Source organism: Lentzea sp. NPDC055074 (assembly GCF_053608005.1).
Genome location: NZ_JBSGUQ010000006.1, coordinates 395,316 through 435,790, shown reverse-complemented (window position 1 = coordinate 435,790; position 40,475 = coordinate 395,316). Strand labels below are relative to the sequence as shown.

Below are 40,475 nucleotides of genomic sequence, written 5' to 3'. Positions count from 1 at the left end.
ATATTACTGGCTGTGTTTCGGCACGCTGTTGAGTTCTCAAAGAACACGCGCTCACCGGTTCCAGTCTCCGTTTCCGGAGGCTTTCTCTCGGGGCTTGTGTTGAAAGCTTAGCCAGTTCGTTTTCGCTTTGTCAAATCGGCGTTTCCGGCGATTCAGGCTCCGCGCAAACTCGCTTCGCATTCAGTTTTTGGCTTGGTTCAGAAGTTATCTGAGTGGCTTTCCCGGTGTCAAATCGGGGTCATTTTCAGATCCCGGACAGCACGTTAGGCCGCTTATTTACTTCTGGGGGTTTGACGCCGTGAGACTTTACCCGGCCCGATCCGCGGTGTCAACCGCTCGTTCCGGGGTCTCGCTTGCGACCTGGAGAAAGTTACTCACGGGGAGGATCAAAGTCAAATCGCCTGGTCAGCGGGCTGCTTGATCGGCACGGACGGCGCGGGAGCAGCCGGCTTGGCCCCGATCGGACGCGGTCGCAGCCACAAGGTGATGGATCGAAGTCCCTCCATCGCCCGCACGATCTGGTCCGCCGAGGCGGCCTGGCGGGTCGCGACCGGCACCAGGTCGTAGCCCCAGACGCCGAACTCCTTGAGCACCGTCACCGGATCGTCACCGAGATCCGCGGTCGCGGTCGCGGAGAACTCGAGGAACACGTGCGGCCTGTCCCGGCGCAACAACCGAACGAGTCCCGCGAGAGCGCGATGTCCGCGTCCAGGCGTGTCGACCCGCACGACGGAAAGCTTCATCCCCTGCACAAGTGAGATGTCTTCGAGCGCCTTGTCCAGGCGGAGCGACTTCACCCGTGCGACGTCTTCGCCGGCGTCTTCGGCCAACGGCGACACGGACACGCCACCGGTCAACGTCGGTGACGCGGCCAACTCGCCCGCGCTCTCCCATGCGGCGCCTTCGACCACGGTGAGCCGGGAGGCGACAGCAGCAGGAAGGTTCGCCGAGACGTTGTGCCTCAGAAGCGCGGCAGCGGACGCGTCCGGCTCCACGGCGACAACGGCGCCCATCAGTCCGAGCCGGGACAACACGCGAATCGAGTGGTAACCGACGTACGCGCCGACGTCGAGGAAGATCCCGTCCGGCTCCAGCACCGAATCGAGCAGCTCGGCGAGGTCGGGCTCCCACACTCCGTTGGACGACAACAGCGGGAGCATGAACGCGTCGTCGGAGGGCAGCCGCATCATGCCCGCGTCGCACAACACCAACGACGAACGCACGGCAGGCGCGTCACCCGCGGACTCGTGCTGACGAACCACCACGCGACGCAACGCGTCCGCGGTCTGTTGTGCCTGGTGAGCGGTGCGCAGGGCGGCGTCCAGGCGCGTGTCGCGCTCGCGGAACACCTCGACGACCTTGGACTCCAGCGAGTCGATCCGGTCGAGCGTGCGGTCCAGGGCCACGGTCAGCTTGTCGATCCGCTCGGCCAGCACCTCGTCCGACTTCGCGCGCTTGGCCGCCTCGGCGACGACCGCGTCCTCGACGTCGCGCTGCCGGCGGCCCTGACCGGCCATGTCCGCGCGCACGCGCACGACCCCGTCGTCGACCCCGACCAGCTGGTCGACGAAGTGCGACTGCCGTGCCGCGACCTGCTCGACCTCGGCGCGCAGGAGCTCCAGCTCACCGGCACCGATGCCCGCCTTCAGCGCGTCCTGCCGGTTGACCAGCTCGGACACCGTGCGCTCGACCCCGTCGATCAGGGTGTGCAGCACCTGGCGCATGTGGTTGTCGTAGTGGTCCAGGGCGCGCAGCACGACCTTGCGCAGCGCGGGTGCCATCGGCGTCCGGCTGGGACCGTCCACGGTCGGCTGCCGCAGTAACGCGTGCTTGGCCGACTGCAGGGCGAGCATCGGGTCGACCTCGTCCTTGGCCTTCGGCCGGCGGGCCCGCCACCCGCGGTACGCGTGCTCGACGCGTTCGCGGAGTACTTCGGCCACGCGCGCGACCGACCGCACGGACAACACGTGCTGACGTCCGGCCGCACCGAGCGCCGCGGCCGTGGGCAGGTCATCGGCCAGCGAGCGCAACAACTTCGCGGCGGCCTGCACGTCAGGTTCGGCGCCTTGATGACACGGCACGAGGACCGCCGTCTTGCCGAAGAGCTCGGCGACGGCGCCGTGGTCCGAGGCGACGACGGGGACTCCCCGCACCGCGAGCTCGGCCAGGCGCAACGCGATCCGGTCGTCCGCGCCTCCCCGGTGCAACGACACCACCGCGTCGGCGACGGCACCCACGTCCAGGTCCTCGACCAGCGAGATCCGCTGGTCGGAGGCGGTCGCGAGGCGCAGGCGCTCGGCGGCCTCCGGGTGCTCGACGGCACCGGACACCGCGATCCGCAGCGCGACGTCGGCGCGATCGGGGAACGCCGTGAGGAACGCCGACACGACACCCAGCACGTTGCCGGGCCTGTCGAACTCGTGGTCCGCGATCGCCGCGAACACCACCACTTCGCCGGATTCGAACTCACGGGCACCGACGTCACGCACGGGCACGGGCACCACACGCACGACAGGTCCGCCGATGCGTTCGGCGGCGGCACGGGACACCTCAGAGGAAAGCCATAGTTCGTTCACGCCCGTGCGGTCGTCCGCGGCCGTGGCGTCCAACGCGACGTCGACGACGAACCGTCCGGCGGGCACCTCGTCCGAAGAAGAAGCGCGCACCACGACGGGATATCCGGCGGCGGCCGACACGGGCAGTCCGGACGCACGGGCGGCGGCGAGCATCAGCTCCGCCAGCGGCCCCGAGCCGACGACGGACACACCGAGCTGGTCGAGCAGCGCCGGTCCTTCCGACCGGGGCTGCGGCACGGCGGGCGCGGGCAGCCGCCCGGACGCGACGCCGACCCCGGCACACCACTCGCGCCAGGCGTCCGCGTCCGCGCCGAAAGGCGCCGGGAACTGCCGGCGCAGCGAGGAGTCGGCACGCCACACCGCGTCGGCCCAGCGCGTGCCGCCGGTCTCGGTCGGCTCGCACGCCCACATGAGGAACCCGCCGCCACCGTCCTCGCCGAACGCGGGCGGCGGCGTCGGCACGAAGGTCCGGTAGTCGGCGCGCAGCTCGGACGGGATCTGGGTGCCGTCGATCAGCGCGTCGAACCGGTACGGCACCGGGAGCGCGGACCAGCCGTTGCGCACCAGTTCGGCGCGGTAGGACTGGCAGAGCTCAGCGATCTCCGTGTGCTCCGAGAGCAGCACACGGGGACGTTCCGCGAAATCGGCCGACAACAACCAGGGACGACGTGGGTCGAACCCGCGGAAGTGCACCGTCAGCAGGTCCTGGCCGACCACGGCCAGTGAGCCGGACTCGGTGCGGTGCAACGGCCGGTCCGCGACGTTCCACACGGACAATCCGACCCGTGCGTCACGCACGACGTGATGCGGCACGATCGCCGGCATGTCCAAGGAAGTCAGATAGGGCTCGGAACCCGGACCGACGGCGATGAACCCGGGGTCGAACGCACCCTGGTCGTGCAGGTCGGACGGCCCCGGCTGCAGCCCGTCGGACTGCAACGGCCGCAACGTGCGTGGCAACATCACGACCGGTGCGGTGCGCAACGCCTCCAGCACGAGCTTCGTGAGCGACCCGAACACCTGCACCCACGGGTCGAGGTACAGCACGGGCATGCCCTGCGACAGCAACGCCTCCAGCAGCCGCGGCACCATGGCGGCCTTGAGCCCGGAGGCGTCCAGCGACGTCGCGAGCTCGTGCAGCTCGACCTCGCCGACACCGATGTCGAGAGGCGTCATCAGCCCCGGCCCCGAGTGCTCGGGCTGCGCGTCGACGACCAGTGCGACGAACCTGCCCTCGGGGTGCTCCGCGAGGAACGAGCTGGACAGGACCTTGACCGCGGGCAGCTCCGCCGCCGTGGCGACGGTGCACGCGCAGATCGTCGGCTGGAACTCGGGTACCTCAGTCACGGAGAGCACGTACCTGGCCTCACAGCATGGGGAGAAGTGTGCGCAACTCGTACGGGGTGACGCTACGACGGTACGCGTCCCACTCCGTCCTCTTGTTGCGCAGGAAGAAGTCGTAGACGTGCTCGCCCAGCGCCTCGGGCAGCAGCTCGGAGTTCTCCATCTCGGTGAGCGCCTCGCCCAGGTTCTGCGGCAGGTTCGAGTACCCCGCCGCACGCCGTTCGCGGTCGGTCAGCGACCACACGTCGTCCTCGGCGGGCGGCGGCAGCTCGTAGCCCTTCTCGATGCCCTTGAGGCCGGCGGCCAGGATCACCGAGTACGCGAGGTACGGGTTGCACGCGGAGTCGAGAGAACGGATCTCCACGCGGCGGGACGACGACTTGCCCGGCGAGTACATCGGCACGCGCACCAATGCCGAACGGTTCGCGTGACCCCAGCACACGGCTGTGGGGGCTTCACCGCCGACGATCAGGCGCTTGTACGAGTTGACCCATTGGTTCGTGACGCCGGAGATCTCGCGCGCGTGCTTGAGGATGCCCGCGACGAACTGCTTGCCGATGTCGGAGAGCTGGTACGGGTCCTCGTCGTCGTAGAACGCGTTGCGGTCGCCCTCGAAGAGCGAGAAGTGCGTGTGCATGCCCGAACCCGGCTGGTCGGAGAACGGCTTGGGCATGAACGAGGCGCGCACGCCCTGCGTGATCGCGACCTCCTTCACCAGGTAGCGGAACGTCATGACGTTGTCCGCCATGGTCAGCGCGTCGGCGTAGCGCAGGTCGATCTCCTGCTGGCCGGGCGCGCCCTCGTGGTGGCTGAACTCGACGGAGATGCCCATGGCCTCCAGCGCCTCGATGGCGTGGCGGCGGAAGTGCGTGGCCGTCTCGTGCGAGGTCTGGTCGAAGAACCCGCCGTTGTCCGCGGGCTCGGGCTCGCTGCCGTCGCCGGGCAGGCCCTTGAGCAGGAAGAACTCGATCTCGGGGTGGACGTAGCAGGTGAACCCGGCCTCGCTGGCCTTCGACAGCGTGCGGCGCAGCACGTGGCGCGGGTCGGCCCACGACGGGGAACCGTCCGGCATGGTGATGTCGCAGTACATGCGCGCCGAGTAGTTGCTGCCCTCCGGTGTCTGCCAGGGCAGCACCTGGAACGTCGAGGGGTCCGGCTTCGCGACCATGTCCGACTCGTAGACGCGGGCGAAGCCCTCGATCGCCGAGCCGTCGAACCCGATGCCCTCGCTGAAGGCGCCCTCGAGCTCGGCCGGTGCGACCGCCACGGACTTCAAGAAGCCCAGGACGTCCGTGAACCAAAGCCGGACGAACCGGATGTCGCGTTCCTCTAGCGTGCGGAGCACGAACTCCTGCTGGCGGTCCATAGGGCGCAGCTTAAGGGCTCGGGTGACTCTACGATCAACGCATGTCCGCCCGTTGGTTGTTGGTTTGCGCACTCGCCCTGCTCACGAGCTGCACGTCCGGGGGAGATCTCCCCGATGGTGCGACCTTGCTCTCGAAGTCGGCCGACTCGATGAAGTCGGTCAAGAGCGTCCACTTCACCATCAAGGTCGACGGTGAGCTCCCCGACGTGCCGGTGAAGGAGGCCGACGGCGACCTCACCTCGGCAGGGGACTCGAAGGGCAACGCCAAGGTGACGTTCGGCGGGCAGCTGCTGTCCGTCGAGTACGTGCTGACCGGCGGGAACCTGCACTTCAAGGGCCCGACCGGCGGGTTCACCAAGCTTCCGGCGGCGTTCGCGGGGCAGGTCTACGACCCCTCGGCGATCCTGAACCCGGACAAGGGCGTGGCGAAGGTCCTGAGCAGCGCCAAGGACGCGAGGACCAAGTCGTCCGGTGACGTGTCGGTGGTCGAGGCGACGGTGCCGAAGGACGTGGCGGCCGGGCTGGTGCCGGGCATCTCCGCGGACGTGAAGGCGACGTTCTCGGTCGACAAGGACAACAAGCTCAAGAACGCGCTGTTCGAGCTCCCCGGTGGTCAGAAGGTCGACATCGGCCTGACCGACTTCGACAAGCCCGTCACCGTGACAGCGCCTGCGTAATGCGCAAACTCGCTCTCGCCGCGTCCGGCGCGGCCGTGCTGCTGGGGGCGCTCGACGCGTACGTCGTCGTCGGCGTCCTGACGGACATGGTGCGCGATCTCGGCATCGCGGTGAACGAGCTGGAGCAGGCGACGCCGATCGTCACCGGGTACCTGCTCGGGTACGTGGCGGGCATGCCGTTGCTCGGGCAGCTGTCGGACCGGCTCGGGCGGCGGTTCGTGCTGCAGGTCTCGCTGCTCGGGTTCCTGGTGGGGTCGGTGGTCACGGCGCTCGCCGCCGACGTGCCGCTCCTGGTGGTGGGCCGGGTCGTGCAGGGTCTGGCCGGCGGCGCGTTGCTGCCGGTGACGATGGCGCTGGTCGCGGACCTGTGGGACGAGCAACGGCGGTCGTCGGCGCTCGGGACCGTGGGTGCCGCGCAGGAGCTGGGGTCTGTCCTCGGCACGCTGTACGGCATCGCGGTGGCGTCGCTGTTCAACGCGTGGCCGTTGTTCGAGGGCTGGGAGCCGCAGAGCTGGCGGTGGATCTTCTGGGTCAACATTCCGTTGGCGATCATCGCGATGGTGGTCGTGCAACGGACCGTGCCGAACACACGGCGCGAGGTGCGCATCGACGTCGTGGGCGGGGTGTTGCTCGCTCTCGCCTTGTCGTTGCTGGTGGTGGCGCTCTACAACCCGACGCCCGCCGAGTCCGTGCTGCCGTCGTGGGGCTGGCCGACGCTCATCGCCGCTTTTGTCGTGCTGGGCGGCTTCTTCTTGTGGGAACGCCGTAGTGCCGTGCGGCTCATCGATCCCGAGGGTGTGCAGTGGCGGCCGTTCTGGGCCGTGCTCGGGGTGTCGCTGGCCGCCGGTGCCGCGTTGATGGTGACGCTGGTCGACGTGGAGTTGTTCGCGCAGACCGTGTTGCGCCGTGACTCGGCATCCGCGGCGACGCTGCTGACGCGGTTCCTGATCGCGTTGCCGGTCGGTGCGGTCCTGGGTGGGTTCCTCGCGTCACGGCTCGGTGACCGCTGGGTGTCGTTCGGCGGCCTTGCGATGGCGTCGGTGTCGTACGTGTTCATCGCGCAGTGGCCCGCGGACGTCAGCGGGCTCGTGCTCACGCGTGACCTGGCCATCGCCGGTTTCGGGCTGGGTCTGGTCATCGCGCCGTTGTCCGGTGCTGTGCTGCGGGTGGTGCCCGCCGTGCGTCACGGCGTGGCGTCGGCGTTCGTCGTCGTCGCGCGCATGACGGGCATGCTCGTCGGTGTGGCGGCGTTGTCCGCGTGGGGACTCCACCGGTTCCGCGAGCTCACGGCAGACCTGAACACACCGCTGCCGTTCGGCGTGGAACCCGCTGAGTTCCAGCGGCAGATGGCCGAGTACCAGCGCGGGCTCACCGAGGCGCTGCTCACCGAGTACCACGAGATCTTCCTGATCACGGCGGTGATCTGCGCGCTCGGAGCGCTGGGGTCGGTCCTCCTGCCCGGGAGACGTCGTCAGCAGACCGAGTCGGTCTCCGGCAGCCTCAGGTCCACCAGGTAGTTCGTGCCCACGCCGTCCACGCAGCCGATGCCCGCGAGGAACGCCGTGTGCTGGTTCCCGTTGTACGTCAGCAAACGCGCGCCCAGCGCCCGTGAGAGGTCCACGCCGGACTGGTAGGGCGTCGCCGGGTCACCGGTCGTCGACACCACCAGCACCTGCGGCAGTCCGGTCACGTTGGGCGGGTGCGGTTCCGACGTGTGCGGGGCGGGCCAGAACGCGCACGGGCCGAGCGCGGTCTCGTCGGTGGGCACGGTGTCGTTGCCCAGCAGTTCCAACAGCCTCCGACGGTTGGACTCCAGGGTGGCGCGGTCCTTGATCGGCGGTTCGTCGACGCAGCGGATGGCCACGAACGCGTCCTGGATGCGGCTGTAGGTGCCGTCCTGGGCGCGGCCGAGGTACTGGTCGGCGAGCTGCAGCAGGGTGGTGCCCTTGTTCTGCCGCAGTTCCTGGAGGCCCTTGAGCGCGGTCTCCCAGAGCCGGTCGGTGTACATCGCCTGGATGATGGCGGTGTTCGCGTCCGAGTGGGACAGCTTGCGGTCGCCGACCTGCATCGGGGTCTTCTTGAGGGGCTCGATCATCTGGCGGAACTTGGACTCCGCCGCGGCCGTGTCCCTCCCGATGGGACAGTCGCGCTGGGCGCACCAGCCCGCGAAGCGCTGGAACGACTCCTCGAAGCCCTGCGCCTGACGTGCGGACGCGGCCACCTTGTCCGCGCTGGCCTCCACCGCACCGTCGAGCACCATCGCGCGCACGTTGCGAGGGAACATCTCGGCGTACAACGTGCCGATGCGCGTGCCGTAGGAGTAGCCGAGGTAGCTCAGCTTCTTCTCCCCCAGCGCGGCGCGCAGCACGTCGACGTCGCGCACGACGTCCCGCGTGCCGACGTTGCGCAGCAGGTCGATGCCGCTGCGTTCGGCACAGCGGTCGACGAAGAACTTGTTCTCCTGCTCGGTCTGGTTCGCGCTCTCGCCCTTGGGCCGCAGCCGTTGCGCGTCACGTTCCGCGTCGGTCAGGCACTGGACGCGGGGCTGGCTCGCCCCCACGCCGCGCGGGTCGAAGCCCACCACGTCGAACCGCTTGCCGACCGGGTTGCCGGCCTGCATGTTCGCGACGTGCGACATGCCCGACCCGCCCGGACCACCGGGGTTCACCACGAGGGAACCGACCCGGCGGTCCTTCTCGGTGGCGGGACGGCGCAGCAGTCCGACCGTGATCGTTCCGGCGTCCGGCTTCTCGTAGTCGAGCGGGACCGCGAGACGCGCGCACTGGATGCCCTCGCGCTCGTACAGACCCTTGCTCTTCGCATCGGTCGCGTAGGGCTGGCACGCACCCCACGACAACGTCTGCGCGTAGAAGCGTTCGATGCCCTTGCGGCCCGCGACGGGTTTGCCGTCGATGCGCGCGTAGGACGTGGACGTGCCGAGCAGAACGATCAAGGCGAACAAGGCCGCGGTGACTCGGGATCGCCTCTTCGTCATTAGGCGCACCGGGTTCCGTCGGCGGGCAACGTCTGGTCGATCAGGTACTTCACACCGGCGGAGTCCACGCACTGGTCGCCCTGCAGGAAGACCGTGTGCTGGACGCCCTCGAACGTGAGCAGCCGCGAGTTGAGCGCTTTGGCCAGGTTCACGCCCGCCTCGTAGGGCGTGGCCGGGTCACCGGTCGTGGAGATGACCAGCAGCGGCGGGATGCCGTCGGCCTTGGGCGGGCCCGTGCGCGCGGTGACCGGTGCCGGCCAGAACGCGCACGAGTCGAGAGCAGCGCCCGGAGGGTTGCCGTCGTCGAGGAACGGCGCCGCCGCCTTGTACTGCTTCTGCGTCTCGAGGAGCGCGTTCTTGTCCGTCAGCCGTGCGTCGTCAACGCAGTGCACGGCGTTGAACGCGTCCGTGATGGTCGAGTACTCGCCCTGGTCGTCGCGGTCGTAGTACGCGTCGGCGAGGCGCAGCAGCGTGGTGCCCTTGCCCTTGGTCAGCTCCTGGAGGCCGGTGAGCAGGATCGGCCACAGCTGTTCCGAGTACATCGCCTGGATCGCTGCGGTGATGGCGTCGTTGTAGGACAGCCTGCGGTCGCCCACGTCCACCGGTTTCTGGATCAACGGTGTGGTGAGCTGCCGGAAGCTGGCGTTGGCGTCGGGGCCGAGAGGACAGTCCTTCTTCTCTCGGCACCACTTCACGAACTCGTCGAAGGCCTTCTGGAAGCCGGCCGCCTGGGCGACCAGCGACGCGAGCTGGTCCTGGGTCGGGTCGACGGCACCGTCGAGGATGAGCGCGCGCACGTTCTGGGGGAAGGTCTCGGCGTATTCAGTGCCTATGCGGGTGCCGTACGAGTACCCGACGTAGCTCAGCTTCGCGTCGCCGAGCGCAGAGCGGAGGACATCCATGTCCTTAACTACGTCCCGCGTGCCCAAATTGGCGAGCATTGAAGCCCCGAATTTTGTACCGGCGGCACACTTCTCGGCATATGCCTTGTTCTCTTGCTCCGTTTGGGCGATTCCGGCCGGAGAAGTGTCGATGTCGAGGTCCAAACGCTCCGCGTCGCGCTCCGGTCCGGTGAGGCAGCTGACCGCCGGTTCGCTCGCTCCGATGCCCCGCGGGTCGAATCCGATGAGGTCGAACCTCGCCGCGAGGTCGGTCTTGCGGAAGGCCGAGACCATGCCGGCGGCCGACGCCATGCCGGACGCGCCGGGGCCGCCGGGGTTCGTCAGCAACGAGCCGATCTTCTGCCCCGTGGCCTTGTAGCGGAGCACGCCGATCGTGATCGTGTCGCCGGTCGGCTTGGTGTAGTCGAGGGGAACCTTCAGGCGGGTGCACTCGACGTCACGCCTCTTGCCGTACGCGTCGCGGCTCGACCCCGTCGTGGCGTACGGCTCGCAGTTCTCCCAGGCGAGCTGCTGGCCGTAGAACTCCTCCAAACCGGCCGGAACGACCCCTGCCGGACCGACCTTTTCGAAGGTCACGCCTGGTTTGGCGGCCCCTTCGACGATCGACGTGCAGGACGCGAGCAGCGGAATGACGAGCAACACGCTCAAGAGACGGGCCACAGCCCGATGGTATGGGAGATGATGAGGGCATGCCGCAGCTTCGGATCGCGCTGGCCCAGGTCAACGCCACTGTTGGTGATCTTCAGGGCAACGCGTCGCTGGTCGTCGACTGGACGCGCAAGGCCCGGGAGGGCGGCGCCCACGTCGCCGTGTTCCCCGAGATGGTGCTGACCGGCTACCCGGTCGAGGACCTGGCGATCCGCACCTCGTTCGCGCGCGCGTCGTCGGAGGCGCTGGAGACGCTGGCGGGGTCGCTGGAAGAGGCCGGCCTGGGTGACGTCGCCGCCGTCGTCGGGTACCTGGAGCACGACTCCGTCGGCCCGCGCAACGCCGTCGCCGTGCTGCACGGCGGACGTGTCGTGGCGCGGCAGTGCAAGCACCACCTGCCGAACTACGGCGTGTTCGACGAGCGCCGGTACTTCAAGCCGGGGTCGTCGCTCGACATCGTGCGGATCAACGGCGTCGAGGTCGGCATGGTGATCTGCGAGGACCTGTGGCAGGACGGCGGCCCGATCACCGCACTCGGTGACGCTGGCGTCGACGTCGTGGTCTCGCCCAACGCCTCGCCGTACGAGCGCAACAAGGACGACCTGCGGCTGCCGCTGGTCGCGCGCCGTGCCGCCGAGGCCCGCGCACCCCTCGCCTACTGCAACCTGGTCGGCGGCCAGGACGAGCTGGTGTTCGACGGCGACTCGCTCGTCGTGTCCGCGGAGGGCCGACTGGTCGGGCGCGCGCCGCAGTTCGTCGAGCACCTGATGTTCGTGGACTTCGACGTGCCGGGCGGCCGCGAGTACGAGCAGGGCCAGATCGGCGACTTCTACGTGCGCCGTGTGTTCCTCTCGGATGCGGTCCCGGCGTACGAGCCGTTGCCCGCTCCTCGCGTGTTCGAGCCGCTGTCCGATGAGGCAGAGGTGTGGCACGCACTCGTGACGGGCCTGCGCGACTACGTGCACAAGAACGGCTTCCGGTCCGTGGTGCTCGGTCTGTCCGGTGGCATCGACTCGGCAGTGGTGGCCTCTCTGGCCGTGGACGCCCTCGGCGCCGACGCGGTCTACGGCGTCTCGATGCCGTCCTCCTACTCGTCGGAACACTCCCGCTCGGACGCGTCCGACATGGCCGACCGCACCGGGCTGCACTTCACCACCGAGCCGATCGGCGAGATGGTCGACGTGTACGTCTCGCAGCTGAAGCTGACGGGCCTCGCCGAGGAGAACATCCAGGCCCGGTGCCGCGGCATGCTGCTGATGGCGCTGTCGAACCAGCACGGCCACCTGGTGCTCGCGACGGGCAACAAGTCCGAGCTCGCGGTCGGCTACTCGACCATCTACGGCGACGCGGTCGGCGGCTACGCCCCGATCAAGGACGTGCTGAAGACCCTGGTCTGGGACCTGGCCCGCTGGCGCAACGCCGAGGCCGAGAAGCGCGGCGAGACCCCGCCGATCCCGGAGAACTCGATCGTCAAGCCGCCGTCCGCCGAACTGCGCCCCGGCCAGGTCGACACCGACTCGCTGCCGGACTACGAGATCCTCGACGCGCTTCTCGACGACTACGTCCACGACGACAAGGGCTACGACGCGCTGCTGGCCGCCGGGCACTCGCCCGAACTGGTCGACCGGGTGCTGAGGATGGTCGACAAGGCCGAGTACAAGCGCCGGCAGTACCCGCCGGGCACGAAGATCTCGAACAAGGCGTTCGGGCGGGACCGGCGGTTGCCGATCACGAACGGGTGGCGCGAGGGCTAGATCCCCCAGCTGATCCCTTCGAAGATCCGGGTCACCCGCAGGTGTGGTGCGTCGAAGAGGCGGGCTTCGCCGGTGTGCACGGCGACGAGGGTGTCTCCTCGTCGCCACCAGGTGTCGGCTGCCCCGCGAACCTCGGGAAGCGGCTCGTAGCCATCGAGGTCGACGTCCTCGCCGACGACCTTGGTGATCCGGGTCGCCAGCGGGACGGCGTGGTTCGTGAGCGCCAATGCCTCCACCCAGCCTTCGACTGACTCGTGCAACACCACCAGCACGTCGTCCTCGACGCCGAACTCGCCCTTCGGCCCGATCAGGAACGTGTAGGGCAACGCCGTCCGGACGGGTCCCGCTTCGAACCACTGGCCGCCGGGCCCTTCCTGCGAGAGGCCGGCCTCAAGGCGACGCGGGCCACCGTCGTACTCCAGCGCGGGCGGCAGGACGAGACCTCCCCAGCGTTGCTGGTACTCCCCGCGCCGGTCTGCCTCGGTCTCCCGCACTTCCTCGCCGAGCGGGTACTGGCGATGGCCGTGCACGTTGAGGAAGATCTCGGCTCTGCGGGTGAGAGTCATGCGGCCACAGTAGGAGTGGAGTCTGCTCCACCGCGCGCTCTGGGTCCGTACGGATACGTTTCTCCACATGAAACGGATCTGGTCGGCGCTGCTCTACCTGGCGTCAGGTCTGCTGACAGCCATCGCGTCGTGGCTCGCGATAGGCGTTCTGCTGCTGTCCGTGGTGGTCCTCCCGCTGCTGCCGGTCACCGCGCCCTACATCCGCCGCATCGTGGACTTCGACCGGTCCCGGCTCGCCCGCTACACCGGCGACCGGATCCCGCCACCCCCGCCGCTCGACGGCCCCTGGCTGCACCGGGCGCAACGGGTGCTGGCCGATCCGGACAGCCGGCGAGACGGGATCTGGCTGATCACGCACGCCCTGTTCGGCACGCTGTTCGGGGCAGTCGCGATCGGGATTCCCGGCGCGTTGGTGCAGCAGCCGCTGGCGGCGACGCTCTGGTGGCTGGTGCCGATGGAGAACTCGTTCGGCCTGCGCATCGACTCGTGGCCGAAGGCGCTGCTGAGCGTGCCGATCGCGATCGGGCTCACGCTGATCGTCATCCAGCTGCCGAAGCTCGCCGACCTCGACGCGAAGTGGGCGAAGAAGATGCTGTCCCCGCCGCGGGCCTCGCTGGAGAAGCGGCTGGCCGAGGTCGTCGCGACCAGGGCCGCCGCGCTCCAGGCGCACGGGGCGGAGCTGCGGCGCATCGAGCGGAACCTGCACGACGGGACGCAGAACAAGCTGGTCGGCGTGGTCATGATGCTCGGGATCGCGGAACGGACGCTCAAGCAGAACCCGGACAACGCGCTGGCGGCGTTGTTGCGGGCGCAGGACGCGGCCGGGGACGCTCTCGAAGAGCTCCGGAACGTCGTGCGCAGCATCCACCCGCCGGTGCTGGAGGATCTGGGACTGGACGGGGCGATCCAGGCGCTGGCGGCGCGGTGCCCGGTGCCGTGCGTGCTGCAGGCCGACCACCTCGGCCGGCTGCCCGCGGCGGTGGAGGCGGCGGCGTACTTCGCGGTGGCCGAGGCGCTCACCAACGTGGCGAAGCACAGCGGCGCACGGCACGCGTGGGTCAGTCTGGGCATCGGTGACGACCAGCTCACCGTCGTCGTGCACGACGACGGCAAGGGTGGCGCGGACGAGAAGCAGGGGACGGGGTTGGAAGGCATTCGCGGCAGGGTGGCGGCGTTGGACGGCAGCGCCGAGATGAGCAGTCCCGAGGGCGGGCCGACCGTGCTCACCGTCGTGCTGCCGGTGGGGAGGTGACCATGCGCATCGTTATCGCCGAAGACGACGCGCTGCTCCGCGAGGGGCTGACGTTGTTGTTGCGCAACGAAGGCCTCGAAGTGGCGGCGGCCGCGGACAACCCCGTGGACTTCCTCGCCGCCGTGGCCGAGCACGAACCGGACATCGCCGTCGTCGACGTGCGGATGCCGCCGACGTTCACCGACGAGGGCCTGAGGGCCGCCGTCGAGGCACGGCGGCGGCACCCGAAGCTGGCCGTGCTGGTCCTCAGCGCCTGGGTCGAGCAGAGCTACGCGCACGAACTGCTCGCCGGCACCAGCGGTGGCGTCGGTTACCTGCTCAAGGAACGCGTCGGCAAGGTCGCGGACTTCCTCGACTCGCTGCACCGCGTCGCGAACGGCGGCACGGCGCTCGACCCCGAGGTCGTGTCGCAGCTTCTGGTGCGGCGCAAGGCGGACGACGCGCTCAGCGTGCTGTCACCGCGAGAGCGCGAGGTCCTCGGGCTGATGGCGGAAGGTCTGTCGAACGCCGCCATCGGCGAGAAGCTCGTTCTCAGCGCGGGAGCCGTGCACAAGCACATCGGCAACGTCTTCCTGAAGCTCGGCCTCAACAGCGAGGACGGCACAGGCGACCGACGCGTCCAGGCCGTCCTCGCGTACCTCGATCACTGAGGACGGACGAACGGGAAGAGCACGGTCTGCCTGATGGACGTACCGGTCAGCATCATCAGCAACCGGTCGACGCCCATGCCGAGCCCACCGGTCGGCGGCATGCCGTGCTCCAGCGCCCGCAGGAAGTCCTCGTCCAGCTCCATCGCCTCGACGTCACCGGACGCGGCCTTCAGCGACTGCGCCTCCAACCGCCGCCGCTGCTCCAGCGGGTCGGTCAGCTCCGAGTAGGCCGTGCCGATCTCCGCGCCGAACGCCACCAGGTCCCACCGCTCGGCCAGGCGCGGGTCGACGCGGTGCTGGCGGGTCAGCGGCGACACCGACGTCGGGAAGTCGACGTAGAAGGTCGGACCGACCGTCGAAGCCTCGACGAACGAGTCGTACGCCTCCTGCACGAGCTGGCCGTGGTCCCAGTCCTCGTTGATCTCCACACCTCGCGCCGACAGCACCGACCGCAGGTCCGCGACCGAGGTGTCCGGGGTGACCTCCACGCCCAACGCCGACGACACCGCCGTGTAGACCGGAACCACCGGCCACTCCCCCGAGATGTCGAACTGCCCCTCGGGCCTCATGGCGACCTCGACGCCGAACGCCTCGCGGGCCGCGTGCTGGATCAACGTGCGCACCAGGTCGAGCATGACCCGGTAGTCCGCATAGGACTGGTAGGCCTCCAGCATCGTGAACTCGGGGTTGTGCGTGGCGTCCGCGCCCTCGTTGCGGAAGTTGCGGTTCAGCTCGAACACCCGGTCCACACCCGCGACGCAGAGCCGTTTCAGGTACAGCTCCGGCGCGATCCGCAGGTACATCCGCATGTCGTAGGCGTTGATGTGCGTGACGAACGGGCGTGCGTTCGCGCCGCCGTGCACCGCCTGCAGCATCGGAGTCTCGACCTCGAGGTACTCGTGGGAGTGCAGGAACTCGCGCACGCTGCGGATGACGTCGCTGCGCAGCTTCAGCAGGTGCGCCGAGTCCTGGTTCACGACCAGGTCGAGGTAGCGCTGGCGGACGCGGGCCTCCGGGTCGGTGAAGCCCTTCCGCTTGTCCGGCAACGGGTGCAGGCACTTCGCCGTCATCGTCCACGACGTGGCCAGCACCGAGATCTCGCCGTGGTCCGACTTCACCACGCGCCCGGTCACACCGACGTGGTCGCCGAGGTCCACGTCCGCCTTCCACGACGTGAGGGCCTCACCGAGCGAGTCGACGGTCAGCATCAGCTGGATCTCACCGCTGAAGTCGCGCAGCTGTGCGAAGCAGAGCCTGCCCATCTCCCGCAGCGCCACCACACGTCCGGTGACCGACACCTCCTCACCGAACCGTTCCCGCGCCCCGGCGAGGAGGTCCGTGCGGGCGAACCCGACCGGGTACGGGTCGACCCCGGCGGCCACCAGCCGTTCGACCTTCGCGATGCGCACCCGGACCTGCTCCGGCCGCCGCACGGTCTTCGGCTCGACGCGGATCGCGTCGATCTCGGCCACCTTCGCGGCGAAGTCGTCGCTCACGTCCGTCTTCTGCAACGCCCGCTTGCGCAACGAGCGCAGCGACGGCACGAAACCCTCGGCGACACCGGCGGCGACGCTGACCCTCGGCAACGACCGGGACCGTTGGTAGCACAGGAAACGCGGCTCCCACTCCGGCAGGTACTTGGCGTTCGAGCGGTACAGCGACTCCAGCTGGAAGAACCGCGACGCCAGGGACAGCACCCGCCGCCACGCCCGCAGCACCGGTCCGGCGCCGATCTTCTCGCCCTCCTCGAACACCGCGCGGAACATCGCGAAGTTCAGCGAGATCCGTTGCACGCCGAGGTGTCCGGCGGCCGCCGCGAGCTGGGCGACCATGTACTCGTTGAGGCCGTTCTCCGCGGCCCTGTCCCGGCGCATCAGATCAAGGGAGACCCCTCGGCGGCCCCAGGGCACGAACGACAGCAGGCCGCGCAACGCACCCGAGGCGTCGTAGGCCTCGACCATCACGCACCGGCCGTCGCTCGGATCTCCCAGGCGCCCCAAAGCCATCGAGAACCCGCGCTCGGTCTCGGCACCGCGCCAGGCCTCCGCCAGGTCCAGGATGGACGCCATCTCGTCCGGCGCGATCTCGCTGTGCCGGCGGACGCGCGTGGTGTACCCGGCGCGTTCGACGCGCGACACCGCCTGGCGCAGCCCCTTGCGTTCCGGACCGGCGAGGACGAACCGGCGGACGTCGAGGATCGCCTCGTCCCCGATCTCCAGCGCTTTCAGCCCGGCGTCGGAGTAGACCTGCGCGCCTCGTTCGGACGCGCCGAGCACGCCGGGCGTCCAGCCGTAGGTGCGTGCCTCGGCCAGCCACGCCAGCACGGCCTCGGGCCAGTGCTCCTCGTCGCCGATCGGGTCGGCGGACGCCAGCGTCACGCCACCGATCACCCGGTACGTCAGCGCCGCCCTGCCCGACGCCGCGAACACGACGCTCTTGTCGCGCCGGGTCGCGAAGTACCCCAGCGAGTCGGGCTCGCCGTCGGCCGCGAGCAGCCGGCGCACGTCGAGCTCCTGGTCGCCGGTGATCATGGCCTGGCTGCGGACGCCGCGGAAGAACAGGTACATCGCCCGGATCGCGACCAGCACGCCGAACAGGCCCAGCACGACGCTCAGCCACTGCGGGCCCTCGGGGATGTCGAGGCGGCCCAGCCGGACCACCTCACCCGTGGCCTGGTTCGCCGCCCACGCGAGCTTGTCGGTCTGCGCGACCAGCTCACCGGGGAAGATCTCGGTGAGACCCCAGCCGACGCCGATCAGCACGAGCATGCCCAGCACGAACGACACGAGCGCCCGCCGCCACGCACCACGCGCCACGCGGGCGGGGAACGCCTCGCGCACCACGAACAGCAGCACCACGAACAGCAGCGAGGTCGTCACCCCGACGCCGAGGAACACCCAGTGCGGTTCCTCGCCCGGATCCAGGACTTCTTCAGGTGCCAGGGCCAGGATGACCATGATGAAGCCGACCAGCACCAGGCCCATGACCTGGAACAGCAGCAGCGTCCACAGCGCCGCTCGCTTGTGCCTGCGCAGGGCGGCGCCGAGGACGAAGAACACCATGGCGATGAACAGGTTGCCGTCGATCGGCAGGCCGAAGAAGTACCCGATGCCGTCCGCGACGTCGGTGAACCAGCTGTCCTCCGGCAGGATCACCCTGAGCAGCGACAGCACACCGGCGAGCTGCACGATCGTCGCGATCGCGCCCGCGGTCTTCCACTTCCACGCCGGTACCACTACCACTCCCGAGGTCAGCCGATGACCGCCATGATTCCGTCTTCCGCCGGGCGGGTGCATGTCGCCGTGTCCGGGCGTGTCGGGGGACCCGTCGTCGTGCTCAGCTCAGGCCTGGGCGGGGCGTGGTTCGACTGGGACCGGACCGTGCGGCTGCTCGAACCACTCGCTCGGGTGATCGTGTTCGACCGGCCCGGTCTCGGCATGAGCGGGCCGGCCCGGCGCGGCCCGTCGCTGGCGCGCGAGGTGGCCGTGCTGGACGCGGTGCTGCGCGGCGTGCCTCAAGCGATCCTGATCGGGCACTCGATGGCGTCGATGCACGTCGAGGCGTACGCACGGCTGCGGCCGCACCGGGTCAGCGGCGTGATCCTGCTGGACCCGGACGCCGAGACACCGGGCGCGGGAGCCCCGTTCGACGTGTCGGCCGTGATCGCGCAGGGCGTGCGGGCGATCGGCAGCCGCTGGCTCGGCGCCCGGATCACGCAGCGGTACGGGCACGCGTTCCGGAACCTGCTGACGGCCGTCTCGACGCTCGGCGTGACCGATCCCGCGCCCTCTGACCTGGTCGAACTCGTCTACCGGCGGCCTGGTGTCGGCCGGACGGTGCTGTGGGAGCTCGCGTCGTACCCCGGTCAGGTGGCGACGCTCGAACGGCTGCGGAAGCGCCGGCCGTTGCCTCGTGTGCCTTGGTTGGTGCTCACGGCCGGACGGAAGGTGTGGCCCGAGCACCGGTCATTGGCCACTCTCGTGCCGTGGGGACGCAACGTGCCCGTGCCCGGCAGCCGCCACATGATTCAGATGGACCGGCCGGACGCTGTCGTCATGGCGGTTCGTGAATCGCTCAAGGGCGTGCCCGACGAGTGATTCGGGGGGCCAGGCGTGTGACGGTGACCGCATCGGTGTTCCGTTTGTCGCCAACGGTGCCACCCTGGTGTTCGGCAACCGTGCACCAAGCGCCCGGGGACCCACTGATGTGGGCCTCGAGGAAAGGACCGGTCGACGATGACCACTGCCGAAGTTTCCGCGCCCTACGGCTCCGGAGCGGGCCAGAAGCCCCCGGCCAAGCGCGTTCGTGTCCACCACCTGCGTGAGATGAAGGAACGCGGCGAGGCGTGGCCCATGCTCACCTCGTACGACACCTTCACCGCCTCGATCTTCGACGAGGCCGGCATCCCCGTCCTGCTGGTCGGTGACTCCGCCTCCAACACCGTCTACGGCAACGACACGTCGCTGCCGGTCACCGTGGACGAGCTCGTGCCGCTCGTACGCGCGGTGACGCGCTCGGTCAAGCGCTCTCTCGTGGTCGCTGACCTGCCGTTCGGCTCCTACCAGGTGTCGGTCGAGCAGGCCGTGGCGACGGCGGTCCGGTTCATGAAGGAAGGCCAGGCGCACGCGGTCAAGCTGGAGGGCGGCGCCTACTTCGCACCGCACATCCGCGCGATCACGGCCGCGGGCATCCCGGTCATGGCGCACATCGGCTTCACCCCGCAGTCCGAGCACCAGCTCGGCGGCTACCGCGTCCAGGGCCGGCACGACAACCACGACGTGGTGCTGCAGGACGCGATCGCCGTGCAGGAGGCGGGCGCGTTCGCGGTCGTGCTGGAGATGGTGACCGCCGAGGTCGCGAAGCAGATCACGCACGACCTGGTCATCCCGACCGTGGGCATCGGTGCCGGTCCGGACACCGACGCCCAGGTGCTGGTGTGGCAGGACATGATGGGCCTGAACCGCGGCAAGGCACCCCGGTTCGTCAAGCGCTACGCGGACATCGGCAACGTCATGCTGGGTGCCGCCGCGGAGTTCGCGAACGAGGTGCGCGGGCACCAGTTCCCCGGTCCCGAGCACACCTTCCACTGATCGTTCGTCCTAGCGGGTCCAGACCTCCGGCTCTGGGCCCGCCGGCACGATCCCGGTCGGGTTGATGCCGTGGTGCGTCACGTAGTAGTGGCGCTTGATGTGGTCCCAGTCCACTGTGTCCCCGAACTGCGCGTAGAGACGTTTCGCGTACTCCCACAGGTTCGGCATCTCGGTCAGCTTGTTGCGGTTGCACTTGAAGTGGCCGTGGTAGACCGCGTCGAACCGGACCAGCGTCGTCCAGAGCCGGATGTCGGCCTCGGTGAGCTGCTCCCCGACCAGGTGGCTGTGCGTGGCGAGGTGGGCCTCGATGCGGTCCAGCTCGGCGAACAGGGCGGTGTAGGCCTGCTCGTAGGCCTCCTGTGACGTGGCGAAACCGGCCTTGTAGACGCCGTTGTTGACGTGGTGGAAGATCGGCTCGATCCAGGCGTCGATCTCCTGCCGCAGGTGTTCCGGGTAGAGGGTGCTCTCCGGACGCCACTTCAGGCTGAAGTCCAGGGTGATCTGCGGGTAGTCGTTGGTGACGACCTCGCCCGTCGTCGTGTCGATCAGCGCCGGGACGGTGACCCGGCCCTCGTAGTGCTCATCTGCCTCGTCGTAGGCCTGTTTCAGGTAGTCGATGCCGAGGACGGGGTCCGTTCCCTCGAACCGCCAGCCCTTCTCGTCCCGGATCGGGTCGACGACCGCCAGCGAGATGGCCTCCTCCAGACCGAGGAGCTTGCGGACGATGACCGCGCGATGTGCCCACGGACAGGCGAGGCTGACCGCGAGCCGGTAGCGGCCCGGTTCGGGCTCCGGCCGTGCGGTGAAGCGGTTCGGCTGCCGGACGAACGCCCCCGTGGTGGAGGTCTCCTGCGAGAACTGCGCCATGTGCTCGACGATAGGCCCATGTACCCGGAGATCGAGCCCCACGCGTCGGGCCACCTGGAGACCGGTGACGGCAACCTCGTGTACTGGGAGGAGTGCGGCAACCCGGACGGCAAGCCCGTCGTCTTCCTGCACGGCGGCCCCGGCGGCGGCTGCTCACCGTCGCACCGGCGCCTCTTCGACCCGTCCGCCTACCGGATCGTCCTGTTCGACCAGCGCGGGTGCGGGCGGTCGCTGCCGCACGCCTCCACGTCCGGCGACCTGTCGTTGAACACGACCTGGCACCTCGTCGCCGACATGGAACTGCTGCGGACGTCGCTGGGGATCGACCGCTGGCAGGTGTTCGGCGGGTCCTGGGGCTCGACGCTGGCGCTGGCGTACGCCGAGACGCATCCGGCGCGGGTGTCGGAACTGGTGCTGCGCGGCATCTTCACGCTGCGAAAGTCCGAAGTGGACTGGTACTACCGCGGCGGCGCGGCCCACCTCTTCCCCGACCTGTGGGAGAGGTTCACGGCGCCGCTGGCAGGCCTGGAAGGTGATCCCGTCGAGCTGTACGCGACGCTGCTGGCCTCGGAGGATCCCGCCGTGCACGGACCCGCCGCGGTCGCGTGGAGCACGTGGGAGGGCGCGACGGTGACGTTGCTGCCCCGGCCCGAGCTCGTGGCGGAGTTCGCCGTGCCGGAGTACGCGCTGGCGTTCGCGCGGATCGAGAACCACTACTTCGTGCACCACGGCTGGTTCGAGGAGGGGCAGCTGATCCGGGACGCGGTGAAGCTGAAGGACATCCCCGGCGTGATCGTGCAGGGGCGCTACGACGTCGCGACCCCGGCGGTGTCGGCGTGGGACCTGCACCAGGCCTGGCCGGAGTCCGAACTGGTGCTGGTGCCGGACGCCGGGCACGCCTACGACGAGCCCGGCATCCTCGCGGCCCTGCTGGCGGCGACCGATCGGTTCCGCGACTAGCGCAGGCCGTTCCACTTCGCGCTGGCCGAGGTGCAGGCGGCGACCGTCACCTGCGCGGTGAGGCACTTGCCGGTGCCGGCGTTGCGGAGCTGGAAGGAGCTCCCCACCGGCACCCGGCGCCACCGCTGGCCCGAGCTCGACGTGCAGGCCTGGCCGAGCACGTCACCGGAGGTGGTCGCGCCGAGGCACTTGTCGGTGGCCATGTTGTGCGGCCAGTCGACACCACCGCTGATCGGGACGATCCAGCGCTGCTCGTCAGCGAGTTCGTTGCACGGCTTCAGAACGACGTTCGTGCCCGTGTCGGCGAGGCAGCGGGTGGTGCCGGCGAGCTGGTAGACCACAACGGGCTCGGCGCTGGCCGGGACGGCCATGAGCGTGACGGTGGCGGCGGCTGTCGCGATGATCGCGGCTAGTTTCCCCATGGGCGAGAATCCTGACAGCGCTTCGGGTTCCGCGAATCCACCCTGGGTTGTCAACCCTGGCCGTAGTCGAGTGCCCTTTCCAGAGAAGGCTTTGCTTCCACGAGCGAAGGCCCGTACCAGGTGAGGTGCCGGCCGTTGACCAACGCGTACGGCAGGCCGGGGAAGCTCTCCGGGCCGTCGGAGTGCGTGAACACGTACGGCTCGTCCGGAAGGATCACCAGGTCGGGCCGCCTGTCGTTCAGCTCGTCCAGCGACGGACGCGGATAGCGCTCCTCGTGCTCGGCGTAGACGTTCTCGATTCCCAGGCGCCGCAACACGTCGGTCGCGAACGTGTCCCTGCCGACGACCACCCACGGGCGGCGCCAGACCGGGATCAGCGCCGTCAGCCTCGCCGGTTTCGTGTCGCGCCACAGGGCTTCGGCCTGGACGAGCCACTCCGGTTCGAGGTCCCAGCCCAGGGCGAAGAGCCGGCGCAACGACTCCAGCGCCATCGGCACCGTCTTCGGCGCCTCGGTCACCCAGACGTTGATCCCGTTGGCGCGCAACCGGTCCACGTCCTCGGCGCGGTTCTCCTCGGAGTTCGCGATCACGAGGTCCGGCGTCAGCGCGAGCACCGCGTCGACGTCCGGGTACTTCGACCCGCCGACGCGCGGCACGTCGAGATCGGCCGGGTGGGTGCAGTAGTCCGTGGCGCCCACCAGGGAACCGGGCACGGTCAGCGCGACGGCCTCGGTGATCGACGGCACCAGGCTCACCACTCGTCGTGGCTGGTCCAGCGCGACCGGCTCACCGAGGTCGTCGGCGGGGAGCATCAGACGCCCGTGATCTTCAGACCGGCGTGGGTCTTGTACCGGCGGTTGACCGCGATCAGGTTGGCGGTGAACGCCTCGACCTGGTGCGCGTTGCGCAGCCGGCCGCCGTAGACGCCGCGGAAGCCGGGCACGAGCTCGGCCAGTTCCCGCACGGTGTCGGTGGCCTCGCGGTCGTCGCCCAGCACGAGGACGTCCATGTCCACTTCGGACACGTTCGCGAGGTCGGCCAGCAGCACGGCGGACACGTGGTGGAACGCGGCGGTGACCCTGGACTCCGGCAGGAGGATCTCGGCCTGCTGGGCCGCGCTGCCCTCGGTGACGGGCAGCGCGAACGGGCCCTGCTTGTCGAAGCCGAGCGGGTTGACGCAGTCGATGACGATCTTCCCGGCCAGCTGGTCGCGCAACGACGCCAGCAGGTCGCCGTGGCCGTCCCACGGCACCGCCACGAGGACGATGTCGGAGTTCGCCGCGGTGTCGGCGTTGTCCGCGCCGCTCACGGTGCCGCCGGCGACCTCGACGATCTCCTTCGCGGCGAGCTCGGCCCGCTCGGCGCTGCGGGAGCCGATGATCACCTTGACGCCTGCGTGGGCCCAGCGGATGGCCAGGCCCTTGCCCTGGGCTCCAGTGCCGCCCAGGACTCCGACTGTGAGGTCACGGATTTCAGTCACCCCTGCATCTTCACACGGGGCGGCACCGAGCTGGTGGTGGCGTGCGACTCAGGCGCGTTCGAAGCGGACCCTGCGCTCCACCGGGTCGGCCTCCGTCAGGCGGACGCGGATCGCGTCGCCTTCCGGGAGGTTCCTGCCCGCGCACTTCGCGAGGACGGGCGGGTCGGAGACGAAGACCTCGGCCTCGTCGTCCCCGGCGCGCAGGACGACCGCGTCGAACTCCTGGCCGACGCGGCCAGCCAGCACCCAGGCCTCGACCTGGTCCGTGGCCGCGCGGTCCACCTTCGAGGCGAGGGAGTCGGAGGACCCCATCAGCGACGGCAGCTCCGGCAGGGCCTCGGCCAGCCAGGCGGGGAGCTCCTCGCCCGCCGTGACGGCCAGGCAGACCTCGGTGGCGAACCGGTCGACCAGACGACGCAGCGGCGCGGTGACGTGGGTGTACGGCGCGGCCACGCCCGCGTGCGTCACCACCTCGGGGACCTCGCCGGAGAACGCCGAGTAGCCCGCGCCCCGCAACAGCCGGGTGGCATCGGTGAACAACGCCAGCGCCTCGGGGGTGGTGGGGTCGAGCCCGGCCAGGAACGCTCCCGGCGAGAGGTCCGCGGGCCACTTCACCTTCAGCGCGGCGGCGGACTTCCGCAGCGAGGTGACGGCTCCGGCGTCCGGGTCGGGCAGCGTGCGGAGGATGCCCACCTTCGCGTCGAGCATGATCGACGCGGCGGCCATGCCCGTCATCAGGGAGATCTCGGCGTTCCAGGAGTCGACCGCGGCACGGGGCCGGGTGATGAGCTTCCAGCCGGACCCGTCCGGTTCGATCTCCTGCTCGGGCAGCTGCAGCTCGATGGCACCGCGCTCACGGGCGTAGGCGCGGCGCAACGGGCCGAACTCGGCCAGCGCGGCGACCGACGGGTGCGGGTTCCCGGCGTCGAAAGAAGCCTGGACGCCGGCGTAGTCGAACTGGGCCGTGGACCGGACCAGCGCCCGGCGCACCTCGACCTTCACGGGGATGCCGTCGGCACCGCACTCGAAGGTCCACAGCACGGCGGGGCGCGTGACACCCGGCAAGAGAGAGGCGGCACCCTCGGACAGCACGGTGGGGTGCAACGGCACGTTGCCGTCAGGCAGGTAGTTGGTCTGGCCACGACGCCGGACCTCGGCGTCCAACGCGCCGCCGGGCGTCACGAACAGCCCCAGGTCGGCGATCGCGTAGTGCACGGCGAAGCCGTCACCGGACTTGGTGACGCACAGCGCCTGGTCCAGGTCCTTGGCCCCCGGCGGGTCGATCGTGACCAGCGGGATCGAGGTGAGGTCGGGGCGGTCGCCCGGATCCCGGGAGACCGCCGCCTCAGCCTCGGCGAGCGCGGCCGGCGGATAGGAGCCCGCCAGCCCGAACTCGGTGCGAATGCCGTCGAAGGACAGGTCCGCACGGCCCGTGCGGATCACCAGGGAAGCCACCCGCACAGACTAGGGAACGCCGAACTCAGTCGGCGTCCTCGCCGCGCCACTTCTTGTCGGACTCGTCGGCCGCCCTGGTCCGTTCCCTGGCGATCTCCAGGGCGCGGGCCGCGGTGGCCTCGTCCGGGTACGGGCCCATGCGGTCCGGGCCCTTGCAGCCCTTGCCCTGCTCCACGGTCTGGTGGGTCAGGCAGAAGTACCAACCGCTGCTGTCACTCATACGCGTTCGCCTCCCAAAGGCGCCGGGAATCCCCGCGGCGGCGTGGACTGGTTGGCGTTGGCGTACTCCGACGGGATCGGGTCCAAACATGACACCAGCACCGTGCGGTCTTCGGCGTTCTCGATCTTACGTCCGGAACGGTCCCGGTAGACGAGCGATCCGTCGGAGTCGATCTCCATGATCGCGCCCACCTCGGCGAGCTGTTCCTCGTCGAGATCGCCCAGCTTCTCGTAGCGGGACGGCACCACGCGGTACACCGGCCACTTCAGGTGGCCGTACGTGCGGTGGAAGTCGGCCAGCAGGTGCACCAGGTGCTGCTGGAACGGCAACGGCATGGCCTCGGCCAGCGCACGTGGGATCACCACGTAGTCGCCCGAGACCCCCGGTGCTCCGGCCGCCACGTAGTCACGCACTGGTGTGCTCGACGCGGGCGGTCCGGAAGGCCTCGGGATGGGGTCGTGGTTGAACATGGAGCGCCTCCCCGCGATCTACACGCCCGGCCGGACGGCCAGCGGCATCAACTCGTAATAATCCCAGTTGATCTTGCTGATCTTCACGACATCACCCGTCTGGGGGGCATGGATGTACTCGTCCCCGCCCAGGTACATGGCCACGTGGTGCACCGTTCGGGGGTTCGACGTGTCCGTTGCCCAGAAGATCAGATCGCCTGCCTGGGCGTCGCGCACCGGGAGGTGCGCGCCGCCCTTCTCGTACTGGTCGTTCGCGACGCGCGGGATGCTCACGCCGGCCGCGCCGAACGCCTTGACCAGGATGCCGGAGCAGTCCCACGCGTCCGGGCCGTTGCCGCCCCACAGGTACGGCTCGCCCAGCTGCTCCTTGGTGAACCCGATCGCGATGCCCGCGGCGTTCGAGGCCAGCAGGAACTGGCCCGCGCCCGAGCCGCAGCCCGCCGGGTCCGTGATCGCGCCCAGCTCGCCGAGCAGGAACGCCGCCATGGACTCCCAGTTGTGGTACCGGTCCGGGAACGCCGACCGCTCGACGGCCTGCGCCGAGTCACCGGGGCGCTTGTTCTCCCAGTCCGGCACCTTGAGCAGCACGTCGTAGAACTTGTTGATCGCGTACGTCGGGTCGGTCACCTCGGCCGGTGTTCCCCAGCCCATCGACGGACGCATCTGGAAGATGCCGAGCGAGTCGCGGTCGCCGTAGTTCAACGGGCGCAGGCCCGACTCGGTCATGCCCGCCTGGATCGCGATCTGCCACGCGAGCGGCGGCAGCTTGCGCTCCTGGCCGATCGAGATGATGCGCGCGACGATGTTGCGCTGCTCCTCGTTGAGGCGCGAGGCGTCGTGACGGCCCTTGTCGCCGCCGCCCGCGTCCCACGGGCCGATGGCGGCGTTGCAGCTCATGCGCATGAGGTTCGCGCCCGCGGCGGGGTTCGTGGAGTTGCTGACCACCTGTGACACGCCCGACGTCGCCACGGCGATCACTACGATCATCGCCAGCGCCCCGATCAGCAACATCACGCGCATGGCTCAGTCCACCTTCGTGTAGCTGTTCACACGCCAGGACCCATCCGGCGCCTTCACCAGCGTGATCCGCACCTTGCCCTGGTCGGTCGGGACCTCGTAGTCGACCGAGGACGTCGTCGACTTCACCGCGTTGACCTTGCCGGTGATCCTGTCGGGCACGTTGCGCGGGTCGATCGTCGCCATCTGCGCCAGGAACTCGGGGGTGGTGTAGTCCTCGAGCTGCTTGAGCCACTTGGTGACGTCGTTGTCCGGCGGCGGCTTGATCCAGGTCTCCGCCCACAGCTCGGCGACCAGACCCGCGTCGGCCGGCGGAGGTGCCGCCTTCGCCGAGTTGGACGGCGACGGCGCCTTGGTCGGCAGGGAGGAACCGCTCGACGGCAGCTGACCGACCTGGGTGCCCTGCGACGACGACGAGGGCGGAGCGGCCGCGGACTGGTCGGCGGTCCTGCTGCGGTCGAGCACCCTCGGGATGATCACGCCGAGCGCGACCACGACCACCACGAAGATGATGATCGAGGCGGCCAGGTGACGCGGGGAACGCAGCGGCCAGCCCCAGAGCCTGCGGTAGACCGCGGCACGGCCGCGGTTGGTACGGATCGGCACCTACGCCTCCCTTCAGTTGTCCCTGACTTCGAAACCGCGCGAAGGCCGGTAGATCACGTGCACCGGACGTCCTGCCACCACTTCTGTCTCGGCCCTGCGGGGTTCCTGCGCCGGCAGGGAGGTGGGCGTCGACCGCGACGGCACGAGCACCGCGTCGTCCACCCGGTCCCACTGCCGGTCGGTGACCGTGGGGCTGTCCACCACACGCGACCGGGCGACGGGCAGTGCCGCCGGACCCGACCCTGCGGGCAGCGCGCCCGCCCGCACCGACGAGGAGTCGCCACCGCCGACGATCTGGCCCGGCTGGGAGTCGCGGTCGAGCCGCTGCGCCGTCGCCATGACCGGGTTCGAGGCCTCCGGGCGCACCCGGCCGCGGCCGCGCTGCGGCACCTCTTCGCCGTTCGGGTCGTTCTCCCGCACGGACTCCCAGAACTCGTCCTGCGGCGTCGGACCGGCCTGCTTCTTGCGGTTGACCATCTTCGACCACACGCCGCCGCTCATCGGCAGGACGTTGCTCGCCGAGCCGACGGACATCTCGACCATCTGCCACATGCGGCGCAACGGTTTGCCGATCACGAAGCACACGAGTGTCAGCATCAGGCCGAGCAACGTCCGCGTCAGCAACGAGAGCCCGGTCGCGTTGAAGATCGCCTGCAGCAGCAGCGCGTGGACACCCGCGAGGACCGCGAGCACCAGCACGTTGAAGATCGTCACGGCGGCCGCGCGGGCCACCTTGCGCAGCAGGTCGTGGTGCAGCAGCGCGACGAGGCCGATGAGCGGGCCCGCGAGCGTCAGGATGCGCAGCAGCAGCTGGGCCAGCAGCACCGCGGCCTTCGCGAAGAGCTGGAACAGCGAGAACGCGATGGACTGCAGCAGCGCCAGGAACCCGGCGCCGGTGCGACTGCCGTCGGCGCCGTCGAAGTAGCCCTTGGCGGTGCCGAGCTGGGCCTCCAGGGCCTTCCACTCGGCCTTCTTGGCGTCCAGGGCGGCCTGGTCGCCGTCCTTGCCCTCGGCGATCTCGGCCGTGGTCCACGCCTGCGTCTTGAGGATGCGCGGGCCGTACTCGGCGGCCTGCGGCGCCTCGGGCGTGCCGAACGCGCCTCTCAGCCAGCTCTGGTAGACGACGGCGTCGTGCAGTTTCGTCGGTAGTACGTGAAGTGTGCCTTGTTCTTCCGGTGCCTCGATGAACCCCGCCTGGATCTCCGAGGTCTTGGAGACCAGCGTGTTGTCGAGGAGGTTGTAGAACTGGGGCAGGGCCAGCGTGGACGTCGCCAGCCACATGGCCGCCAGCGCCCAGAGCCCGCGTTTGGAGATCGTGGCGAAGTCGCCGGTCCAGATCTGGCGGAACATCAGGATCGCGAGGAGCAGCGCCACCAGGCCGAACCAGCGCAGGTAGACGTTGTCGTAGACCTTCTGCACGCCGTTCTTCACGGCGTCGTCCAGCGGGACCAGCAGGCCGCGGCCCATCACCGTGTAGTGCAGCGCGTTCGTGGCGCCGACGATGTTCTTGCCGATGCTGAAGAGCTCGTTGCCGGCCCACGTGTCGAGCGTGGCGTTGGCGTCCGGCAGGACACCGCACTTGGCCTGGTACTGGTGCCAGACCATGCCCGCGTAGCCGTACTCGAGGTACGGCGAGCCGGGCAGGCCGTTGCCGACGGGCGGGTCGAGCGCGCCGACCATGCCGGCGCCCGGCCGTTCGGGGTTCGGGGCCTCGCCACAGCCCTGGGCGTGCGCCATCGGGGCACCGATGACGACCTGCAACGCCAGGATGGCGGCCACCATGGTGACCGCCTTCGTGCGTGCTGACGCGCGCAGCGCGAACCGCCGCCTTGCCCAGAGCAAGGCGGCGATCGCGAGCACGATCGTCAGCGCGGTCATGCGCCGCCGTCCCGGCGGCGGTTGGACCCGTCACCGTGGCCCACCAGGTGGGCCTCTTCCTCCGTCAGTCCCAGCTCCATGTCCGCCGCCAGTTCGTCGTCGATCTCGTCGGGCACGTAGGCGGGCGGCTGTGGCGCCGCGTCCTGGTCGTCCACCGGCACGAGCTCGCCCTTGCCGTTGTCGCGCTTGGCATCGGGGGTCGTGTCGAGGGCGTTGCGCAGGTGCTCCAGGTGCGGTCCGCTGAAGTCGATGCGGATCCGCTCCACGCCACCGGCGCCGTCGCCGAAGATGAACTGGCGGGGCGCACGGTCGCGTTCGGTCGCGTTGCGCTCGCCACCGGGGCGGCGGCCGAGCGACGCGACGACCTGCTCGTACCCGGCGCCGATCGGCACCTTGAGCAGCCGCAGCGCGTCCGCCTGCGCCGAGTCGTCGTCGAGACGGCCGACGAAGACCGAGTCGAGCAGCGTCACGAAGCCCTGGATCTTCAGGAAGTCGGCGGGGATCTGCGACGACAGCAGCACGCGGACGTTCCACTTTCGCGAGTCACGCGCGAAGCGGTTCATCAGCACGCGGCCGGTCGGGACCTCCGAGAGGAAGAACGCCTCGTCGATCCAGACGCCCTTGCGCTGGTCCTTCGGCTTCTCGTAGATCGAGCGCTGGGTGAGCCAGGCGGCGAGGTTCAGCATCTCGACGCCGAGCGACTCCGCGTCCGTCCAGTGCTCGCGGCCGACGCCGTCCTTCGGCAGGTTCAGGCCCGCCATCGTGAGGACGGTGAGGCGGTCGTCGCGCACCTCGTTGTACGGGTCGAGGTTCTCCTCGGGGATCAGCAACGACATGCGCTCGCGCATCTCGTCGAGGAAGTCCGCGACGACGACGGCGTGCTCGTGGTGCTCGGACGCGTCCCGGCGCAGCGCCTCGAAGACGAGACCGGGGTGGGCGTCGAAGCGGCCACCGACCGTGCGGACGGCACGCAGCAGCACGATGCGCGTCTGGGGCAGGCGGGCGACCTCGTACGGCAGCAGGCCGGTGAGCACGTCCAGCACGAGACGACGGCGGGTCGCTGCCGCCAGTGCCTTCTCGCGGCGCCAGGCGCGTTCCGGGTCGTCCTCGTCGAGGAAGTGCTCGATCATCGGCTCGGCGACCACCCGGTACGGGTTGAGGATGCCGGGCTGGGCGTTGAGCAGGTTGATCGGACGGGCGTACGGGCGCAGCTCCGGCAGTTCGCACAGCGCCGAGAGCGGGCCGGACGGGTCGAGCAGCGTCCAGTGGGCACCCGCGCGCAGGGTCTTGTAGACCATGCCGCCGCCGAGGAACGACTTGCCGGCACCCAGGCCCGCGACCATGGCCGTCAGGCCCGAGGCGTCCCGGAGCTCCTGCGCCATCCACGGGTCCCACGCGACCGGGCGGCGGGTGGCCGTGACGGTCTCGCCCAGGAGGATCCCCCGGCGGTCACCGACCTCGGCCGTCGCCGTGGGCACGGCGCTCGCGGCCCACAGCACGCTGCCGCGACGCAGGTACGCGCCGTTGGACAGCGGTTCGCCGGGGATGAACTCGCGGGCGATCGCGTACTGGGCCTCGGGGTGCTCGATCGCGACCTTCGGCTTGTACAGCTCCAGCAGCGACTGAGCGAGCCTGAGCGCCTCGCGCTCAGTCGGGCCGCTGACCGCGAGCCGCCACCAGCTGCGCACCCGGGTGCCGAGCGCGGTGAAGCCCGACGTCATCTCGTCGTCGATCTCCAGCACGCGGCCTGCCTGGCGGGCGAGCGACTGCGGCGGTTCGAGCTCGTGCTCGTCGGTGTAGTGGCGGACCTGCGAGCGGACCTTGCTCATCTGCCGCGACAGCTCGCCCGAGACCTCTTCGGGCTTGCGCACGTAGATGCGGGCGGACCACTCGACGCTCGCCGGGAGCCGGTCCGCGCGCTGCACCCACGGGTCGTCGACCTCGGGGATCTGCAGGCCGTGCATGAGCCCGACCGTGAGCACGGCGACGTGCCGCTTGATGCCCGCGTTCGAGCCGGTGCGGCCGCGCACGGTGACCGTCGGCGAGTAGGGCTCCTGGTGGAAGTCCGCGGCGTCGGTGAAGCTCGCCAGGTCCTCCGGCTCCCACGCGGCACCGGGCACGGCGGGCATGTTGCGCGGCGCGGGCAGGCCCAGCGAGCACGACCGGTGCATCAGCCAGGACATCTCCTCGGCCGTCGCGGGACGGCCTTCGAGACCCGCGGAGCCGATCACCTGGTCGAGGTGCTCGACCTCGGAGTCCAGTGCCACGAGCTCGGCGTCGACGGCGTCCGGGAAGACCTTGCGCAGCACGGGGGCCGCGCGTTCGACGGCGCGGTCCATCATGTTGCGGGTCTGCACCTGAACGCCCAGGTAGACCTCTTTCTCCGCCATCGAGCGGCCCATGAGCTGCTGCTGCTCGCCGACCATGTAGTCGTCGAACGACAGCGTGCCGGGGGTGTCCGGCAGGCGCTTGACGGCGTTGTGCACGTGCGCCTCGGCCCACATGCGGATCGGGTACGGCCGCGTGGTCACCCGCAGGTGCATCCAGCGCCCCTGCAGCTCGGCGTACTGACCGGCGATGGCGGCGATCAGGTCCTGGCGCTGCGAGTCGCTGCGGAACGACCAGCGCTGCGGCGCGAGCCGGTACCAGGCGTAGACCTCCTGGCCGGTGCGCAGCAGGTGACCGTCGATGCTGCGGGCCGCGATCGACGGCGTGTAGCTCGGCACGGCCTGCTCACCGGGCAGGCGGCGGCCTCGTTTCGAGTACGCGGCCCTGTCGCGGTCGCGGGGGTCGGCAGCGGCGTGCTGGGCGATGTGCTGGGCGGAGCGACGGTCACGGTCTCGCCGGCTTCCGAACACCGCGAACCTCCTTCTTACGGCTGTCTGGCGTCCGGCGGGGCTGGGCCTGCTGTCTCGCCCGGAGTTGTTGTTTCTTGCTCAACTTGGGACGAGGCCGCTGCGAGCTGACCCGGATCCGGGCGGCGCTGGCCGCTCCACCGGTGCTTGCCGTGCGCTCTCGAGGTGCGGTGAGCTCGCGGACCCACATCGTGCCGACGGCCGTCAGTGGCCGTTCATGGCTGATCCGCTGGGTGATGAAGCGCGTGAGGATGATCGTCGCGACGAGGGCCCACGCGGTCGAGAAGAACCCGAACCCGATGCCCATCTGCCGCTCGATGGTGAGTACGACGAGGAAAACGACGATCCCGACGCCCCACGCGACGTATCGCGCGCGCCAGGGGAAAGTCGCTTTGGGCGGACCGAGCCAGACGGCGTCGACCCGGTAGACCTCGTCGTCGGTGCGGACCCGCACGGATCAGCCTCCGACGAACAAGCCGGCGAGCCACTTGCCGATGTTCGACCCCGCGTCTGTCGTGACCGCGAGGCCGATGATGGCCAATGCGACGATCACGCCACCGAGGCGGCGCATGACACCGGCGTTGTCACCCTTGCCGCCGCCGAGCCAGAGCAGCAGGAGGGCGACGGTCAGCAGCAGCAGAGGAACGATGTTGCCCAGGATCCAGTCACGGACGTTGCTTGTGCCCGGCACCGTCGGCTGCTGCTGAGCGAGTGTCACCAGGTCCATGGCGGTCATTTCTTACTCCAGAGTGCGCTGGGGCTTGCGCTACGAGTAGAACACGAGTTCTTCACGAGGTGTGGGGCACTTGTGGCGGGCTGTAGATCATCTGGCCGTTCCCCCTGGGAGGAATTACGTCTAATCTGGCCGACACATCATCACTGAGGAGAGGTCAGTGGGGAACACCCGGATCGAGATTCTCTCTGTCACCGGCAAGGTTCACCCGACTGCGAACGCCCTGGTCACCCACAGTGCGTGCGTTTCAAACACGCGCACGTGTACACCCATGTGAACGCCCTGATCGGCCGGTTCGACGCCCCGACGAGGGCGCGCGCCGGAGCCACGACTCCGAGGAGATTCGTTCATGCTCGAACCTGACCTCGTGCCGGACGGAAGTGTGGACGGAATCACAGCCTCCCCTAGTGCTCCAGGCGTGGACGAGCCTACCGGGCAGAGCACGCAATCCCGGCGCCGGGTCCAAAGGACGATCAACTTCGACCGGTCCGTGCTGGAGCGGGCGCGTGCGGCGGCCACCTACCTCGCCTCCTACGAGCCGCAGGCCGGGGTGCGGTCGCTCGCGGACATCGTGAACCCGGCGGTGCTGGCCTACGTGACCGAGCTGGAGGAGCTGTACAACAACGGGGAGCCGTTCCGGCCGGTGCTGCGGATGCCGTCGGGGAGACCCGCGAACAGGTGAAGCCCGGTGACCACGAGGTCACCGGGCTTCTTCGACGGTGCGGCTAGCTGGTGCCGGTGATCCGCCAGAACCACCCGGTCGAGGCGTAGTCCGGTCCGACGGAGCCCTTGCCCCAGAAGTAGTCGTTGTAGTTGCCCAGCCCACCGGTGGCGGGCAGGTAGACGCCCATCGTGGCCCAGCGCACGGACGCCGGCTGGGTGTCGATGCTGGCCTGCGCCCACGCGTCGCGGACCTTCATCGGGTTGTTCCACCACAGGAACGGCGAGCGCCACATGTAGTGCCCGAACTTGCCGCCGTGGTTGGCCGAGTTGTAGCTGACCGTGGTGAAGCTGTTGATCTGGTGCAGGCCGCGGAACGCCTGGCCCCAGCGCTGCGCCCAGTTCTGGCCGCCGGTCGAGTCCTCCAGGATCTGGCAGGTGAAGAGGCTCATCCACTCGACGTCGTTGTTGCCCCAGCGCGCCTCGGTGTTGGCGAGCTTGGTGTCGTTGTGGTTGGAGCAGCCGCTGAAGTAGAAGCCGGTGCCGCTGCCGTGGCCCTGCCAGTAGGTGAGGTCGACGTCGTCGGCCCAGTAGGTGTCCTGGCCGCCCGCGAGGGCCGGGTCCTTGAAGTCGCTCTCCCACGCGTTCTGGTCGAGCCAGCTGAACGAGCGGGAGATGCCGTGGCTGCTCGCCTCGGTGTTGAACGTGCCGATGTTCGCGACGGTGTTGGGCAGGCCCGAGCACACGCCCGTGCCCTCACTGCCGACCTGCGTGCCGGCGGCCTGCGCCTTGAACTGCGCGTCGGGACGGGGTTCCTGGCCGGGGCCCGGCTGCGGCAGCTCGGCGCCGACCGCGGCGGGCAGGGTGATGGCCTGGGGCGCGCCCCCGTCGTCGTTGCGGCCGGAGCAGCGGAACGACGGCTCGATCTTGTCGACCTTCTCGTCCAGCGACGGCGCCGCGTAGACGTAGCTCGCCTCCGCCTTGACGCTCGCGCCCAGGTACTTCTGGCACAGCTTGGTGCCGTACGCGAGGTCGTTGACCTTGACCGTGCCGGCCTTGTCGTAGGTGCGGGCGGCGTGGCTGACCGCCGTCACGCCCTGCGCGTCGAACGAGACGCGGATGTTCGCGCCCTCGCCCTCCAGCGGGATGCCGTCGAGCTGGAAGGTGTACGACACGCTCGTGTCGAGGTTGGCCGTGAGTGCGTTGCGGCCGTTGGGGTCCGCGAGCTCGAACGTCGTGTACTGCGCGGTGGGCGAGGCGTTGCCGGGGAGCACTCCGGCGGCTCGGAGTCCTTCCTGCGCGCGCTTCGCGGCCTCTTCGGCGGGAATGGTCCTGATGCGCTTGAGAGCCTCGGTGTCGAGCGCGGTCTGCGTGGTGGCGTTGCCGTCCTCGTCCTCCTTGCCCTGTCCTTTGTCGACGGTCGGCAGGTACTGGTAGCGCTGCTCGTCCGCGAAGGACACCGCGCCGGACTCCGATCTCAGGACGTCCTTGAGGCCGAACGCCCGTTGCAGCTTCTGGGCCTGCTCCTGGTCGAGACCGGAGCTCTTCACCCCGTAGACGGGTAACTCCGCGACGTCGGCGGTCGCGACCCCGACGGCTCCAGCGGTGACGAGGCTGGACAGGGCCAGCACCACCGTCAGCTTGCGTTGCATGTCTCTTCCCTCCCTTGGAGACGGCCGGCTGCAGGGGCCGACCGTCTGACAGGAGGATCGGGTGCTGTTCGCCGTGATACCGACGGTGGCCACTCTCGCCCGGCGCACCACCCGAACGGCCGAAATTCTGTAACACCCTTGGGGCAGTGGAGGATCTAGAGGCGGACAGCTGGGTACTTGATGCCCGCACCGGTGTTCAGCACGACCGCTTCGTCCTCCGCGGCGAGCCAGCCGTTGCGCCGCAACTCCCGCACCGCGCTGATCGTCGCGGCGCCCTCCGGGCACAGGAACACGCCTTCGAGACGGGCGGTCTCCGCGCGGTCGGCCGCGATCTGCTCGTCGGTCACCGCCACCGCCGTGCCATTCGTCTCCCTGATGGCTCGCAGGATGATGAAGTCCCCCAACGGTTTCGGCACGTTGATGCCGAACGCGTCGGTGTACGCGCCGTCCCAGGCGCGCGACTCGGCCGCGCCCTCCTCGAACGCCCGCACGATCGGCGCGCAGCCGGTGGACTGCACGGCGACCAGACGCGGCAGCCTCCCGGTGATCCAGCCGAGCTCCAGCATCTCCTCGAGTGCCTTGTGGATGCCGATCAGCCCGACCCCGCCGCCGGTCGGATAGATGATCACGTCGGGGACCCGCCAGCCGAGCTGCTCGACGATCTCGTAGCCCATCGTCTTCTTGCCCTCGATGCGGTACGGCTCGCGCAGCGTCGAGGCGTCGAACAGGTCGACGTCGACGATGGCCTTGCCGGCGTCGGCGATGGTGCCCGGCACGATCCGCAGCTCGGCGCCGCTCGCCTCGACCTCCTCGCGGGTGATCAGCGGGGCGTCCTCGGGCATGGCGATGACGCTGCGCAGGCCGGCGCGCGCCGCGTACAGGGCCCAGGCCGCGCCCGCGTTGCCGTTGGTCGGCATCTTGACGCCCTCGATGCCCAGCTCCCTGGCCCGCGCGACGCCGACGGCGGCACCCCGCGCCTTGAACGAGCCGGTCGGGATGAGCGACTCGTCCTTCATGAGCACCTTCGCGTCCAGCGCCCGGCTCAGCGCGGGCAACGGCACGAGCGGCGTCATGCCCTCGCCGAGGCTGAACGCCGGGTCGGGGTCGCGGACGGGGAGGACGTCGCGGTAGCGCCACAGCGAGTTCTCGGCCGTCGGCCTGCGGACCTTCGTCAGGTCGTAGCGGGCCAGCAACGGCGACGCGCACTCGTGGCAGAGGTTCTGGACGGCGTCGGCGTCGTGTTCGCGGCCGCAACGGGCACATTCCAGGTGCGAGAGCATGGCGTCATGCATACAGGCGGATGAGCCGGCATGTAAGCCGGATCCTGTTCGTGGGACCGAGGTCCCAGTCGGCGGCCATCCATCTGGGCCTGCCGTTGCCGGCAGGCTCTAGCGGCCTACCCGCGAGCATCGGGCGGGCAGCCCTCGAACGCTCACGCAGGCACCTTCTCTTGCGATCCGGTGCCCTCTTGGCCTTGCTCCGGGTGGGGTTTACCTAGCCGCCCCAGTCACCTGGGGCGCTGGTGGTCTCTTACACCACCGTTTCACCCTTACCGCGGCTTGCGCCGAGGCGGTCTGATTTCTGTGGCACTGTCCCGAGGGTCGCCCCTGGTTGCCGTTAACAACCACCCTGCCCTGTGGAGTCCGGACTTTCCTCGACAGTCTCCTGCCGCGGCCGCCCTGCCGACTCATCCGCGTCCCGAGGATATCCCAGCGTCTGGACGTGGTTGTCCACCGGTCCGGACGTTGGTTGACTCCAGCCATGACACGACGTCGCCACGTCGATTACGGCCGCGTGGCAGCAAGCCTGTGTTGCCACCTCTGAGTGCGTTCTTCGTAGCCGCGACCTCAGGGAGTGCCTTGTCATGTCCGATCTGCTGATCATCTCCGGCGCGCCGTCCCACTCCGCGCCGACCGGTGTCGTCGTGTCGTTCGTCGAGGAACAGCTGCGGGCCGCCGGGCACCGCGTGTCGTTGCTCGACGTGCGGGCGCTGCCGACGTTGTCGCTGCTCACCGAGGACCTGCGCGACCCGGAGATCTCCGAGGCCGTGAGCGGTGTGCTGGCGGCGGACGGCGTGGTCGTCGCCTCGCCGGTCTACCGCGCCGCCTACAGCGGCCTGGTGAAGGCGTTGCTCGACCTGCTGCCGAAGAAGGCGCTGCGCGGACGAGCCGTGCTCCCCCTCGCGACGGGCGGCAGCCAGGGCTTCCTCGTGGCGATGGACTACGCGCTGCACCCGTTGCTCGCCGCCAAGGGCGCCGACCAGGTCGTGCGCGGCGAGTTCGTGCTGGACCAGAACGTCGGGACACCCGCGGCCGCCGCCGCACTGGCAGCGGCGACCGACCGGTTCACCACGGCGCTGACCCCGCGCCTGCGCAAGGTCAGCTGAGGTGTGAGGTGTCGTTGACGAGCTTCACCGACGCGTGCCCGTCGGGGTAGAACTCGGCGATCGAGATGCCCGTGAGGTCGAGGTGCATCCGGAACAGGAACTGAGGCCCGACGTCCAGCGCCTGCCGGAGCATCGTCTTGATCGGCGTGACGTGGCTGACCAGCACCAGCGTCTTGCCGCCGTACCTGGAGATGATGTCGGTGCGCGCCTTGCGAACCCGAGCGTGCACCTCGTCGAAGCTCTCGCCGTTCGGCGGCTTCACCGACGTGTCGCCCAGCCACCGCCGGTGCACCTCGGGGTCCTGCTCGCTCGCCTCGGCGAACGTCAGCCCCTCCCACGTGCCGAAGTCGGTCTCGATGAGCCCCTGGTGCGTGACGACCTCGAGCCCGAGCTTGTCCGCGAGCTTCCCGGCCGTCTGCTGAGCGCGTTGCAGCGGTGACGAGATGACGCCCGCGATGCCGTCCACCCCGGACAGTCGTGCCGCGGCCTTCTCGGCCTGCTCCAGTCCGAGCTCCGTCAGCGGGTGATCGCCCCGGCCCGAGTAGCGCCGGTCGACCGACAGCCGCGTCTGCCCGTGCCGCAGCAGGATGATCCGCGTGGGCTCCCCCATCGCGCCACTCCAGTGCGGCTGTTTGGCCCCCTCGGCCTTCTGCGGCTGCTCGGGCTTCTCCGGCTTCGCGCGTTCGGCCTGGTCGTCCATGGCCTCGTTGGCCAGCCGGTCGGCCTGCTTGTTGCGCTCGCGCGGGATCCACTCGTACGAGACCCTGCCGAGATCACGCGCGACCTCCTGCGCCTCCCGCGCGAGCGGCTGCATGGAGGGGTGCTTGATCTTCCAGCGCCCGGACATCTGCTCGACGACGAGCTTCGAGTCCATCCGCACGTCGACGGTCTCGGCCCCGAGCTCCCGAGCGGCCCGCAGCCCCGCGATCAGCCCCTGGTACTCGGCCACGTTGTTGGTGGCGACGCCGATGAAACCCTTGCGCTCGGCCAGCGTCTCGCCGGTGAGCTTGTCGCGCACGACCGCGCCGTACCCGGCCGGACCGGGGTTGCCCCGGGAGCCGCCATCAGCCTCGACGATCACCTTCACGGGCCGATCGTAGCCCCGCGTTCAGGGGCCTCCGGACGGCCTGTATTCTGTTCACATCAGTCTGGGTGGCGGAATGGCAGACGCGCTAGCTTGAGGTGCTAGTGCCCGAAAGGGCGTGGGGGTTCAAGTCCCCCCTCGGACACTGATACCGCGAAGAGGTCGTCCTACGGGACGGCCTCTTCTGCTGTGTCGTACCGCGGCTCGATCCCGGATTCCCCTGGCCACGTCCGCCGAGTTCAGTCTCCGTCCAATCTGAGTCCAGTCCTCCGCGTGAGCTTGGTTTCGCACCACCAGCGACAACCAAAGGGGTGTTCCAGTGTCAATGCGCTTCACACACCTGTTCACAGCGGCTGTGGCGTTCATGGCCGTGGTCGTGGTCTCGGCTCCGGCGGCGTCGGCGTCGTCCTCCAAGCCGGGCCTGGGCACGACCTCGTCGTACGGCGCGTCGGACGTCTCGACCAACGCGTGGCCGATCAGTCCTCCCAGCGTGTTCCCCCCTGGCACGCCCTGCTACCGGGAGGAGGTCGTGGAACCCGTCTACGAGACCAGCCAGGGCACGTTGATGTACGAGTTCTACTTCGGGGCGAACGTGTGCATCTTCAGCGACCGCATCCACGTCTACGATCCCGAGTCGCAGGTGCTGTATCCGGGCGGCCAGCCGGATGTGCGACTGGCCTCGGTGACGTTCACGGTCACCAACAGGATCCAGCCGATGGACAACCCGGCCGCCCCGAACGACGTGTACACCTACTCGGTCCTCGACGTGATCTTCTGCCCCGATCTGCCGCGGCCCAGCGCGTGCCAGCGGTACGACCACCAGCTGGGCCTCGAGTTCACTCGCGGCTGGGTCTATCCGATCGGCCGGTTCGTCCGGATCTCCTGACCTGCGCGAGAACGGGACGGGTGCCTGCGCCCGTCCCGTTCGTCCCACCCCGAAACCGAGTGATTGCGAGTGCCGGACATGCCCGAGGCCGTCCCGGACCTGCGGGAGATCGCGTCCGCCCTGCTGCCCGGTGTGCGCCTGGACGACTCGTTCGTCGCACCCGACGGCAACACCCACCACGTGCTGCTGGTCCCCGGTGTCGCCGCCGTCCGGGTCAGCAAGAGGCCGCTGGGTGCTGCTTCGATGCCCCGGCGGATCGAGGTGTTGCGCCGGCTTTCCGGTGCGGGGCTGCCGTTCCTGGTGCCGGAGCCGCTCACTCCCGTGACGACGTTCGGCGAGCAGAACGCTGTCGCGGTGTCGTGGATCGACGGCGTCGCGCTGCCGGAAGGCGCCGGCGATCCGGCTCAGATCGCCGAGGTGCTCGAGGCCGTGCGCTCGGTGCCGTTGGGCGCCTCGCTGATGGAGGTGCTGGACGGGCGGGCGCAGGGGCCGTCGTGGTCCGAGGTCGTGGCCGGGGAGATCCTTCCCCGGTTGCCCGCCCGCTGGCGGGGCGAGGGGCGACGGCGGCTGGACGCCGTGCTGGCCCTGGAGTCCGTGCCCGACGCGTTGGTGCACGGGGATCTCAGCGGGTCCAACGTGCACTGGTCGGCGAGCGGGAAGCTGCTCGGGATCCTCGACTGGGACAACGCCATGCCGGGAGATCCCGCCATCGACGCCGCGCTGATGGCCTGGCACGGCTGGGAGAACGTGCGCCGGGCCGTGCCGGGCGAGGTGTATCGGCGGGCGCGGACGTGGGACGCGTTGTTCGGCGTCGAGCACCTGGTGGCGACCATGAACGGGCGGCCCATGACCAGTCCGGACGGGTTCGTGTCGGCGATCGTGCCGTGGCTCGAAGCGGATCAGTCGCAGCGGCGGTAGGGGCGGTAGCCGGACGCGTTGTGGGGGTACGGGTAGCTGACGATCCGGTGGACCGTGCCGTGGCCGCTGCACTGTTCGTGCGCCCAGTAGCGCGTGTGGGCGGCGT

At 69.6% G+C, this 40,475-nt stretch carries 35 protein-coding genes, 1 tRNA gene and 1 other RNA gene (1 of these 37 only partly in view); 13 read left to right on the top strand and 24 right to left on the bottom strand.

What is annotated here, in order from left to right:
- Window positions 1-392: 392 nt before the first annotated feature.
- Both ACWF7A_RS17865 and glnA read right to left on the bottom strand, forming a co-directional pair.
- Window positions 393-3,923: an FkbM family methyltransferase gene (locus tag ACWF7A_RS17865; protein WP_452251531.1), complete on the bottom strand. Its 3,531-nt coding sequence runs from the start codon at window positions 3,921-3,923 to the stop codon at window positions 393-395.
- Between the two features lie 19 nt (window positions 3,924-3,942).
- Window positions 3,943-5,286 (bottom strand): type I glutamate--ammonia ligase, encoded by a 1,344-nt coding sequence (gene glnA, locus ACWF7A_RS17860; protein ID WP_452251530.1) that lies wholly within the window; start codon window positions 5,284-5,286, stop codon window positions 3,943-3,945.
- A 41-nt stretch (window positions 5,287-5,327) separates the two neighbouring features.
- On the opposite strand from glnA, the gene ACWF7A_RS17855 reads away from it, so the two are divergent.
- Both ACWF7A_RS17855 and ACWF7A_RS17850 read left to right on the top strand, forming a co-directional pair.
- Window positions 5,328-5,963, top strand: a complete 636-nt coding sequence (locus ACWF7A_RS17855) for an LppX_LprAFG lipoprotein (RefSeq protein WP_452251529.1) — start codon at window positions 5,328-5,330, stop codon at window positions 5,961-5,963.
- Window positions 5,963-7,480 (top strand): MFS transporter, encoded by a 1,518-nt coding sequence (locus ACWF7A_RS17850; RefSeq protein WP_452251528.1) that lies wholly within the window; start codon window positions 5,963-5,965, stop codon window positions 7,478-7,480. The genes ACWF7A_RS17855 and ACWF7A_RS17850 overlap by 1 nt, the downstream gene beginning before the upstream one ends.
- On the opposite strand, the gene ACWF7A_RS17845 is transcribed toward ACWF7A_RS17850, so the two are convergent.
- Together ACWF7A_RS17845 and ACWF7A_RS17840 are read right to left on the bottom strand one after the other, a co-directional pair.
- Window positions 7,435-8,958: an alpha/beta hydrolase gene (locus ACWF7A_RS17845; RefSeq protein ID WP_452251527.1), complete on the bottom strand. Its 1,524-nt coding sequence runs from the start codon at window positions 8,956-8,958 to the stop codon at window positions 7,435-7,437. The two genes, ACWF7A_RS17850 and ACWF7A_RS17845, sit on opposite strands and share 46 nt — an antisense overlap.
- Window positions 8,958-10,520, bottom strand: coding sequence for an alpha/beta hydrolase (locus ACWF7A_RS17840; protein WP_452251526.1), 1,563 nt, complete (start codon window positions 10,518-10,520; stop codon window positions 8,958-8,960). Before ACWF7A_RS17840 ends, ACWF7A_RS17845 begins: the two co-directional genes overlap by 1 nt.
- Before the next feature lie 29 nt (window positions 10,521-10,549).
- On the opposite strand from ACWF7A_RS17840, the gene ACWF7A_RS17835 reads away from it, so the two are divergent.
- Window positions 10,550-12,262, top strand: a complete 1,713-nt coding sequence (locus ACWF7A_RS17835; protein WP_452251525.1) for an NAD+ synthase — start codon at window positions 10,550-10,552, stop codon at window positions 12,260-12,262.
- Here the strand turns inward: ACWF7A_RS17835 and ACWF7A_RS17830 are convergent.
- Window positions 12,259-12,828, bottom strand: coding sequence for a hypothetical protein (locus tag ACWF7A_RS17830; protein ID WP_452251524.1), 570 nt, complete (start codon window positions 12,826-12,828; stop codon window positions 12,259-12,261). The genes ACWF7A_RS17835 and ACWF7A_RS17830 overlap by 4 nt on opposite strands.
- 67 nt (window positions 12,829-12,895) lie before the next feature.
- Between ACWF7A_RS17830 and ACWF7A_RS17825 the strand changes: the two genes are divergently transcribed.
- Both ACWF7A_RS17825 and ACWF7A_RS17820 read left to right on the top strand, forming a co-directional pair.
- Window positions 12,896-14,080, top strand: a complete 1,185-nt coding sequence (locus ACWF7A_RS17825) for a sensor domain-containing protein (protein ID WP_452251523.1) — start codon at window positions 12,896-12,898, stop codon at window positions 14,078-14,080.
- A gap of 2 nt (window positions 14,081-14,082) precedes the next feature.
- Complete coding sequence (locus ACWF7A_RS17820) at window positions 14,083-14,730, top strand: response regulator (RefSeq protein ID WP_452251522.1); 648 nt, start codon at window positions 14,083-14,085, stop codon at window positions 14,728-14,730.
- Here the strand turns inward: ACWF7A_RS17820 and lysX are convergent.
- The gene (gene lysX, locus ACWF7A_RS17815) at window positions 14,724-18,026 is read right to left on the bottom strand and encodes a bifunctional lysylphosphatidylglycerol synthetase/lysine--tRNA ligase LysX (protein WP_452251521.1); all 3,303 of its coding nucleotides are present in this window, start codon (window positions 18,024-18,026) and stop codon (window positions 14,724-14,726) included. The two genes, ACWF7A_RS17820 and lysX, sit on opposite strands and share 7 nt — an antisense overlap.
- Between lysX and ACWF7A_RS17810 the strand changes: the two genes are divergently transcribed.
- Window positions 17,988-18,827: an alpha/beta fold hydrolase gene (locus tag ACWF7A_RS17810; RefSeq protein ID WP_452251520.1), complete on the top strand. Its 840-nt coding sequence runs from the start codon at window positions 17,988-17,990 to the stop codon at window positions 18,825-18,827. The two genes, lysX and ACWF7A_RS17810, sit on opposite strands and share 39 nt — an antisense overlap.
- 138 nt (window positions 18,828-18,965) lie before the next feature.
- On the top strand, window positions 18,966-19,820 hold the full coding sequence (gene panB, locus ACWF7A_RS17805; protein ID WP_452251519.1) for a 3-methyl-2-oxobutanoate hydroxymethyltransferase: 855 nt from the start codon (window positions 18,966-18,968) through the stop codon (window positions 19,818-19,820).
- A 9-nt stretch (window positions 19,821-19,829) separates the two neighbouring features.
- Here panB and ACWF7A_RS17800 read toward each other — a convergent pair whose 3' ends face one another.
- Window positions 19,830-20,687 carry a glutathione S-transferase family protein gene (locus ACWF7A_RS17800; RefSeq protein ID WP_452251518.1) on the bottom strand — a complete coding sequence of 286 codons (858 nt, stop codon included), beginning with the start codon at window positions 20,685-20,687 and terminating at the stop codon, window positions 19,830-19,832.
- An 18-nt stretch (window positions 20,688-20,705) separates the two neighbouring features.
- On the opposite strand from ACWF7A_RS17800, the gene pip reads away from it, so the two are divergent.
- Entirely contained in the window at window positions 20,706-21,647 is a 942-nt protein-coding gene (gene pip, locus ACWF7A_RS17795; protein WP_452251517.1) for a prolyl aminopeptidase, read from the top strand.
- Here the strand turns inward: pip and ACWF7A_RS17790 are convergent.
- From ACWF7A_RS17790 to ACWF7A_RS17735, 12 genes are read right to left on the bottom strand one after another with little or no spacing between them, the layout of a single operon-like run.
- The gene (locus ACWF7A_RS17790; RefSeq protein ID WP_452251516.1) at window positions 21,644-22,069 is read right to left on the bottom strand and encodes an RICIN domain-containing protein; all 426 of its coding nucleotides are present in this window, start codon (window positions 22,067-22,069) and stop codon (window positions 21,644-21,646) included. The two genes, pip and ACWF7A_RS17790, sit on opposite strands and share 4 nt — an antisense overlap.
- 50 nt (window positions 22,070-22,119) lie before the next feature.
- A complete protein-coding gene (locus tag ACWF7A_RS17785) occupies window positions 22,120-22,881 on the bottom strand; it encodes a helical backbone metal receptor (protein WP_452251515.1) in 762 nt (253 codons plus the stop codon).
- Entirely contained in the window at window positions 22,881-23,549 is a 669-nt protein-coding gene (npdG, locus tag ACWF7A_RS17780) for an NADPH-dependent F420 reductase (protein ID WP_452251514.1), read from the bottom strand. The genes ACWF7A_RS17785 and npdG overlap by 1 nt, the downstream gene beginning before the upstream one ends.
- Window positions 23,550-23,597: 48 nt before the next feature.
- Complete coding sequence (locus ACWF7A_RS17775) at window positions 23,598-25,004, bottom strand: RNB domain-containing ribonuclease (protein ID WP_452251513.1); 1,407 nt, start codon at window positions 25,002-25,004, stop codon at window positions 23,598-23,600.
- Window positions 25,005-25,029: 25 nt separating this feature from the next.
- Entirely contained in the window at window positions 25,030-25,224 is a 195-nt protein-coding gene (locus ACWF7A_RS17770) for a hypothetical protein (RefSeq protein WP_452251512.1), read from the bottom strand.
- Complete coding sequence (locus tag ACWF7A_RS17765) at window positions 25,221-25,694, bottom strand: hypothetical protein (protein WP_452251511.1); 474 nt, start codon at window positions 25,692-25,694, stop codon at window positions 25,221-25,223. The genes ACWF7A_RS17770 and ACWF7A_RS17765 overlap by 4 nt, the downstream gene beginning before the upstream one ends.
- 18 nt (window positions 25,695-25,712) lie before the next feature.
- Window positions 25,713-26,714, bottom strand: a complete 1,002-nt coding sequence (locus ACWF7A_RS17760) for a C40 family peptidase (RefSeq protein ID WP_452251510.1) — start codon at window positions 26,712-26,714, stop codon at window positions 25,713-25,715.
- A 3-nt stretch (window positions 26,715-26,717) separates the two neighbouring features.
- Window positions 26,718-27,317, bottom strand: coding sequence for a hypothetical protein (locus ACWF7A_RS17755; RefSeq protein WP_452251509.1), 600 nt, complete (start codon window positions 27,315-27,317; stop codon window positions 26,718-26,720).
- A gap of 12 nt (window positions 27,318-27,329) precedes the next feature.
- The gene (locus ACWF7A_RS17750) at window positions 27,330-29,195 is read right to left on the bottom strand and encodes a hypothetical protein (RefSeq protein ID WP_452251508.1); all 1,866 of its coding nucleotides are present in this window, start codon (window positions 29,193-29,195) and stop codon (window positions 27,330-27,332) included.
- On the bottom strand, window positions 29,192-32,053 hold the full coding sequence (locus ACWF7A_RS17745) for an ATP-binding protein (protein WP_452251507.1): 2,862 nt from the start codon (window positions 32,051-32,053) through the stop codon (window positions 29,192-29,194). The genes ACWF7A_RS17750 and ACWF7A_RS17745 overlap by 4 nt, the downstream gene beginning before the upstream one ends.
- Window positions 32,028-32,504, bottom strand: coding sequence for a hypothetical protein (locus tag ACWF7A_RS17740; protein WP_355304751.1), 477 nt, complete (start codon window positions 32,502-32,504; stop codon window positions 32,028-32,030). Before ACWF7A_RS17740 ends, ACWF7A_RS17745 begins: the two co-directional genes overlap by 26 nt.
- A 3-nt stretch (window positions 32,505-32,507) precedes the next feature.
- The gene (locus tag ACWF7A_RS17735; protein ID WP_166055575.1) at window positions 32,508-32,786 is read right to left on the bottom strand and encodes a hypothetical protein; all 279 of its coding nucleotides are present in this window, start codon (window positions 32,784-32,786) and stop codon (window positions 32,508-32,510) included.
- A gap of 415 nt (window positions 32,787-33,201) precedes the next feature.
- On the opposite strand from ACWF7A_RS17735, the gene ACWF7A_RS17730 reads away from it, so the two are divergent.
- Window positions 33,202-33,465 carry a ParB family protein gene (locus ACWF7A_RS17730; protein WP_452251506.1) on the top strand — a complete coding sequence of 88 codons (264 nt, stop codon included), beginning with the start codon at window positions 33,202-33,204 and terminating at the stop codon, window positions 33,463-33,465.
- Between the two features lie 43 nt (window positions 33,466-33,508).
- Here ACWF7A_RS17730 and ACWF7A_RS17725 read toward each other — a convergent pair whose 3' ends face one another.
- The 3 genes from ACWF7A_RS17725 to rnpB all read right to left on the bottom strand — a co-directional run bounded on the left by ACWF7A_RS17725 (window position 33,509) and on the right by rnpB (window position 36,785).
- Window positions 33,509-35,095 (bottom strand): DUF6345 domain-containing protein, encoded by a 1,587-nt coding sequence (locus tag ACWF7A_RS17725; protein ID WP_452251505.1) that lies wholly within the window; start codon window positions 35,093-35,095, stop codon window positions 33,509-33,511.
- Between the two features lie 155 nt (window positions 35,096-35,250).
- On the bottom strand, window positions 35,251-36,375 hold the full coding sequence (locus ACWF7A_RS17720) for a threonine synthase (protein ID WP_452251504.1): 1,125 nt from the start codon (window positions 36,373-36,375) through the stop codon (window positions 35,251-35,253).
- A 17-nt stretch (window positions 36,376-36,392) separates the two neighbouring features.
- Window positions 36,393-36,785, bottom strand: an RNA gene (gene rnpB, locus ACWF7A_RS17715) — RNase P RNA component class A.
- A 174-nt stretch (window positions 36,786-36,959) separates the two neighbouring features.
- Here rnpB and ACWF7A_RS17710 point away from each other — a divergent pair.
- Complete coding sequence (locus ACWF7A_RS17710) at window positions 36,960-37,481, top strand: NAD(P)H-dependent oxidoreductase (RefSeq protein WP_452251503.1); 522 nt, start codon at window positions 36,960-36,962, stop codon at window positions 37,479-37,481.
- Here ACWF7A_RS17710 and ACWF7A_RS17705 read toward each other — a convergent pair.
- Window positions 37,474-38,562, bottom strand: a complete 1,089-nt coding sequence (locus ACWF7A_RS17705; protein WP_452251550.1) for a bifunctional RNase H/acid phosphatase — start codon at window positions 38,560-38,562, stop codon at window positions 37,474-37,476. The two genes, ACWF7A_RS17710 and ACWF7A_RS17705, sit on opposite strands and share 8 nt — an antisense overlap.
- A gap of 65 nt (window positions 38,563-38,627) precedes the next feature.
- Between ACWF7A_RS17705 and ACWF7A_RS17700 the strand changes: the two genes are divergently transcribed.
- The 3 genes from ACWF7A_RS17700 (at window position 38,628) to ACWF7A_RS17690 (ending at window position 40,369) form a co-directional block, all read left to right on the top strand.
- Window positions 38,628-38,710 (top strand) — tRNA-Leu (locus tag ACWF7A_RS17700).
- Window positions 38,711-38,890: 180 nt separating this feature from the next.
- Entirely contained in the window at window positions 38,891-39,451 is a 561-nt protein-coding gene (locus ACWF7A_RS17695; protein ID WP_452251502.1) for a hypothetical protein, read from the top strand.
- Window positions 39,452-39,529: 78 nt separating this feature from the next.
- Entirely contained in the window at window positions 39,530-40,369 is an 840-nt protein-coding gene (locus ACWF7A_RS17690) for a phosphotransferase family protein (RefSeq protein WP_452251501.1), read from the top strand.
- On the opposite strand, the gene ACWF7A_RS17685 is transcribed toward ACWF7A_RS17690, so the two are convergent.
- Window positions 40,351-40,475, bottom strand: the 3' portion of a protein-coding gene (locus ACWF7A_RS17685; RefSeq protein WP_452251500.1) for a hypothetical protein. The gene runs 289 nt beyond the window's last position; 125 of the gene's 414 nt are visible here — the last part of the coding sequence; its start codon lies off the right edge, out of view; the stop codon is at window positions 40,351-40,353. The two genes, ACWF7A_RS17690 and ACWF7A_RS17685, sit on opposite strands and share 19 nt — an antisense overlap.

Excerpts from the sequence above, each read along its gene's own strand:
- glnA (WP_452251530.1), bottom strand. The coding sequence starts at position 5,286 with ATGGACCGCCAGCAGGAGTTCGTGCTCCGCACGCTAGAGGAACGCGAC.
- ACWF7A_RS17855 (WP_452251529.1), top strand. The coding sequence starts at position 5,328 with ATGTCCGCCCGTTGGTTGTTGGTTTGCGCACTCGCCCTGCTCACGAGC.
- ACWF7A_RS17850 (WP_452251528.1), top strand. The coding sequence starts at position 5,963 with ATGCGCAAACTCGCTCTCGCCGCGTCCGGCGCGGCCGTGCTGCTGGGG.
- ACWF7A_RS17845 (WP_452251527.1), bottom strand. The coding sequence starts at position 8,958 with ATGACGAAGAGGCGATCCCGAGTCACCGCGGCCTTGTTCGCCTTGATC.
- ACWF7A_RS17835 (WP_452251525.1), top strand. The coding sequence starts at position 10,550 with ATGCCGCAGCTTCGGATCGCGCTGGCCCAGGTCAACGCCACTGTTGGT.
- ACWF7A_RS17830 (WP_452251524.1), bottom strand. The coding sequence starts at position 12,828 with ATGACTCTCACCCGCAGAGCCGAGATCTTCCTCAACGTGCACGGCCAT.
- ACWF7A_RS17825 (WP_452251523.1), top strand. The coding sequence starts at position 12,896 with ATGAAACGGATCTGGTCGGCGCTGCTCTACCTGGCGTCAGGTCTGCTG.
- ACWF7A_RS17820 (WP_452251522.1), top strand. The coding sequence starts at position 14,083 with ATGCGCATCGTTATCGCCGAAGACGACGCGCTGCTCCGCGAGGGGCTG.
- ACWF7A_RS17810 (WP_452251520.1), top strand. The coding sequence starts at position 17,988 with ATGACCGCCATGATTCCGTCTTCCGCCGGGCGGGTGCATGTCGCCGTG.
- lysX (WP_452251521.1), bottom strand. The coding sequence starts at position 18,026 with ATGCACCCGCCCGGCGGAAGACGGAATCATGGCGGTCATCGGCTGACC.
- panB (WP_452251519.1), top strand. The coding sequence starts at position 18,966 with ATGACCACTGCCGAAGTTTCCGCGCCCTACGGCTCCGGAGCGGGCCAG.
- ACWF7A_RS17800 (WP_452251518.1), bottom strand. The coding sequence starts at position 20,687 with ATGGCGCAGTTCTCGCAGGAGACCTCCACCACGGGGGCGTTCGTCCGG.
- pip (WP_452251517.1), top strand. The coding sequence starts at position 20,706 with ATGTACCCGGAGATCGAGCCCCACGCGTCGGGCCACCTGGAGACCGGT.
- ACWF7A_RS17790 (WP_452251516.1), bottom strand. The coding sequence starts at position 22,069 with ATGGGGAAACTAGCCGCGATCATCGCGACAGCCGCCGCCACCGTCACG.
- ACWF7A_RS17785 (WP_452251515.1), bottom strand. The coding sequence starts at position 22,881 with ATGCTCCCCGCCGACGACCTCGGTGAGCCGGTCGCGCTGGACCAGCCA.
- ACWF7A_RS17770 (WP_452251512.1), bottom strand. The coding sequence starts at position 25,224 with ATGAGTGACAGCAGCGGTTGGTACTTCTGCCTGACCCACCAGACCGTG.
- ACWF7A_RS17765 (WP_452251511.1), bottom strand. The coding sequence starts at position 25,694 with ATGTTCAACCACGACCCCATCCCGAGGCCTTCCGGACCGCCCGCGTCG.
- ACWF7A_RS17760 (WP_452251510.1), bottom strand. The coding sequence starts at position 26,714 with ATGCGCGTGATGTTGCTGATCGGGGCGCTGGCGATGATCGTAGTGATC.
- ACWF7A_RS17750 (WP_452251508.1), bottom strand. The coding sequence starts at position 29,195 with ATGACCGCGCTGACGATCGTGCTCGCGATCGCCGCCTTGCTCTGGGCA.
- ACWF7A_RS17735 (WP_166055575.1), bottom strand. The coding sequence starts at position 32,786 with ATGACCGCCATGGACCTGGTGACACTCGCTCAGCAGCAGCCGACGGTG.
- ACWF7A_RS17725 (WP_452251505.1), bottom strand. The coding sequence starts at position 35,095 with ATGCAACGCAAGCTGACGGTGGTGCTGGCCCTGTCCAGCCTCGTCACC.
- ACWF7A_RS17720 (WP_452251504.1), bottom strand. The coding sequence starts at position 36,375 with ATGCTCTCGCACCTGGAATGTGCCCGTTGCGGCCGCGAACACGACGCC.
- ACWF7A_RS17710 (WP_452251503.1), top strand. The coding sequence starts at position 36,960 with ATGTCCGATCTGCTGATCATCTCCGGCGCGCCGTCCCACTCCGCGCCG.
- ACWF7A_RS17695 (WP_452251502.1), top strand. The coding sequence starts at position 38,891 with ATGCGCTTCACACACCTGTTCACAGCGGCTGTGGCGTTCATGGCCGTG.
- ACWF7A_RS17690 (WP_452251501.1), top strand. The coding sequence starts at position 39,530 with ATGCCCGAGGCCGTCCCGGACCTGCGGGAGATCGCGTCCGCCCTGCTG.